Below are 57,671 nucleotides of genomic sequence, written 5' to 3'. Positions count from 1 at the left end.
GTTTTGCTTCCTGGCCGGGTCGATGATCACCGTTTCGGCTACAGCTGTAGGAGTGCCGTTTGATATGCAGATGCCACGCCTTACTGATACCATGCCCAACAGCTTTACCTGGGTGGTTATCGTGCTGGCTGTGGGAGCGGTGATATCCATCATTGCGGCTCGTGGCTATGATACGGTTGCCAAAGCTGCCAATTTCATGGCTCCGGTCATTGTGCTGGGTTTTGTAGCGGCGGGCATCGTTGCGCTGGTGCAGCTAGAAGTAGGTTCTTTTGCAGATTTCTGGAACATCTGGGGTGAAGGTTCGGAGCCCTTCCCTGGTCAGATCAAATACACCATCTGGCACGTGATCTTTTGGTCGTGGTTTGCCAATGGCGCCATGCACATAGGGATGTCGGATTTGTCTGTATTTCGTTTTGCCAAATCTCCACAGGCTGGCTGGACCACCGCTGCAGGTATGTATGTGGGCCACTACATGGCTTGGGTCGCTGCAGCTCTGCTGTATGCGGTGTACTTGCAGTCTCCTGATGTACAGCAGCTTTTGCAGTCCGGTCAGGCACCGTCTGTGGCACCGGGTCCCCTGGCTTACAATGCTATCGGGATCTTCGGGATCGTTGTGGTGGTATTGGCAGGCTGGACCACAGCCAACCCTACCATCTATCGGGCAGGACTGGCTTTCCAGGCGATCTTGCCCAGGCTGTCTACGTTTTGGGTGACCATCGTGGCTGGTACAGTGGCGACCATCGCTGGTTTGTTCCCCGCCTTTGCGATGAAACTCCTCGATTTTGTGGCGCTATATGGATTTATTTTGGCACCAATGGGAGCGGTGATTGTGTTTGACCACTTTTTTATCAACGGCACCAGGCTCCAGGCCACTACCAAATCCTTCGATGTGAAAGTCTTCGGTGCGTGGGTGGTATCTGCCGTGGTTTTCTACTTTGTGTCCGTATACTTCGGTGTATTCCTGTCGTACCTCACCCTCCCGGCGTGGTTGGCATGTGGAGTGCTCTATTATGTGATGAAAAAGAAGTAGTGGAGGAGGTGTAGCACTCTTGTCAAAACTGGTAGGAGTGTGTTTGCATGTAACAAACAATGGAGTGTGGTATTCAAGCGGGTTCAGTCTTCCAATCGCCCCAATTTGTACCTGAAAGGAACGTTTTTCTATGAAATTACGAGATTCCCCCCTCCATATTACGAATTTTCGAGTACTCTGCGTCTGTATGTTCACCTACTTTTGATACCTCGATAAGAGATCTAAATGCTGGCGAGGTGCTGCTGCAGCTTGACCAGTTTTCGGATTGACTATCGACTAAATCAGTGAAATTATAAATCAAAAAACCTAAAACTGAGATTATGAAAAGTATGAAACAACTTTTGGCGTTTGCAGTGGTAGCCATGATGATTGCTGTGAGTTCATGTAAGAAAGACGATGACAACACCGTAACGGAAACTGAAAGAGATCTTGTGTTGACTGCACTGCAAGGTACTTGGACTGTTGATGCCTCATCTAGTTTTGCTAATACAGAAATAGATGCCTCTGGAGTTACGGCTACTTTTACAGAGACTGGGTTTCAATTGACAGGAAATATTGAGTCTTACGCTACAGGGGGTACCTATACAGTAGCTGAAGATGGAAGTATTTCTGATGTAACAGTAAACCTCGTTCCGGAAAATCTGGAGATCAATGGTACTTCTACTGTTACGCTTTCAGCTGCTAAAGATCAGCTTACAGTTAATTTTGCTACTGTACAGTCAGATAGCAGAGTAGGTGGTCTTGGTGAGTTTAATATAATATTGAATGCAAACTGATCCATGATAGTCGATTCAAATGGATAAGCAGGGGCCTCATGTCTCTTGGCTTTCTTGGTAACTCATTTTTAGTATCCGATGTGTGAGTATAGCAAGCCATAGGTATTGAGGCCCCTCTAGTTTTTATTACCTAATTCACCCTTTTGAAACCCGAAAAAACCACCATATATCACCTCGCTGAAAAGCTCAATGTCTCACCGTCTACGGTATCAAGGGCATTGAAAGATCACCCGCGCATCAGTAAACAAATGCGCAAGCGAGTGGTGGATTTGGCTCGCGAGCTAAACTTTGAGCCTAATATAATGGCTGCAAATTTACGCAGCGGTCATTCCAAACTGATCGGGATGATCGTGCCCTATCAGGATACGGCATTTTTTTCATCCGTGATCCGTGGGGTAGAGGATGAAATCCTTCAACATGGCTATCAGGTGATCGTGGCACAATCTAACGAACAACTTGCCAAAGAAATCAAAGCACTGGAGGCATTGTCGGCTACTCAGGTGGCTGGAGTATTGCTGTCACTTTCTCGGGAAACGGATCAATTCGATCATATCAATGCTTTAAAAGACAAACAAAAGCCGATCGTTTTGTTTGATCGGTCATCTTTCCAAATAGACTGTGATAAAGTAGTGCTGGATGATTTTCAGGCTGCTTTTGATGCTGTGAGTCATTTGATCAGTAGTGGATGTTCCAATATAGCTATTCTGCATGGCCCGCTACACCTGGATTTATATGCTGAACGGATGAGGGGCTTTCTGACAGCCCTGAAGGCTGCGAGTGTAGCACACAATGAAGATTTGATGGTGTGTGTGGATGACACTACCGAGTCAGGGGCGGATGCAGCAGCCAGGTTAATGAAATCTCCTAATCCACCCGATGCATTTTTTACGACCAGTGACTATATGGCATTAGGTGTGATGAGTTATTTGAATACGCTTAATGTGGACGTACCTGATGAAGTGAAGGTGGTGGGTTTTAGCAATGAACCTTTTACCAGATGGTTGGTGCCTTCTCTTACCACGATAGACCAGCAAAGCCAGGAAATGGGGCGTGTGGCGGCCAGGTTGCTAGTTCAACGCATCGAAGGTCATGGAGTGGCCGTAGCCCAAAAGGTGGTCATTTCACCAAAGCTAGTGATACGTGATTCATCTACTTCCAGGGAGTCTATTGGTCGGGAGAGTCTGGTCTGATTTCCTTCCAAATTCTTGAAAATTAATACGCACTATGAATTATCGAATAGTTGTTTTTCAATTGTTAGCTGTTTTTGTTTGGTCTTGTGGAGCCGAAAAAATGCCGATACAGGATCATTTCCCCGATGGCACTCCCATAACTGACTGGTTTCGAGATACCACCAGAGTTTCCATAGCAGAGCTAGGTACGCCTTATATACTCAGCGATTATGGAGTTGGGCCTTATGATACCACAGTGCTCCATACAGAGATGATTCAGCAGCTTATTGATGAGGCGTCCTCAAATGGTGGAGGGGTAGTGGTTATACCACCTGGTGTGTATTATTCTGGAGCATTGTTTTTTAAACCTGGCACTCACCTCCATTTGCAGCAAGGAGCAGTACTCAAAGGATCTAATGATATCACTCACTATCCAAAGCAGCCTTCGCGCATGGAAGGACAAAATCTTGACTATTTTCCAGCATTGATCAATGCTTACGGAGTGGATGGCTTCACCATTTCGGGGCAAGGTGTAGTAGATGGTAACGGGCTTAAGTTTTGGAAGGCATTTTGGGCACGAAGAGCTGAAAACCCGGCCTGTACAAATCTAGAAGTTTCACGTCCCAGGCTGGTATTTATTTGGGATAGTGATGACGTACAGTTGCAAGATGTTACCCTACAGAATTCGGGATTTTGGACCACCCATTTGTATCAGTGTGAAAATGTAAAAGTGCTGGGAGTGCGCATTTTGGCGCCAAGAAGTCCGGTAAAAGCACCGAGTACCGATGCTATAGATATCGATGTATGTAAAAATGTATTGATCCGAAACTGCTACATGTCTGTGAATGACGATGCAGTAGCGCTTAAGGGGGGTAAAGGTCCGTGGGCAGATGAAGATCCCAACAACGGGCCAAATGAAAACATTCTAATAGAAAACAATGTGTATGGGTTTTGCCACTCTACGTTCACTTGCGGCAGTGAAAACATACACACGCGCAATGTACTGATGCGCAACTGCACCGTGGAAGGCGCTCAGCGGCTGATCTATCTGAAAATGCGGCCTGATACTCCCCAGCGATATGAATACATCACGTTAGAGCAAATTTCCGGGTCGGTACACACGGGGATTTATATCAAGCCATGGACTCAATTTTTTGACCTGAAAGGCAGGCAGTCACCACCCGTATCCACATCTGCTAATCTTACCTTTAGAAAACTCAACCTGCAAACACAGAAGTTTGCGGATGTAGGCATCACGGCTCATGATCAGTTACAATCATTTCAGCTGGAGGATTGTGAGTTCACCTCGGGTGCAGCAGCCCTGGATACGGCCTTATTTGATGGCCTTACCCTCAGCAATGTGGTTATCAATGGCCAGCGCTGGGAGGGAGGAGCCATCCAGGCATCGGAAGATCAGCAGGAAACACTTCAGGTTTTTGAGTGAAATCAGGGGGCTGTTTTGGAGTCCTCATTTAATTAAGATAATCTTATTACCGCCATACTCATGCGATTATTAGTATTGATCATACCATTTCTAATGACTTTGGCTGCACATGCACAGACTTACGATGGTTATCTGTTCGCCTATTTTTTGGGTGGAGACACTGGTGAACAAGTGTATTACGCGCTGAGTACGGACGGCCTAAAATATAAAGCATTGAATGGAAGCCGCCCGGTGGTACACGCAGAGGAGGTCAGTACTTCGGGAGGAGTAAGAGACCCACATATTTTACGGACCCATCACGGGAGCTATTACATGACGCTTACAGACCTAAAGACAAAAGCGATGGGCTGGCAAAATACAGCTATGGTGCTCCTGAGGTCTAAAGACTTGATCACCTGGGAATCTAGTGTTGTGGATATTGCCACGGAATTTCCAGACCAATTTGGAGATGTAACCAGAGTGTGGGCACCTCAAACCATTTATGATGATGAGAAAGACAGTTATTTGGTTTACTGGTCTATGCTGCAGCCTGGAGGTAAGGATATTCTATACTATGCCTATGCAAATGAGAGTTTTACTGCGCTACAGACTACTCCAAAAGTCTTGTTGAATCATGATGCAGCTTGTATAGACGGAGATATTGTCAAAAAGGATGGTCGGTATTACTTGTTTTTTAAAAATGAAGATCAAGGCGAAAAAGGGTTATTGATGGCCAGCTCTTCTACGCTCACATCCGGCTATGAGGTACACGATCGCTATGTAGATCAATCAGATTGGGATGTGGAAGGAGGCTGTGTATTCCAACTTATTGATCAATCGGGCTATATCCTTATGTATGATGTGTATCGTAGGGGCCAATACGAATTTTGCAAGACTGAGGATTTTATAACCTTTGAAGTAATAGCGGGTGAAATGGATTTCAAGCCTCGCCACGGTACTGTTATCCCGATTACAGCAGAAGAGATGACTCGCTTGCAAAAGCAGTACTAATACGTTGTTGTTGAAGTATTTTGATGATTTTCTAAAAATAGCCTCGCAAACACTCTGGTAAAAATAAAATTCTCAAAATACACCCCTTCAATTAAGAATATTTGAACATCATTGGTGCAATTGCAGCATAGTTTTGGAGTATTGTTTAACCAATAAACCTAAACTAATGAAAAGCAAAATGTACCAAAATTTAAAGCGGTCTTTCGCGCTGATTGCGCTGCTCTTGAGTGCTGTAATAGTGCATGCTCAAACCTACCCAAATGAGGTATGGAAATCAGGCAGTACTTATTACTGGCGAATCAATGGAACCACAGCAGGGAGCTCTTCCAGTTTATCCACAGCTATCAATAGCTGTATGGGCACAGGAAGGGAAGTTCATGTGACGACTGGAGGAACCTTAGATGCTACTCTGAATGTACCCGGTAGTAATGTCAAGCTTTATGGGCATGGAAATACCTTTACTTGTAGCTTTACAGGAACGGGGATTTCAAACAGCAGAGACGGATTTGAGATACACGATTTAACACTTACTAATGTGGTAGGCGGGTATGGAATTCGTAGCAGTGCGGCCAGTAATTTAAGTTTTACCGATTTGAATCTTACTAATATTGATTGGATCGGAATTCGAATTGACAGTAGGTCTAGCAATCCCTGGAACTATACGGAGTATAACTTATACATGAGAGATATTTATGTGGACAATATTGGCTCTCATGGAGTGGAAACTTATAGTATCGATGGTGTGACAATTGAAGGAACAATCACCGCTAGAAATACCGGAGGGTGTGGAGTTCTTTTTAATAAAACATTCAATGGAACTGTAAGTAAAGTAGACGCTTATAATTGTGACTGGTTGGGCGGATATGCAGGTCTTCGCTATGCCAATGGTTGTAATAATATTACTACTGATACCCTTTTGGCAGAGCATTGCGGACGTGGGTTTTTTATTGTCCAGTCTGGACCAACTGTAGAAGGGCATGTGAATTATGCTGAGATTAGAAACTGTTCGGATGTTGGAATCTGGATAGAAAATGGAACCAACTGCAGTGTAAAGGCTGGTTGTAATGATAGTGGTACCACGGTGTCCGGTTCAGGTAGCTATGCGAATGTTTCGGGTCCATGTGATGGAGGGAGCAGTAGCTCCAATGCAGTTTGGTTGGAGGCAGAGTGTGCTACGGTAGGTTCTTTGTGGAATGTCAACTCCGATGTTTCGGCTGCTAATGGGCAGGCTGTTGAGATCCAGCCTGGAAATACCAGTGGATCCAGCGCTCCAGGCACTAGTGGTCAGTTGAACTTTACTTTTAATGTAGCGCAAGCCGGAACCTATAATGTGTGGGGACGCGTAATTGCACCTACTGCAAGTGATGATTCTTTCTGGGTGCGTGTAGATGGCGGAAACTGGATCAAGTGGAACAATATTGATTTGGGATCGACCTGGCACTGGGATAAGGTTCACGATGAAAACAATGGCAATCAAGTAGTTGATTTTACCCTGAGTGCGGGGAGTCATACATTAGATATCGGTTACCGTGAAGATGGTGCTCAGCTAGATAAAATATTTATTGATGAACTTGGTAATACTCCTGCAGGGGTGGGTGAAACAGCCTCTAATTGCGGAAGTGGAGGAAATCAGTCTCCAATTGCAGACGCAGGTGCAGATCAGACGGTAACGGATACGGATGATAATGGTAGTGAATCGGTGACCCTTAATGGCACTGGTAGTAGTGATCCTGATGGTACCATCGCCAGCTATGTATGGACTGAGGGAGGAACTCAAATAGCTACAGGCAGTAACCCGTCAGTTACTTTGGCTGTAGGTGCGCATACGATTACACTCACTGTGACCGATGATCAGGGTGCTACTGCTACAGATGATGTAGTGGTCACCGTAAATGCGCCAAGCACAAGCAGCAATACAGTTTGGCTAGAAGCCGAGTGTGGTACCGTAGGGTCACTTTGGAATACTCCTGCTGATGGATCAGCTTCTAATGGTACTTACGCTTCTGTTCAGGCGGGTAACAATAGCTTGTCATCAGCGCCAAGCTCTGCCAATGGAAGAATTACTTACAATTTTGATGTGAGCGAAACTGGCTCCTATAAGGTATGGGGACGAGTGATTGCTCCTACTGTAGATGAAGATTCATACTGGGTGAGAATGGATGGAGGATCCTGGATCAAATGGAACAACATCGCTCCGGGATCATCCTGGCACTGGGATGAAGTACATAATGCTGACAATGGCAACTCGGTAGTTACTTTTAGCCTGACTGCAGGTAGTCATACATTTGACGTAGCATACCGTGAAGAAGGTACTAAACTTGATAAACTTTATGTGACAAATCAAGGTGATACTCCTTCTGGAGCTGGTGGATCTGCTACCAACTGCGGAGGAGCACGAGCAGGTGATGCCGCCACTAATAAAGTGCAAGCAGCTCAGTTTATGGTTTATCCAAACCCTGCTAGCGAGGTACTTCACTTAAGATTTGCAGATGATAGTGCTCCACATCAGGTTACCATTACTGATATGTCTGGCAGAGCCTACATCAATCTGGAGACTTCAGCGAATGAAAAATCTGTAGACCTTCATGGGTTAGCCAAAGGCTACTATGTAGTGTCTGTAAATACAGGTGGAATAATTGAAACGAAGGTGCTCATTAAAAAGTAAGTACACCAGCTATTCTAAGAACAATGAGGGCCGATTTTATCGGCCTTTATTGTTTAGAGTTCACCTGATGCCAGTTTACATCAGGTTTTTGTTTTTTTAAGAGCATTTCATGTAAGTGTGATGAAAATACCCTCCCTATAAGGTGAATTTGGTGCCTTTTGCTGACGGCCAAGCCATATAAATTGCTTTCTATGAGTGCATTACTTCTTTGGCTTTTCACCTTTATGATCGTGCCACTGGCTTCTTCCAATGAGCCGCCAACCATTTATCTTTCCAAATATTACGGAGACAAGCAGTGTGCAATTAGCTATACGTTTGATGATGGAGTACTTGAGCACTATACACTGGTATTCCCCAGGCTCAAGGAACTAGGGTTTTATGCCACGTTTTGGATCAATGGAAACTCTATCAATGTTGCGGAGAAACATGGGAGCTACAATGGTATAGCACGCATAAGCTGGAAAGGGCTCAGGGAGATGGCCGAGGCTGGTCATGAAATATCCAATCATGGCTGGTCGCATAAAAAGCTGACAGAGTGCAGTCCAGAAGAAGTGCAGGAAGAAGTACACCGAAATGATCGTGAAATAGCTGCCCAAACAGGTTTTTGGCCAACTACCTATTGTTTTGCCGGTAACAGCATGAATCCTGAACTGGTCCAGCAGGTATCAAAAGGACGGGTAGGGGTGCGCATTCGTCAGTATAGGATGGGGCGTAGGTCATCTGCTCAAGTGCTGGAAGAAAAATTGACAAGTCTGATCAGCAAGGGTGAAGCTTGTGTTACGATGATCCATGGGATTACTCATGGGCATGACCCTTTTTCATCAGCCGCTATTTTATGGGATCATTTGGAGCAGGTCAAGGCGCTGGAAGATAAGATATGGGTGGCACGTTTTAAAGATTTGGCGGCCTATCAAAAAGCCTATGACAATACACAGCTGCAAATTGTACCCATGGGTGAATACGCTTGGAAAATCATCCCCATTTGCACCCTGGATGCGGCCCTTTTCCGAGTTCGGCTTACCATGGTTATAGAAGGACAGACTGCCGAAAACATTACGATTTCGCAAGGTGGTAAATTGTTGAGACCTATGCCGGGTAACAATAAGATACTTGTGGATATCGACCCACACGGACCTCCGATACGAATTGTTAAAACCAACTAGTAGATATGAAAAATTGCATTTTGGTCATGACGCTAGTGCTCATGGCATGCTCAAATACCAAACCTGTGAATATATGGATGATCGGTGACTCTACAATGGCTGCAAAGAAAGCCAGCCGATTGCCTGAGTCAGGGTGGGGAGAAGGTTTAAAAGCATTTGTCACCCCAAACACAATTGTGCACAATCATGCAGCGAGTGGAAGGAGTACCCGAAGTTTTATAGAAGAAGGGAGGTGGCAAAACGTAGTGGATAGCCTCCAGGCGGGAGATTTTGTAATCATTCAGTTTGGGCACAATGATCAAAAACCCGATGCTAAATTACATACAGAGCCTTATGGCGAATTTGTAAGGAACTTGGAGAAGTTTGTTCGAGAATCAGAGCGGTCTGGTGCATTTCCAATTATTTGTTCGTCCATCGTAAGAAGACACTTTACTAAAGACGGAAAGCTCACAGATACCCATGGAGATTATATCCTTGCTGCGAAAGCGGTTGCTGCAAATCTGGAAGTGCCTTTTGTGGATATGGAGCATATCACAAGGACTTTGGTCACTGGGCTTGGAGTTGAAAACTCCAAAGCCATTTATACTCATACGGCACATAAAGCTGATGATACACATCTATCCACAAAAGGGGCCAGGGTAGTGGCCTACTTTTTCGCCAGAGAAGTGCAACGGGTAAATAGTTCACTCGCTCGTTATTTGGATTTGCAAGAGGCGCGTTTTTGCAACCGACTGATAACTCACGAGCTAATCACAAGTGAACTTAACCAGGAATGATAGAGGTGCCGAGTGATGCTCTAGATAGGGCAAAACTCCACTACTTCCGATAGGGATTTGGACCAATTGAGCGGTAAACAGGCAATAAATCGTATGTTTTTTTGATCAGGAGGCATATAGTACGGATTTCACCCCCTCTTTATACGGAAATGACAAATCTTAAGTCAGTGAAGAAGCAGGAAATTGGTGAGGTAAATAACTACCAATTAAACTTAACTTATTTGACTTATGAAATGTAAACACTTACTCAGATGGAGTTGGTTGCACGCTGGGTTGCTCTTCTCAGCATGTATGCTGGTCAGTAGTAGTATTAGCGCTCAGGACTTTGCTACCAATGCTAATGGGGCTGTAATTTTCGAGGCGGAAAGCTTTACGGCAAATAATGCCGGAGTAGGAGCTTATGTAGGATATACATGGGAGCAAGCAACAGCACTCGCGGGATATTCTGGTACCGGATACATGATTGCTTCGGGAGCCACTAATCAGTCCACACAAGATAATGACAAACCCAATATGACTTACAGCGTCAATTTTGGGGAGGCCGGAAGTTATGATATATGGGCGTATGTTTATTTTCCCGATGGCAGCTCTGATTCTTATTTCTATGGACTGGGTACTGCCAGTGGAACGCAGTTGAGAGGTGGCACGCTCGGTCAATGGCAGTGGCGTAAAGGTGACGGATCACTGACTGCAGCTGGAGGAATCGAAAACCTGGTGATCGAACTAAGAGAAATCAATGCGGCAGTGGACAGAGTAGTGCTCACCAATGCTGGTTTTGATCCTGCAAATCTTGGTTCGGATGCATTGACCAATATTTCGCTGAGCGTTGGGACACTCACTTTTGATGCCGCAACCACCACTTATAATGTCACGCTCCCTGCCGGCACTACCTCTGTGGATGTGGTTGTCACAACAGCTGACGTACTTGCTACCTACACTGGTGGGGGGAGCATTGATGTCTCAGGTGGAAGTGGCTCTACAAGTATTCAGGTCACAGACTATGAAGGCAATGCTTCTTCTACTACGTATACAGTTAATCTTACGGTGGAAGCCGAGGTGCAGGATGCTGATGGTGACGGAGTACCCGATCATGAGGATAGATGCCCGGGAAGCAACGACAATGCCGATACCAATTCTAACAATATTCCCGATTGCTTAGAGCATGAACAAGCCAATGATGCAACGGGCTTGGTAAATTTTCAGGCCGAAAGTTACTATAACATTAACCAAAATGGTGCGTCGGCAACCTGGGAGGAGGCATCAATACAAGAAGGTCATAGAAATGCATATATCTCGACCCCTGCAAGTAGTGGATACGGAGATCCTACAACGGCCCCGTTCGTTCAGTATGCTGTGAATTTTGTTAAAACTGGTGAGCATCATTTGTGGGTGAGAGTCTATTTTCCAAATGCGAGTAGTGATTCTTTTCATTTTGGACTGGATGGTGAAACTGCAATTACCTATAATCAATATCCTTTTCCTGGAGGCTATGCAAAATGGGTATGGTATAACTTCGGAAGTTTTTCAGTGTCAGCTGCCGGAATGAAAACCTTCAATATTTATACCCGTGATCCAAATGGGTTATTGGATCAGATTATTCTTACCACCGATGCTACGTATGATCCTACCGCCTGGTCAGGTTCAACTTCTAACGAATGGGCAACAGCGAGCAACTGGTCGGATGGCTATGTTCCGGGTGAATTTGATGCGGTGACTATCCCTGCAAATGCCGATGTAGTGGCATCAGGTGATGTAAGCATCAATGAGGTGACCATAGCGTCTGGAGCATCCCTGGCGTTACTAGGAAGTGCTACCGGAAATGCGACAATCAAGAGAAATACAACAGGTAGTGCTGGCTATAGTATCGTAGGAGCACCCGTGAGTGGAGCTGATTTGTCTGCTCTGGCTGCTGATTACCTGTATGATTACGATGAGGCTACCAGCCAATGGGTAGCTATGAGCAGTGGTGCTATGGCATCTGGTAAAGGATATTTTCTGGGATACGATGCTGTAGGTCCGGAGGTGAGTTTGAGCGGTGCCCTGGTGTCTGGAAATGTTAGCACGAGCATCACGAACTCAGGAGATGGATTCAATATCGTAGCTAATCCCTATGCAGCAGCTATTTCTGCTGATGATTTTATTGCAGAAAGCACAAATGCCACGAACACCACCGGATCTATATACCTATGGAATGATGGAGGTGCCAACACAGGAGGAGAACGATCTGGCAACTATGTGGTGGCCAATGATCTCAACACAGGTGTGAATGTAGGCTCGCTTCAAGGGTTTTTCGTGGAAGCATCTGCGGCCGGTGATGTATTGTTTACGCCAGCCATGCAGACGAGCACCGCGGGAGCCAATTCAGATGCCAATTATTACCGCAAGGCCTCAGATATTCGTCAATTGTTGAAACTATCTGTTTCTGGTAATGAATTGCGAAATGAAACTGCTATTGGCTTTGTGACTGATGCGACTTTCGGTCGTGATTACGCACTTGATGCGACCTTCCTTCAAGGAAATGAATACATGGCCTTCTATAGCTTAATGGCTGACACTAAAATGGCTACCCAGGGGCTGCCTGCCATCAATGAGGCCATAGAAGTGGATCTTGGAGTGGACCTAAAAGTAGGAGGAGAATATACCCTTGCCGTGGAGCAGTTTCAAGGTTTTGATGATATAGCGGTGACGTTGCTTGACAAGGTGACGGGTGTCACTCATGAGCTGGGAGCGCAATCTAGCATTACGTTTACTGTAGATGGTGATTACAGTGCAAATAGGTTTACCCTTGTGGCGGCTCCAACAAAAATCTTATCTGTTGACAAGCTAAACAGTAAGCTGAAAGTATTTGGTGAGCGCTCATCACTTACTATCAACTACACTTCTGATCAGACTGAGCGTGTAAGTATCTATGCTTTGGATGGTCGATCAGTATTTGATAAGCAAGTGTCGTTTACTGGCAATCAGGCTGTAATTGCTCCGAAGCTTAATACACGTCAGGTGTATATCCTCAGAGTAAATAATGAGTCCATCAAATTTGTCTTGCAATAAAGATACTGTCCTGCCGCTCCAAAAGAGGGGCAGGGCATTGATCAAATAATAACTCTGTCAGTCTCTCATAAAGAGTGCTTCTGTTGTCTTCTTTAAATCCAGAAGTGCTTTCGTAAGGGGGATTGACTCAAAAAATAAAATGTCATGAAATCAATTTATAAAATACTCTTTACGCTAACTGGTTTGTTTTCCACGTGTATTCTGTTTGCTCAATCCCCACCAGCACCACCTGCTACTCCGATTGATGGAGGGCTTTCAGTGCTACTAGCAGCTGGAGGTGCCTATGGATTAAAAAAGCTCAACGATATGAGAAAGAATGAAAGTTGATTAGTTGTGTGAGCGTGAGGCCTCAATTGGTATTCTCATGTACCGATTGAGGCTCACGCTTTTTTTTCCTTTCGAAAAAAAATATTACGATTCCAATAGTTACAATTTATCGCTCAATTTAGCCGTTCCCGACGGCTTATTTTTTTACCGGAATTTCATAGGGTAATGGCATTGACACGGGTATCACGGCCAGTTGATCGATGACTATACCGGTCTGATTGACGCTTAGCGTGAGCTTATTCATACCTTTGTTGAGTTTGACTTTCACTTGTATCGCCTGGTAATTTCTTAACACATTTTGCTTCCACGCCTCACTTCTACCTTTGGTGTTAAGGTTGTGAGTAGTGAGAGCAGCGCCATTTACACTGATACTCAGTTGATGATTACCATCATTTGCATGTGTAGGCAGGCACCTTACTTCAAGATGATATTCGCCAGGCTGATCTATCTCTAGCTCGTATGTAAGCTCTGGTAAGGATTCAAAATGCTCGTTGACAAACGGGGCCAGAGTAACCGCCGAGCAAGTATAGCCCAGTCCCTCAATCGACTGCCATTCGAATCCTTGCTGCCCTTTGGCTTTGGCATAATCAGAGCCCTTCAGGAATAGGGGAGTAGTTTCAGGTTTTGCTGATGGTACTTGAGAAATGGAGTATTCAAAAGGAGGTGCCTGATAAACGGGTAGGTTTCTCGGAGACAGGTCCATCATATGATTCCATTTCCCATCATTAACTTCCCGATTGTATTGATTTGTTAATCGTACGATTTCTTGATATGCCTCGAGGGCAAGGCGGTCAAATTCCAACTTCTTTTCATGAGTATCAGCCATTAATGCCTGCTGATTGTATAAAAACTTGTGATTGATGCGTGTAGCACATTTTACTGGATAGGCCACCAATTGAAAAAATGCGGCTTGCTGGTTGCTGTTGAGTAGCTTCGAAACTTTTTCGACACGATCGTAAAGTGCCTGATAATTCGTCACACGTCGGGTGAGCTCACCATAGGGTGTATCAAGAAAGGCCGTTTGCTTAATTTGTGTGGTGGGTTCGGTTTGGCTCCAGCCCATGTATTCTGGTTTTCTGAGCATAGCAAGTCGGTAATACTCGCTCATAATAGCGGCGATTTCTTCCGAATGTTGTGTTCCAAATTCACGACTTGCCCATGCGGTCAAGTGATTTTTGGGGTTCACCTCATCTATATCCCATGCCAGGTCCAAAAAGAATTCCATGTTGTACTCAGCGGGTTTGATGTCGCCTACATTGGCTATCCATATTTTGCGCGCACCATTGGCATATGCACGTTTCATCTCATACCAGATGAGGCCGGGCTGTGTGGTGGACAACCATAAGTAGTCATGAGGGCGGCCCCAGTAGCTGAGGTGGTAATAGACTCCACTGCCACCCGGGCGTAGCTGTTCGGTCTTATCGCTGAGCCTGCGGATGTATCCGTAGTTATCGTCTGGCCAAACCAGCGTGACATCTTCAGGTACCTGGAGGCCATTGTTGAAGAGATACAACACTTCTTTGTAGGGGATAAACATCTGCGGAATACGATCAGCTGGGGCATCTAAGGATTGCTCGAGGATGTTTCGTTGGCTGTTAATGATCTTTTCGAGTAATGACACCCTGTCTTCGATGGTGCTGGCGCCGGTCATTCCCGAATCGTGGATTCCCCGCATGCCAATGGTGACCAGGAATTTGTCCTGCTCGTCGAGCTCCTCAATTCTTTCCTGCCAGTATGCATCTATTCGAGACGCATTTGCAGCATAATTGTACTCGCCCATTTCTTTTTTAGACCATTCATCCACATTGTTTCTGAGCATGGGCTCGGCATGGGAGGTGCCCACATAGATATGATATTGAGCAGCCATTTCCTTATTACCAGAGATGGTGTAGAAAGCTTTGGTGGATGGATGCATAGCAGGCCAGATGGTATTGGCTTTGAGTCGGAGGAGCAGTTGAAAGATTTTTTCGTAGGTCTTGGGACCAATATCTCCCACCTCTGTTTCGAGCGTTTTGGCGGCCCATGGTTGTAAGCCCCAGTCCTCGTCATTGAGGAAAATGCCGCGGTATTGAACAGCTGGTTGCTCACGATATCCGTCGACCGGAATCTGAAAGTCCAGGGTAGCGCTTTTGGGTAGCGGCACATCAGCCCACCATTTCCACGGAGAGATTCCAAGTTGTTCGGCAAGATCAAAAATACCATAGACCGTGCCTCGCACGTCTCCACCTGTCACGATGAGTGATCCTTTTACATAGTCGATTTCAAAACACTCCCAGCAGGATTTAGTCGTAATGTCACTGTCTGAGAAGTTGCCAACGTAAATGCCAGGGAGGTCTGCCAGTAAAGCCTCCGCAACAGCTACTTGAGCAGCGGTGTTGGTAATGGCAGCAATATCTTGTGCAAGGTCTTCTGCGGCCCACCAGATGAGTGAATCTGAATCCGGTGACAGGTACACGAAGTACCCTTCCTCTTGGGGAAGCAAGCGTTTACTGGTCGTGTTAGGCTGTATTTGACTACAAACAGAAGATACAGATGCTAAAACAACCAAAAGCGTTATGAAAGTCTGGGGTTTACAGTGATGAAATTTTCTCATGGATGGTGGAATTGAAGAATTTATCTGTTGTAAAAATTTCATTTATTCTCCTCAATGGGGTGTGTCTATCCATTTATCATGTAGGTATTATCGTATTTGTAAATGGAGTGAGGCATTGCAGCATGCGTCATTTTTAAAAAGATTGTAAAAGATTTTGATATAATGAATTTTACCAACCTCTGATACGAGAATGTGACCATGAATCAGGCATGTATTCGGGATCTTGCCTTGAGAATATAGAATATCAAAAATTGCTATGTCATGAAATATTGGTCCGTCGTTGCTGTGGTTTGCTTTTTTTTGTTTCAATCCTTTGCGTCAGGTGCTATTGCCATAAAGGGCAATCATTTGAGAGCTCCTGAAGGAAGTGATTATGTCTGGTTTCTAGACGGAGGAGTCCTTTCCGGTGAGGAAGGACAACAGTTGGAAGTTGAGAAGAATGGTACCTATTTGGTAACTTATCGTGACAAGTCGGGAAGTACCAGAAGGAGCACAGTCGCCGTAGTACGGACCAAGGAAGGTGTAAGACGTATCTATTTAATCGGTGATTCTACCGTTCAAAATTATCCTTCCTCATCCTACCCTATGACAGGATGGGGGCAGGTGCTTGGTCATTTTTTTGATGCTGAAAAAGTGGCGATCAGTAATCGGGCAATAGGCGGAAGAAGTTCCAGGACTTTTCACGAACAAGGCCGATGGGAGTCTGTAAAGAATGAATTGAATGTTGGTGATTTTGTCTTCATTCAGTTCGGGCATAATGACAGGTCTTCCAACCCGGACCGACATACAGACACCGCGCAGTATAAAAACTATTTAGAAATATATGTAAAAGAGACGAGAGCTCTGGGTGCTACCCCCGTATTGGTAAGCCCAATGGTAATGCACTCTTTTCAGCCTGATACTTTGTATAATCGCTTTAGAGAAGGGCGGAATGACTACCGGGGAGCTATGCTGGAGGTAGCCAATAAACTGCAGGCACCATTTATTGACCTCAATTTGAGATCTTACGAATATGTGCGCTCAGTTGGGGAGCAGCTTGCTGCTGATTATTTATTCATGAAGTTTCCAGCAGGAGTTTATAGCAACTATCCCAAAGGGCTAAACGATGGAACACATTTTCAGGAAATGGGTGCATTGGCCATGGCTAGGTTGGTGAGTGATGGGGTGGCTGATCTTGTAGGTTTTGAGGAGATTAATTACCTAAAAGAAGCTTTGATGCCTACCTACCAGATTGAATTTTCACTAACCCCGACACACCTGGGGTACGTGATCCCTTCCTTTGAGGCACCTAAAGGAGCAAGAGTCACCAGAAGAGCTATCCTAAATTCTGATATCGGCTATACGTTTATGCGTTGGGAAGACGGAGCAGGGACCACTGTGTCGGAAGGACAAAAAATAGAAACATTTACCATGGAAGGATACGATCAAGCGTATAGCGCCATTGTTGCCGATTGTATGGGAGTTGAGTCTGGAAGTAGCTTGTTTGATAACTGCTTTAATTGCCTCACAGACACACTATTGGCCCCTCCTTGTGCCAATCGTGTGGAATCTGAAAATGCCTGTGAAGCTTCAGGAATAGTGGACCAGCAAATGGAATATGGAGTTGAAAATCAGTTTACAATATTTCTTGCGGGAAAAACAGGGCTTATTCACTATCCGGTCCACTCTTCGACTGGTGGCAACACTTCCTTTGGGTTAAAATTCAAAGGAGATATGGACAGTCAGTTGGCTGACGTCTATGTAAATGGTGCTCTCCAGGTGTCTGGGATAAATTTAGCTTCTACACAGGAGTGGGCCATAGTTTATTTTAATCTGGATATTCAAAAGGGGAAAAACACAATTTCAATAGTCTTTCCAAATTTGAAAAATTTATTAGCTGTGGATATGCTGATGACGTATCGTGAGAGTGAGCTCATGGCTACCAGTTGTTCCCTGGATCTGGATGAATTTGAGGCGGGTTTGGTTTTGCAAGCAGCCAATAATTCCGCGCCGGCGCTTTTTCCAAATCCGTTTCGAAACAGTTTAACTATCCAGACTTCTGGTAAACTGAGCTATCAGGTTTTAACTATGTCAGGTGTAGCAGTATACTCTGGAACATGTCGCGACAGGTGTGTCATCGGGAATGAACTTCCGGTCGGCAGTTACCTCATCAAAGTGACAACAGCGACACGTGTATATAGCTATTTAATCGTCAAACAGTAATGAGGAGCCTCTATTCAGAAGAGGCTCCAACATTGCATTATTTTACCAGGGAAGGAATAGACTCATCTTGGAGGAGGGATAGTGCTAAGGCTACTATCTGGGCGTTAATAGTAGCGCCTTTCCTATTGGTATGTGTGTGATCTTCTAAAAAAAGACTATCTGTAACATAACCTTGCCCCAGTTTTTCATACTTTTCTGCAACCAGTTCATGCAGGTTTATAAAGTAAGCACCTTCTTGTTTTGCGGCTTCCTCTGCCCATTTGGCATAGTCTGATCGCTTTACTTTATTGCCATCCCACTGATTTCGTGCAACAAGAGAGCATACGATGGGTGTTGCGCCTTTGGCTTTGGTATCAGCAATGTATTTCCGTAGGTACCATCCATATGATTTTACAACCTCTCTTCGTTTGGTCAGTAGATTGTCAATTTCCATGAATTCTTCTCCGTTTCCTTTGATCGTACCTCTGGCTCTAAAATCATCGTTGATAGCACCACCATCATTATGGCCAAACTGAATCAATACTATATCGCCAGGTTGTAAATTGTCATGTACAGATTTCCATCGGCCTTCTGTGATAAAGGTTCTTGAGCTTCTACCGCCTATGGCTTTGTTGACAACCCTTACCTGAGAAGTATCCAGATAATCAGCAAGAATGGAACCCCATCCCCAAAGTTTATCAGCTCCTTGTCCACTTCCGTTTTTCACCGTGGAGTCACCTATTAGATATAAGGTTGGTTTATCCTGGATGGGAATGAAACTAGTGATGATCCAAAGGCTGACTACACTTAAAATAATGCGATTTGTCATAATTTCTGTTGTTTGACTGCTTCGCTTGAAAGCAGTGTATTAATTGTCAAGAATGCTTTTGATCGTTAAATTAATGGGATAGGTTCTTCCAAAATTGAATCTTGAGGGCCTTTTCTGTTAGATTATGAATTTACCGCCCTTCATTTACGAATATGCAAATTATCGCTACAATATGCTTTCTATACCTTAGCCCAGGTCTTGAGACAAACTATGGTAATGTGATGGACCGAATGTTAGTTTAAGTGAAATATTAATTTATGAAAACAACCATACTGATGAAGAAAATGAAGAAGGTACTATTAGCAATTTTCGTTGTAGGAACTACAACAGTGAGTGCACAGAAGTTTGAAGAAACCCAGGTAAATGACAGCATTTGGGTGACGATCATGGAAGCTGAAAGCTATGATCCGGATCTTAATGTAGCGGGAGCTGAAGGATTCGGCTTTTTAGAAGATAATACACTTGCCGGATTTTCTGGGGATTTCTATATGGCGGCTCCAAGTGATGTTGCAGGTCAAGGAAATGCGGAAGCTGCGATGGCGAATTCACCAAAGATGGGGTATTCCATTAAATTTAATCAAACAGGAACCCACTATGTTTGGGTTTTAGCGAGCTCTGCAGATCATTCCTCTGATGATTCCTGGCATATTGGTGTTAATGATAGCATCCGCTCTCAGGGCATGGAGTATATGGGCTACCGCGGCGTAGCAAAGGAAACCGATGTGTGGATTTGGACGCGCAGAGTAAATGACAATTCTTTTGCTCGATTTGATGTTGCGGAGGTAGGAATTGACACTTTTCAGATCTACATGAGAGAGCCAAACGCTAAAATTGACAAAATCATCATCACCAACCATGAAGATTACATTCCTTACGACAGTACCAACCTTCAAGGTGGAGCTGAAACGTTGTACATAGAGCCTGTGCCACTTAATGCTCAAACGCGCGGCACAGCCTTCGGGGTGTATCCTAATCCTTTGGCAAGCGCTGCAACAATCTCTTTTGAGCTTGATTATGCGTCACCCGTAAACGTGGTGGTTTACAATATGTCAGGTCAGGCGGTAAAGCATTTGCTCAATGATAAAATGACTAAGGGTAGACATGAAATCACCTGGGATGGTAGCAACAATTACGGAGCATCACTTCCTAATGGAGCGTACATCATTCAGTTAGAAAAAGGAGGTGTACGGGAGTTTAGAAGAGTGGCTATTTCCCGCTAACAAAGAGACCGTCAACGTGCAAGGGATGTGGGATGAGAAATCTTTCGTTCGGGGCACTTGGCAGTAAGTCGGTTTAAGTTTAGATACAGAGAATTGGAGGTCGTCACCACATCAGGGGCGGCCTCTTCTGTTTATGGTGTTGCCGTACACAAGGTGAACGATTCTGAAGTTGCTGGATATCGTAAAAAAACTGCTTAAAAGGCATTTTATCGCTTGAAATACGAAAATGCCACACCTTATAAACGAATACATGAAGCATGCTGAAGTCTAATTCAGCATACACTTGCATTGGGGTAAACATCCATCATTTTTTTAACAGGGATAACAATCATTATAATGAATCAAAGGTATCTAGCTATGAATTGCTGTTTGTCGCTTGTTTGGCTACAGCTTGTATTTTCATGTGCTCCTCAATCTGAGGAAATCGCCTACTCCAGGGAACAAGTACTACAGTCCATGCAGTTGGCCAATGACTATTTTATGGAGAAGTGGCCGGATCCGTCAATACCAATTGTAGGACGTAAAACCTGGCCCAGCCATATATGGACGCGGGGTGTGTACTACGAAGGGTTAATGGCGCTACACAGCATCTATCCGAAAGAAAAATATATTGACTATGCAGTGTCATGGGCAGAGGCGCACGATTGGAGTTTTCGATATGGCATTACCACGCGTAATGCAGACAGTCACTGTGCTGGCCAGACTTACCTGGACCTATACGAGCTAGGACATCCGAGTGCTCAAATAGATAGTACCCGGGCTTCCATAGATCTGATGGTAGCTTCAGATAAAGTAGATGACTGGGACTGGATAGATGCCATTCAGATGGCAATGCCGGTATTTTCTAAACTGGGTAGAATCAAAGGTGATTCCACATATTTTGAAAAAATGTATGAGCTCTACGCCTATTCCAAATACGATGAAGGTGGTGGGTTGTACAATGAAGTAGATGGGCTGTGGTGGCGAGATGCCGATTATGTGCCGCCATATACAGAGCCCAATGGAGAGGATTGTTATTGGTCCAGGGGGAATGGCTGGGTAGTAGCAGCTCTCGTCAGAGTACTTAACGACATCCCAGTAAATGAACCTCACCGTCAGGAATACGAGGAGGATTTAATAGCAATGCTCGACGCATTGATCAAAGTACAACGTACAGATGGTTTTTGGAATGCAAGCTTACATGACCCTGAAAATTATGGAGGTCCTGAGGCTACAGGTACAGCCTTGTTCGTATACGGCATGGCATGGGGGCTTAATCAAAACCTTATTGATTCGACGACTTACTACGAACCAATGGCCAGGGCCTGGAATGCTCTTTTGGAAGAATCCTTGCAACCCAATGGATTTTTAGGATATGTACAGAGTACGGGTAAAGACCCTTCTGCTGGTCAGCCCGTTACCCAGCTCAAAGAGCCGGATTTTGAAGACTATGGGTTAGGTTGTTTTCTACTGGCCGGAAGTGAAATCTATAAACTGCTTGACGAACAATGAAAATTAAAAGGATATTTCGCATTGCTTCTATGATGGTATTCATTACCATGATTGGCCATCAGTTAGCTGGTCAGGTTCGTCGGGATGTGCTGATCAATTTTGATTGGAAGTTTATTCAAAAGGATATTGATAATGCCTACCTGAAAGATTTTGACGATAGCAATTGGCAAGAGGTACAGCTTCCACATGATGCTTCGATTTACGGGCCCTTCTTGCAGGATTCGCTTGGAAGTGATCGTAAAAATGGATTCAGGCCAAGATTGAAGGGGTGGTATCGAAAAAGCCTTCGGCTTGAGCATATTGCTCAAGAAAAAAGATACTTTTTGGAGTTTGAGGGAGTTTACAGGGATGCCAGGGTTTATTTTAATGAGCGACTGGTTGCTCGCCAGCCGAACGGATATGAGGAGTTTGAGGCAGACATAACTGACTTAGTACACGAGGGGGAAAATCAGATTGCCGTATTTTATGACAATACCTACGAAGAGAGTTCCAGATGGTACAATGGGGAAGGGATTTATCGCGATGTGTGGCTCAAGGAACGCAATCCAACGTATATTTTAAAAGACGGAATAGCGCTAACTACACCTTTCCTTACAGATGAGCTGGCCAAGGTGTCTTTGCTTCTGGAACTACAGCATGCCAAGACTAAGGAAGAACATGTGACGCTAAAAACTGCCATTTATGATGCGGCAGGCAAACTTGTGACCTCTACCAGAAGTGTGGCTCCGCTGTTGTCAGGTGAGCTTTATACTTACAGACAAAACCTGGAAATCGAAAATCCAATTCGTTGGTCGCTGGAAAACCCCTACCTGTATCAGGTCGTCACGAGTATTTATGTGGAGGATAAAAAAGTAGATGAATTGACTACTGCCTTAGGTGTGCGTTCGCTTGAGTTTGACCCCAATAAGGGCTTTTTACTGAACAGCAAGAAAGTACTGGTCAAAGGGGTGAATATCCATCATGACCTGGGACCATTAGGCGCGGCGGCATTTGAGCGAGGGTTTGAGCGGAGATTGGAAGGACTCAAAGCACTTGGATGCAATGCCATTCGATTGTCACACAATCCCCATGACAAGTATATCCTGGACTGGTGCGATCGTAACGGTATGCTGGTCTATGACGAAGCGTTTGATAAGTGGGCACCCCAGTTTTTTGGTCCTGAGCGTGAGTTTAAAGATCACTGGCGTTCGAGTTTAGCGGCCTTCATTCGAAGGGATCGAAATCACCCATCAGTATTTATTTGGAGTGTGGGTAATGAAACGCACCAGCAAAAAAGCCCAAAGGAAAATTTCGGCGTGGACATGATGAAGGAGATGGCTGACTTTGTGCACAAACTTGATCCAAGCCGATCCGTGACCTGCGGATTACATCCATCCAGAAAAAGCGGAGCGTATCGAACGGAAGATTATTATTATGCAGGACCTCCTGAAATGGAATTTTACATGGATGTGGTCAGTACCAATTATCGAGAAGAGTTTTGGCCAGTAGATCACTCCAATTACCCACAGCTCACCTTTATTCTTAGTGAGGCCCAGGTAGGAAATCTAGGCAATGAATGGTTCAATTTTAATCATGACTATGGGGTAGGAATGTTTTACTGGGGAGGTACAGACTACATAGGGGAGTCGTTTGGATGGCCTGCTAAAGGCTGGCCTAACGGAATCATTGATTGGAATGATCACTGGAAGCCCTTCAGCTATTATATCCAAAGTTTGTACAGCGATGAGCCGATGGTTTACATAGCTGCTTATGATCCTGGTGAGGAGACCATGCAATATTGGAATGAAGTTAATCTCCGTTTTCAGCCGATGTTTTCACACTGGAACTGGGAGGGGCGAGACTCTATCCGATTGATGACTTTTAGTAATGCTCAGGAAATAGAGCTTTTGATAAATGGTAAATCAATAGGAATCAAAAAAGTGCCTGAAGCGTATTTCACCAAGGACGTAAAAGCATACACTGCTGAGCAATATGACCCAGAAAACCCCATCAACACGGGGCCGGAATTGCATAAAAAACTAGAATGGGTTGTGCCTTACTCTGAAGGAAAGATAGAAGCAAAAGCTAGAATTGATGGGAAAGTAGTGGCTACATATGAATTAGAGACTGCAGGACAGCCCTACGCCTTGAAATTGGAGCCAGATCGGCAGAAGTTGCAGGCAAATGGCCTTGATTTATCATATCTCACTGTTTCTGTGGTGGACAAGCAAGGGCGCCTGGTACCCGATGCTGAGTATACCATCAATTTTGAGGTTTCCGGTTGTGGGGTAAACGCCGGAGTGAGTAATGCAAACGTGATTAGTAATGAGCCATTTCAAGGTAATTCAAGGAAAACTTTTCAGGGTAAGGCGTTGCTCGTTGTAAGAGCAACCCGTGATACAGGTAAAATCAAAGTGAAGGCAGCGAGCAATGGCCTGAAGTCTGAGACTGTGGAACTGAACGTGATTGAAGGGGAAAAACTTGATTCATATTCAGCAAACTTAAATTAATTACGCATGCAGATTCATTTGATATTGTTGTTAATAATGTTGTTTCAGCCAACCGGCCAAGCTGATTTGGACCAAGTGAAGGACGCCTTATTGATTAATCTTCAAGGTGAAAAGGTAACTGCTTCCTCAACCGGGATAGCTAAAGGTTGGGACTTTTCCTTTTCCGGGGACTTTTCCTTTTCCAGTCAGTGTCAAACACAAAGTTCATTCGTGCTTTGGACCAAGGTGCCGGAGGGTAACTATTTGGTGAATATAGTTACAGGTAGTGGCTCAAATCTTACTGTAAAAGCGGAATCAAGGCGTCTTATGGTCTATGACCATACTACACTCCGGTCTGATAGCGATACTTTGACATTTGCGGTGAATGTTAGGACTCCTGTCATTAATTCTGAGGAACAAATAAGCCTGAAGGAGCGCGAGCTCGATTACCTTAACTGGGACGAATATTTGACACTTGAATTCGCTGGGGGCTGTCCAAATATTCGAGCTATTACTATAGAACGAGCAACTACTTTACCAACCATTTTTTTGGCAGGAAATTCCACTGTGGTGGATCAAGAGCGTGAACCCTGGGCTTCCTGGGGGCAAATGCTTCCTCTCTTTTTAAAATCAGATATCGTGGTAGCTAATTTTGCGGAATCTGGTGAAACACTACGCTCATTTATTGCAGCTAAAAGGCTGCGAAAAATAGAATCTCTAATCAAACCTGGAGACTTCTTATGCATGGAGTTTGCCCACAACGATCAAAAGCCGGGCTGGACGCATGTAGAGCCATTTACCACTTATCAGGAAGAACTGATGAAATTTGTACGTTTGGCCAGGGACTCCCAGGCCACTCCCGTCCTGATCACTTCCACAAATCGTAGAAAATTTGACTCGGAAGGGAAGATCATCAATACGCTTGAAGAATACCCGGCCGCTATGAGAGAGCTGGCCAGTCGCGAAGGAATTCTGCTCATAGACTTAAACGAAATGAGCCGTCAGCTTTATGAAACACTCGGTGTAGAGGGATCCAAAAAGGCTTTCGTACATTATGAGAAAGGGACCTTTCCCTGGCAGGACAAAGCGCTGGCGGATAATACGCATTTTAGCACTTATGGGGCTTTTCAGCTCGCAAAATGCGTAGTGCAAGCGATTTCGGCGAGTGACTCGCCTTTAAAAACTCACCTAGCTATTGAAGAATCCTATAGCCCGCTACAACCCGACGATTACCTGAGTTGGAAATGGCCAGTGACATCCACGGGATCGGTAATAAAACCAGATGGCAATTAATCATGATTTTTCCAATGGAGCGACTTGCATTTAAAATGAAATTGAAGACTGGGGCCAAAGAAGCATATCGTCAAAGACACGAAAATATTTGGCCTGAGCTGAAGAAGCTTTTAAGTGATGCAGGAATTTCTGAATACTCCATATTCTTTGATGCGGAAACGGACACCTTATTTGCATTTCAAAAGGTGGCAGCAGGCAACGGAAGTCAGGATTTAGCGGAGCATCAAATTGTGCAGAAGTGGTGGCAATACATGGCAGATATCATGGAAGTAAACTCCGATTTATCGCCAAAGTCTGTTCCCCTGGATGAAATTTTTTACATGAAATGATCATGGATAAGGTATATAGATCGTATTTGATTTTTCTACTGTTACTCACTTTAGACTCTACACTTGGTGTCGCCCAATGCTATAATCTAAGGTGCTCAGACATTACTAATCCATCCGGAGTAAATCAGAACCCTTATTTTGGTTGGTTAATCGATGCAGAGGATAGTGGGGTCATCCAGCAATCTTATCAAATTTTAGTTGCATCAAGTGAAGCCAAGCTTTCAGAGCACAATGCGGATTATTGGAATAGTGGAAAGGTAGATTCCAATAAGCAAAATTACATTTATTATAGTGGCAAACCCTTGCAGTCAGGTAAACGCTACTACTGGACTGTTCGCTATTGGGGTAATGATCACCAGCCTTCAGCATACGCTAATGTTAATTATTTTGATGTGGGACTTTGTGATAACGCTGATTGGAGCGGGGCAAAGTGGATTAGGGGAGCAATTGATGGCCCTGAATCCTATACTTATTTTAGAAAGCAGTTTGAGCTGGCAGGAAAAAATATCAGGAGAGCTCTGGTATATATTTCAGCTGCTCATGACTTTGAGCTTACACTGAATGGCGTGCCAATTGGTAAAGGGCCAGGGTATCATTATCCACAATTTCAATATTATAAGACTTTTGATGTGACCAGCCAACTCGGACAGGGAAGACAAGCTTTGGCAGTGCTTACTCACTGGTATGGCGCAGGACAGGGACGACCAAAAAGTGCACCAGGTCTATTGATGAAAGCGGTCATAGAATACGAAGATGGAAGTATACAATCAATTTTGACTAACGAAACCTGGAAGCAAACATCAGCTCCCAAATATCTTGTAGGTCAGCCACATCGTAATGCCGGAGAAGGTGTTGGGTTTGTTGAGAAGATTGATGCTCGTTTGGAAATTTCAAATTGGGAGCAAACCAACTTTGATGATGACAACTGGGAGTCCCCAATAGTCATCGGCGCGCACCCTGTGGCTCCCTGGGTAGGAAAATTACAACCTAACCTGGCTCGCTTAATAGAAACAGAAATAGTTCCTGAGCGGATAGACTCTTTAGGTTTGGGGCATTACGTGATAGACTTAGGAAAGATATACGCAGGGGTGCCAAAAATTACTTTTAATGGAGGAAAGGAAGGAAATGAAGTGATCATTCGGGGAGGTTATACCCGATCGCCAGATGGAGGTGTTTCATTGCAAACCACCCAATCCACTGATATGGGATATTCTTTCCTTTTAAATGGAAGTACTTGCACATTTCAGCCAATGCTTTATTTAGGTATGCGTTACCTGGAAGTCAAAGGCGCTCCCCACCCAATGAATTTGGAAAATGTGCGATTTATCGCCCGTCATCATGAAATGGACCGCAAGCGGTCTCGTTTTCACTCTTCGAACGAAATGCTCAATAAAGTATGGGAGTTGATGAAACACTCGTTAGTAGTAGCAGCTCAGGAAAGTTTTGTCGATACACCTACTCGAGAAAAGGGTGGCTTTTTAGGCGATTCCTGGCTGATCGGCATGGCTGCTATGCAGGAAATGGGAGAGCGCGTAATGAACCTGCGAATTTTACTGGAATTTTTGAATTCACAGGAACAATTCTGGACTGACGGTAGAGTCAATGCGGTATATCCCAATGGAGATGGCAAACGCGATATACCAGATTATACACAAATGCTACCTATTTGGGCCTGGGAATATTATACGATTACTGGTAATAAACAGTTTCTGGTAGATCATTTCCCCAAAATTGAGCGTGTGTGCACATACGTGGCAAGTCACATGGATCCACAAACAGGCCTGGTCAAGGAATTGACCGGAGGTAACGGGGCCTATCTTCATGGAATTATCGATTGGCCCGCAACCATGCGTTATGGCTATGACATGGCCACCACACACCGAACGGTGATCAATGCCTATGCTTACGCTGATTTTAAAGCAATCGCTGAAATTGCGAAAGTGACTGGAGATAGCATTGTAGCAAATAGCTATCTACTATTGGCTCAGCAATTAAAGGAAAGCATTAATAGGCACTTACTCCATAATGATGGGTTTTATGTAGACGGACTCTATTCGGATCAGCGTCTTAGCACCCATTCCTCTCAACATGCCAATATTTTACCCGTGGCCTTGGGAATTGCTCCTGTGGACCTGAGGCCATTGATAGGAAAAAAAATAGAAGGACAGAAAATGAGTGTGGGCATGATCACCGTACGATGGCTAATAGAAGCTATTGGTTCCCTGGATCTTGGTGAGCATCTTACAGATCTATATACTCGGACTGATTGGGATGGGTGGGCCAACACGATAACTCAGGGAGCTACCGTAACCTGGGAGTCCTGGGATGCATTGCAGGAAGGACAAAGCCTGTCACACCCGTGGGGTGCAAGTGGTCTTGTGGGTATACATCGCTATGTTTTAGGAATCTCAATACTGGAGCCACAATTCGCTCGCGTGCAGATAAAGCCTCTTGATTTTGGCGATAAGCTGTCTTTTGTAGAGGGTCAACTGCCTACTGATAGGGGGACTATCAGCATAAAATGGAACAGAACGTCAAGTAGCTACAGCATGGACCTGAGTATCCCTGCGAATATGTCAGCGGATATTTGGATTCCTCACGTCAGTGATGGTGATTTTGATATGAAACTCAATGGTAAAACGGTAGAACCCTCACAAGAAAGTGGATATTTAAATCTTGGAAGTGTGGGTTCCGGATATTACAACATCGAATTGACTACTCACTAACCCAATAATGATAAACAATGAGTGAAATGAATAAGACATTTAGAATATTTACCGGACTCACTATTTCTCTGGCTTCATTTTTTTCGTGTAAAACCAAAAATCCGACAGTAAAGGTTCTCGAAACATCAGTACATGCTCCATTCGAGATGCCTGCTGTCAAATATCCAGACTTTTCGGATTGCGAGGAATTTTCCATTCTTGATTTTGGAGCAGTTATGGGCGATAAGGATATGACGGGAAGAGCTATTGCTCAGGCCATACAAGCGGCCAATGGGGCTGGTTGTGGTAAGGTCATAGTCCCTAAGGGAGAATGGCTCACCACCAAAATCCATTTCAAAAGCAATGTAAACCTTCACCTACAGCAAGGGGCAACTTTGATTTTTTCTGAAGACCCGCAGGACTACCTGCCTGCTGTGCATACTACCTGGGAGGGAATGGAGTGTTACAATTACTCGCCACTCATCTTTGCCTATACCTGTGAAAACATTGCGATTACAGGAAAAGGAGAGCTTCGGGCGAAAATGGACGTCTGGCATACCTGGTTTGGGAGACCTGATGCGCACATGAACAGCCTAAAACGATTGTATACACTAGCATCGGAATATAGTCCGCTGGAGGAGCGAAATATGGTGAATGATTCGTCAAATCTAAGACCTCAGTTTATTCAGTTTAATAGATGTCGCAACGTGCTATTAGAAGGTGTCTCCATCGTCAATAGCCCTTTCTGGGTCATTCACCCATACCTGTCGGAGCATGTGACCATTCGTGATGTTAAAGTCTCGGCTCATGGCCATAATAATGATGGGGTAGATCCAGAAATGTCTCAAAATATACTCATAGAGAATTGTGTTTTTGATCAGGGTGATGATGCAATTGCAGTTAAAGCTGGTCGAAATCAAGATGCCTGGAGACTTGATACTCCCTCAAAAAACATCGTTGTACGAAATTGCCTGGTAAAGAATGGACATCAGTTGTTAGCAATAGGCAGTGAGCTGTCTGGTGGGGTTGAAAATGTTTTTATGGACAGTTGTGTGATCGAAAGTGGATCGAAACTATTTAACCTGGTATTTATCAAGACCAATGAACGAAGAGGTGGGTATGTGAAAAATATTTATGTGAGTAATATTCAAGCTGGGAATACCCGGCATGGCGTGTTAGGAATAGAAACTGATGTGCTCTACCAGTGGAGGAATTTGGTGCCGACGTATGAACGTAAGCTGACACCCATTTCATCCATTCATCTGAGTAACATTTCCGCTGGGGAGGTGGAATACCTAACTCGGATTATTGCACAAGCTGAGCAACCGGTTGAAGCCGTGAATTTTTCCAACGTGGTGGTCAAAAAAGTAAGATCCGAAGCGCATATTCATGAGCATGTACAATCATTCGATATGAATTAATGTCAGCAGTGGTATGAAAAGAATAAGTCAATTGATGGGAGGGTGTGCGCTAATATTTTTTTTGATACAAACGCCGCTGTTGGCCGCTTCAGAATCGATTATCTGGGATCGGGAGCACGGGGTAGTTAGAGCCCCAGCAGGCCACTCTTATGAATGGTACCTTAATGGCGAAATACAAAAAAATACTGCTCAGCATCTGGAAGTTAACCTACCAGGCGTTTATCAGGTGAAATACACCCATAACGGACAAAGGCTCACCAAATCCATTGAAATTTCTAAGAGTAAGTATGGAAAATTATATCGCATATGGACTATTGGAGATTCTACGGTCCAGGATTGGGATGACGGTTGGGCACCAAAAGAAGGGTGGGGGGCTGTGCTTCATTATTTTTTTAATTCAGAAACTGTAGAAGTAATCAACCGCGCTGTTGGCGGCACCAGTTCGAAAAGTTTCTATGAGAAGTACTGGCGTGAAATTACCGACGAATTACAAAGTGGTGATTTTGTTTTTATACAATTTGGGATCAATGATCGAGCCGATGATGACCGTAAAACCGACCCTGGGACCACTTTTAAAACATACCTCAACAACTACATTGAAGAGTCTAGAGAAAAAGGCGCCTATCCGGTGATTGTCTCGACCCTACGCAGGCATAGTTGGAATAGTGATAACAAGACTGTGTATGATTCATATGGGGGGCATGCTCGGGCGGCTCGAGAGTTGGCTCGGACAGCACAGGTGCCTCTGATCGATTTGGATAGTCTGTGTAAAGTAGAAATGGAGGAGGCAGGAAAGGCTTATGTTGGCCCATTTTGGTACATGTATTTGGCTCCTGGAGAATATAGCTCTTATCCCAAGGGGCAGGCCGATCAGGTACACTTACAAAAAATGGGAGCCATACAAATGGCTAAAATGGTTGTAAAAGGTATAGAGTTAAACCGTCAGGATCCTCTAATGAATGCGCTTCATGATCACTTTACTCCTACGTATGCCCTCAATGTATCTGTAAACGTAAGCTCGGCCGCATTAATCACCAGATCAGAATCCTACCCGGCCGGAATTCCTCTTACTATAAAAATACTACCAAAAGATACCTCCTATGTTTTTGGAGGCTGGTATGATAATAGCGCTTATGAGAACCGATTGACTCTGAGCAAACGGTATGAATTTACCATGCCGGAATCCCCAGTTTCTTACTTCGCTTTGCTAGATAATGATAAATCTAAGGTGGATTGTGCAGGAATCTACGAAGGTGATGCATATCTGGATCAATGTGAAACATGTGTAGCAGGAAGTACAAATAAGAGTCCATGTTACATCCAGTCCGGGTCGGGTGTCATGGCTATGAAGGCTAAGCATTCGGGGTTGTGCATAGCGCCTGGTTCAGTCGCACAGCAGGAGCAATGTAGTGGGAGCCAAAGGCAACAGTGGATACTAGAGCCAGTGACAGATTTGTTAGCTGTTTATCGAATCAAAAATGCCTCTTCTGGTCAATACCTTGAAACAAAAGGTGCCAATGTAGTGCTTGGCACTGAAGGCACCAAAATACGAGTGGAGCGTTTAGCTCAGGATACATACCAATTGATCCTCCATGATAATCTTAACGCTGGACTGGCCATACCCTTAAAAAATGAAGAATCTGGAGCTCGATTGGCAATTATTGCTCGTAATAATACCTCAGCAGGACATTTGTTTACTTTTGAGTTGGAGCCACTCCGAGTACAGAGCGAGGATTTAATATATCCCAACCCAGCTCAAAATGGTCAAATTACCTTAAGCTCAGTCGAGAAAGGTACGTTGGTGACTTTGTGTACAATGCAGGGTATGGTTGTAAAAACAACTCGTATACTCCATACTGGAGATCAAGTTATCGATTGTCATGACATGACTCAAGGTATGTACCTACTCCGTATAATAGCTCCAGATGGTTCTGAAAGTTATTCTAAGTTGATTATCAATCGCTGATGGAAAATATCCCGCCATCAAGCCCATTTGCGATTTTAATATTTTGGACCAGGTAACCGTAGACCGAATAGAAAACAGCTCCGTTCCTAGTGTTTGCAGTAATAGATAGTTTGTATTTTTATGGTATTCAGTAAGGTTTTTCCAGAATGCCTTACTTTCAACCTGACCGAAAAATGTAACAGCCCATGAGACATAAGTTTGCTTGTTTTTCGCTTTTAATTATGCTTACATTCATTGCCTATGGACAATATGACATTCGAAAAGTAGCACGGGTAAAAGGAATAAGCTCAGGAACGATTACTGCTATGGATCAGGACCACCAGGGCCTCATTTGGGTGGGTACGCGTGATGGGCTCAAGCGGTATGATGGTCAGGAGGTCAAAAGCTATAAGCCCCAATCTAGTAGTTTGGTGGGTAATGATGTCTCGGCCGTTTTGGTTGATGCTCATAATAGGCTTTGGGTAGGCACTACAGATGGTGGACTCAACTTGTACGTACATGAGGTAGATTCATTCAATCATTTTATGCCCAAAACAGGTGTTGCTGATGCTATTGAATCCACAGATGTGCGAGATATCCTTGAGGATGGTCAGGGTAATATTTGGGTAGCCACAAAGCATGGCCTCAATAGGTACATAGAAGATGGGAACTCCTTTGAGGTATTCCGTTCGCCTTTTGCTAATCAATTAATTCGGGATATTGAAATTGATGATCAAGGAAATATATGGTGTGGCACTTTTGGTGGAGGGCTTTATCAGTTTAACCCCGAAACCAAAAAATTTAAGGATTTTCTTACAGAGCTAACGTCTGCGCCTAAAGTGCAATCGCTTGCAATTGTGAATGATCAGATATTGATCGGCACTAGAGATCAGGGAGTGTTGTTGTTCGATCCAGAGTCTAATGATTTACAAAGTTTTTTGACTGATGATAAATACAAGGAATCCTCGAATATATGGGATATTCTGGTTTCAGATGATGGCAAGAAAATTTGGATAGGGACGGATGGTAACGGGATGATCGCCTTGGAAGCACATGATGGAGAATGGCGGGATCAGCCCCTTTTTATACCGCTCATCGAATCTAAAAGGCTGGGTAATGCAGTTTATACGATCTTCTTTGATCGTGACGAAAATATGTGGATTGGGTCAGCCTGGAAAGGCTTATATGCGTTGGAGCATTTACACAATGATATTTCCTTTCTCGCAGGTTTGGAAAATGAAGATCAAAATACGGTATGGTCTATTTATAAAGAAAATGAAACTGTCTGGTTGGGTACCGATGGTAATGGATTATTGATTTATGATCAGGCACGTGCAGGGGATTTAGAGAAGTATTATGAGAGATATAAGATTGTGACCATAGACAAGCGAGTAGATGGTAACTATTGGTTGGGTACTTACTCTAATGGACTGATTTTATTCGGGAAAGACAAGAGAGAACTTAAGAGGTATGGCGCAAAAGCAGGGAGCTTGCCAGCTAATGACGTTCGAGATATTCTCCACGATCCAAAAAGTAATGGTTATTGGATAGGCACCTGGGGAGGTGGAATTTCATTTATAGATGAACGTACCCAAGAATTCACCACATTTCAGTATGATGCCAATGATGAAACTACTCTGAGCAATAACAATGTAGTAGCACTAGAATATGCCTCTGGAGGTAAAATTTGGGTAGCTACATTTGGTGGAGGCGTCAATCGATTTGATCCTGAAACCCGGACATTCGAACGTTACCAATATCAGGTGTCCAGAGATTATGGGACTAAATTCTTATCTAAAAATTTAACCTGCATTTATGACGATCAGTTAGGAAATTTGTGGTTTGGCACTTGGACCAAAGGGCTCAGTAAGCTCAATCTAGCTACGGGGGATGTGCATACATTTGAGCATTACCCGTTTTTGCAAGGAGTTACAGTATGCAGCATTTTAGAGGACTCTAAACGAAATGTATGGATCAGTACTACAGAGGGTATTTATAAATACGTTCATGCGCAAGATACTGTGCTGGACTATTCGGATCTGAAAGGAGGATATCATTTTGGGTCTGCTTTCCAGGACCAGCAGGGGCACATGTATTTTGGAGGGTTAAATGGTGTGGTTTCATTTGATCCGCTAAAAATGGAAATTGTTCAAAAAGAGCCGAACATTGTTTTTACAGATTTCAAGCTTTTTAATAAGTCCGTAACCGTCGGTAAGGGGCAGTTCTTGGATAAGACCATAAATCATCAGGAAAAAATAGAATTGACCTATGATCAACGGGTCATTACGTTTGATTTTGCAGCGCTGAAATATCCGTTTTCCGATGAATGTGAATATGGAATCAAAATGGAGAATTTTGATGGCGATTGGCGAAACAATGGAGCCAACAGATCAGCCACATATACCAATCTGGATCCAGGGGAATATATTTTTCGCGTTAAGACCTATGATAAAAAAGGAGAGCTATCTGAGAATGAAGCAAGCGTGAAGGTTTTGGTAGGTAAGCCCTACTGGGCCACTTGGTGGGCCTATACGTTTTATGTATTGTTATTTGGAGTGCTTTTGTATTTCTACAGGAAGTACAACATCTATTGGGAAAAGATGAAAAACCAACTGAAGTTGGAACAACTCGGAAGAGAGAAGGAAGCGGAGCTACATGAGATAAAAGTCAGGTTTTTCACCAATATATCTCATGAAATCAGAACACCAGTTACGTTGATTTTGGGCTCAATTAATCGACTAATGGAAAGTGGGATTACTGATAAGGCCAATCTTTCAGCCGTTCAGAATATCCGAAAGAATGGTTCGCATTTACTTAACCTGGTTTCAGAGCTACTTGATTTTAGAAAGCTTGAGTCCGGAGATGCTCGATTAAAGGCAGCCGAAGGAAATATTGTTAATTTTTTGAAGGAAATAAGCTTGTCTTTCACTGAGCAAGCCATCAATAAAAGCATAGCCTATGATTTTCATACGGATCTACAGGAGATCAAGCTTTGGTATGATCGCGATGAAATGGAAAAGGTCTTGTACAACCTTATTTCCAATGCATTTAAATATACTCCTGAAGGTGGGAAGGTTTTTATAGGGATTAGTCAGGACGACCAGTTTGTTTACATCAAAATAGAAGACACAGGTAAAGGTATTCCAGCCAAACAGCTTAAGGATATATTCAAGCGTTTTTACCAAAGCGATAATGATCCTACTTATAAAAATAATGATGGTTATGGGCTCGGGCTATCGATAACTTACGAAATCATTAAACTACACGGGGGTGAGATTATTGCGGAAAGCGAATTAGGCAAAGGTTCAGCATTTACTATAAAACTCCCTCTTGGAAACACCCATTTAAAGTCAGAGTTTTTGATAGAGGATTTTAAAGACAGTGAAGAAGTAGCTTTGTATGCGAGTAATTCCGAAGGGCAAGGAGAAAACGTAAAGCTATCTTTTCCGGATCAGTCTGAGCTTACGGTGCTGGTCGCTGAAGATAATGATGGAATTCGAGCGTATCTATACGACCTGCTCAATGAGCATTTTCATGTGATTCTTGCAGTAAATGGCAGAGAGGCATTGGAATTAACATATGAGAAAATGCCAGATTTGATCCTAAGCGATGTAATGATGCCTGAGATGGATGGTATTACCTTTAGTGGAAAAGTCAAACAGGACCCTCGAATCAGCCATATCCCAATTATCATCTTGACTGCCCGAACATCCTTGATTTTCAAAAAGGAAGGACTCGATATAGGTGTGGATGATTATATCACCAAACCCTTTAGTGAAATTATCCTAAAAACCAGAATTAGAAACCTCCTGAATAATCGTCATTTACTCAGAGAAAAATATAAGACTGATTTGCTTATCGAGCCGTCAGAATTAGCTCTGCGATCACCAGATCAGGAGTTTTTAAGTAGCTTATCAGATATCATTGAAGCCAATATGTCTTCGGGAGAGCTATCCGCCGAACACCTCTGTAAAGAGATGGGCATGAGTCAATCCAATGTCTATAAAAAACTTAAAAGCCTGACGGGGATGTCTATTGTGGAATTTGTGCGAGATTTCAGGTTGAAACATGCCGTCCAGTTAATTGTTAGGCAAAAGCTCACCGTGTCAGAGGCATGTTATAAGGTAGGTTTTAATGATCGCAGGTATTTTAGTCAGGTTTTTAAGACTAAATATGGCATGACTCCTACTCAATACGCGAAGACCCATCATGAAGATTCTTGATGAGTAACCAAAAGACTTCATACAGGCACTATTCAAAAGTAGATCTTGTTATTCCATCACCAATTAAGTTAGTTGGATAAAATGATTACCAAACCTTGTAAGGCTAGACTTACACTTTCCAAGTGATGATAAAAGCTATTTTGGATTGAAAAAACCGCCCTAGGGCGAGAGAGTACCGGATAAAACGAGAATACCCTACCTTTCTTACGAATCAGTTCAATCGATTTTACAGATTAATAGATACTCTTGCGATGTATGGCTTCAGTATTTGATTCGAAGCTCGTCAGGCTTGATGCCTATAGAATTTAAAGTTTGAAAACGAAATGAAGATACGATTGCACCAACAAAACCTCGGGATAAGACCCATAATGCTATTCTTTGTTCTGCTATTGGGCGGAGCAAATGCAGTTGCCCAAAGTAAGGTAACTGGAACAATCACGGATGAAGATACAGGCGAATCCATACCAGGAGTAAGTATACTTATTGAGGGAACTACTACGGGTACTGTCACTGATCTGGATGGAAAATACTCCCTCACAGCTCCTGATGATGCCACGTTGATCATCTCTTATATTGGTTTCATGGATGAAAAAATCCCTGTCAATGGCAGGTCTGTGATTGATGTTGCTATGAAAATGGATATTTCAGAACTGGAGGAAGTAGTGGTAGTTGGGTATGGTGTACAGAAAAAAAGTGACGTTACCGGAGCGCTTTCTAGTATAGATGCTGAAACCATTCAGGAAAGACCTGTGCAGAATGCCATAGACGCTATGCAGGGTAAGGTAGCAGGAGTAGATATCCAGACAAACCGTAGACCAGGAGAGACCTCTGGTATTCAAATTCGAGGGAATAAGTCTATCAATAGAAGACAAGACGTCCTGTATGTAGTAGATGGTATTGTACTCATGGGTGACCTCAATGATATCAACCCTAATGACATACAGTCGATAGATGTACTTAAAGATGCTTCAGCAAAAGCTATTTACGGATCACGCGCATCCAATGGTGTTGTACTTATTACCACTAAATCTGGAAAAGAAGGCGTACGGGTAAACTATAATGGATCTGTGAGTCTGGATGTGATCTCCTCAGTTACTGATTGGGCCACAGCAGGTGAAATGTTAGATAGAAATAGGCAGGCGTACCAAAATCATCCTAGTCCGAATTTTTATCGTGCAGACTACCCAGATCCTTTTGAGGACATAAGAAACTTTGGTAAAAACGATTATCAAACAATTAATGCAATAAGGCAAGGTTATGAATGGGAAGATCCTGGTACATATACCCAGCCTCGGATGAGGCCTACTACGGCCGAAGAGCGAGCCAAGGGTTGGCCTGCGCAAGTGCCAGTTTATAATTCAGGTAACATACCGTCATTTGATTGGATGGACTTTCTAACACAAACCGGGGTAACTCATAATCATAACGTTTCTGTTTCCTCTGGAACTGATAAATCCAATATTTACTTCTCACTAGGATACCTCGACCAGGACGGTGCCCAACAAAATCAAGAATATACCCGCTATACTGCCAGAATTAATGGAGATGTAAAGCCTACCAAATGGTTGAAAGTAGGAGGGTCTATTGCCGTGACCAGCTCTAAACAAAACTATGGTACAGTATACAGAGCTGGGAGTGCTACAGGAGCGCGGGATTTGTATGGATTGGCTACAGGCATGTATCCAATGTCCGAACCGTATGATTCTTTAGGAAACCTGAATATCTACCCGGGAAATAACCAGGGGGAACCAAAGTTTAATCCATTGATTGATTTGGAAAACACGCAAGACGAGCGTGTAAGTAATTTTTTTCAGACCAACTTATTCGGAGAAATACAGCTAGCTCCATGGCTAAAGTATCGTATGAATTTTGGTGGAGGTATTAAAAATCATCGACAAGGAGAGTGGAGAGGAAGGGCCTCAACCTTGCAACGGAGTGCAGACAATCCATTAGGTTGGGGGAGGTATGAGTACGATAAAACCGACCAGTGGATGGTAGAGAATATTATTTACGTTGATCAGCAGTGGGGCATCCACAACATTGCAGTGACATTGCTCCACTCAGCACAAAAAAATAGAGGTGAAGGGGTAGAAGTTTCGGCTAATGGCTTGATTAATGACTCTCCCAGATGGTATAACCTTCAAGCCAACCTAACCGGAAACCCGTCTGGTTATGGTACAGGTTTCAGTGAGCGATCTCTTGAGTCTTATATGTCCAGAATAAATTATTCGTTGTTCGATAAATACTTACTTACTGCAACGCTTCGTTTGGATGGTTCGTCAGTTTTGGCCGAGGGCAACAAATGGGACTATTTTCCTTCTGCAGCCTTAGCCTGGAAGATGGAGGAGGAAAATTTCATTCAAAACCTATCTTTTATAAGCCAGATGAAATTGCGAGTAGGAGTAGGGGTAGTGGGTAATCAGGCATCAATCAATCCCTATGAGTCTTCAGGTCCTCTAAGACAATATGACTATATATTTGGTACAGGTGTGGCTGTAGGTTACATCCCCGCTGCTCAACCAAACGAAAATCTGACCTGGGAGAAACAAAGAGAAATAAACATTGGTCTTGATTATGGATTCTTACAAGATCGTATCACCGGTTCACTAGAACTATATCAATCAGATATTTTCGATCTGATCTTCACACGTCCATTACCTGCAATGGTGGGTTATACGGAAGTGGCCGCCAATGTGGGAAGCTTAAGAAACAGGGGAATTGAGTTCAACATTAGCTCTGTCAATATCGATACTAGAAATTTCACCTGGAGAACTACAGCCAATTTTTCAGCAAATAGAGAAAGCATTCAGGAACTTGTGAATGGAAAAGAAGATATGCCAGGTTCTAATCTGTTTATTGGCCAACCTGTAAGTATTTTCAGGACGTATGGTACAGATGGTCTTTGGCAAGATACCGAAGAAGATGCTGAGGAAATGGCCATTTGGGCAGACTCAAGTAGTATCAATTTTCGGCCAGGCACCTGGAAGCCGCTTGATGTAAATGGAGATTACAAATTGGATGAACAGGATTTAGTTATCCACGGGTCTAGAAATCCTTTATGGACGGGAGGATTGACCAATACGTTCACTTATAAAAATTGGACATTGAGTACATTCCTCTATGCCAGAGTAGGTCAGCTGTACCGAAGTAATCTGGTTCCCTGGGGTGTAAATTCAAGTGGTTTTATCTCCTATGCACCTAAGAGTGATTTGTCAGACTACTGGTCCAGTGACAATCCTGATGCCAAATACCCTGAACTGACGGTGCAAAATACTGATGCAAACTCTGGCAGGGGTGCAGAGATCAACGATGGTACCTTCTTTGTAGTGCGAAATATTTCTGTGACTTACAATTTACCCCAGGTAATCTTGAACAGAATGAAAGCCAAAAAACTAGAGATCTATGCACAAGTGTTAAATCCGTTTTTATTTGGAGGTCCTGTGGTTAAAGCGGGTATAAACCCCGATGACAATGGCGGTTGGGCGGAAACTAACTCTGTAGGAAATGTCATTGGCGGTACGAATAACAATAGAGTATTGGAAAAAAGCTATGTGTTCGGTGTGCGATTGGGCCTATAGTCGATCACACCATTAACCATTAAATCATACAAATGATGAAAAAATTATTATACATATTCTTCATGACATGTTTAGGGTTCGGTTGTGAAGATCAGTTTTTAGAAGAACGTGCTGTTACCGTTCTAAATGGAAATTATTATAAGACCGCAGAGGGCTTAAGGTCTTTGGTCAATGGTTCTTATCAGGTTTTTAGGTTCAAGCCTGATTATTTGCCAGGTCTCAATCTCTTTGGTGTAGCCAATGATTGTGAAGTCTTTTTGCACAACAATAATGATCGGATCGCATTAGGAACTTATACCTCCGGGGCATGGGGTGGCGCTTCCTCCTCATGGACCACCATGCGAGGTATGGTGGAACAAATCCTGGGTGAAGAATCTGGAGGAGTTACAGAAGGCATGTATCCCGTGATCAACAGATGCAATACGTTTTTGGATAATTATGAGATGGGCAGTGATGAACTGCGCGAACAGGTAAAGGACGCATTGGGCGAGATTTTGTTTATCCGCGCATATAGCTATTATCTTTTGACAAATGTGCTAGGTGATGTTCCACTCATTTTGACCAGTCCTAAGGAATATACCACTGTATTTGATTTCCCCAAAGCTCCATTGGAGGAAATATATCAGGTGATGATCACCGACTTGCGCACAGCAGTGGAAGTGCTGCCTGAGGAAGCCACTCAATTGGGAAGGGTAAGCAAACCAGCAGCAGCTCATTTACTTGCGAAGCTGTATTTGCATAGAGCTCAGGCAGCAGACTGGGCCAACGCTGAAGAGCACCTCGCCATGTTGTATAAAGGAAAGGTAGCTACAGATTTAGATTCGGCGATTTATTATTCTTCTATGGTGATCGATCAAAAGTCGGGAGAAACCGCTTTTGGAGGACTAGCACCAAATTTTGCCGACTTATGGCAGGTGGCCCCTAATGATCCGAATAATTTGAGTCAAAACTACGCACGCGATCTGGTGAGTGAAGTGATCTTGTCATCACAGTACGAAGGTTCTGGAAACTTTAATGGACGATATGGGGGATCCACGCTGATTCATTTTTACAATCAAGACTATACCGTACTTAATTGTGGGTTAGATAGAGCAAATATGACTTATCCGCGCCCTTATAGGGCAGCAGGTCCCAATGATTGGGCCTATGATATGTTTACAGATAAGGCAAATGATTCCAGGTTTGCCAAGACCTATTTGACAGAGTATGCGTCAAATAACGGCAGCTTTGCAAGAAACTCAGATGTGAAATGGGATAAGAAATCTGCATATTACTACAATAACTACTTGAAAGATCGCTATACTGAACGGTACGAGGGAGCTGATGTGGTAGCAGGTGAATCTAAAATTGAGTTTGAAAAACGATGCCTCGTATTTATTGAAAACAGTAAAGATGAACCTTTAGATTCTTTGTGGGTGGCAAGCCAGCCCTATCTCCTTTTAGCCAGATGGGTGGCAGGAAGCCCTGATGGTGAAGGGTACTATGACTATGATGGAGATGGCAATATTATTGGCCTAAAGCCAGGAGTAACTGTCGATCCAGATAACCCCGTAGTAGCAGATGTGAGCAATAGAGAAGTAAGGTATCGGATCATCCCAGAGAGTGGCCCTAGTATTGGAAGGTATGGGTGTGATGCTGAGTCCAGTTCAAGCTTAGCTTACCTGAGCCCGGCGAAGTGGATTGATCGAAACCGTGGACAGGCAGTAAATGATAGAGGACAAGGGGCAATCGATATCCCGGTGATACGGCTGGCCGAAACCTACCTAATTAGGGCAGAAGCGCTCGGCAGAAGAGATGGTCCGGCAGCCGCTATAAGTGACTTGAATGTCATCCGCCAAAGAGCTGCATACCACGTTGGAGAAAATAGGTCAGATATCATTGCAGCTATGGAGCCAGGTGTGCTTACCGGCAGGTATTCCATCCCAGCTGATGAGCAGGAAGCACCATATACGGTAAATCAAGACTCCTATGATGAGATTATGATAACAGGAGAAGAGTGGGGCACAGGTACCAAGGCTCAACGCGAAAACTACCCGCCCACAGCATCTACCGAAATGGAAAGATTCATCCATTTTATATACAACGAAAAGGCTCGTGAGTTCATTTTTGAACAAATGATTACGGAAGATTTGCACAATGCGGGAATCTTGTACGATAGAGTATACTACAGAGATTACTTTGGCGCTCCCATCGCATCACAAGGCACAAGCACACATCCCTTCCCTGTGGACGTAGTGGATCAAGGTGGAGTTGTTGGAGCGATAGGTACCGGAAGAGGCCAGTTGCAAAAGTTTCATACATTCAAACCATGGCCGATTTCATTTTTGAATCTGCTCACAGATTCAAACGGGGCTCCACTAGACCAGCAGGCCTTAGATGCCTATCAAAATCCAGGTTATTAATACAATCAGACCAGAAGAGTTGCTCTTCTGGTCTTCTTTCAAATAAGATGTTATGAAAAATTATAGGGTTTCTTCAATCAATGCCAAATCTATTGGCTTATTGATGGGTATAGTGTTGATTTTGATAAATCATGTACAAGCTCAAACAGATGTAGCTCACATCAAAAGGTCTGTGGTGGCTATCAAAAGCGCTGAAGGAGTCTATGTGAACTGGTCGCTGAAATCCTCCGATTCGGAGGAGGTGGGATTTGATGTCTATCGCTTTACAGATGGGGGGACCGGTGTGAAGTTAAATGAGACGCCAATTCTATCTTCAACTAACTTCTTTGACTCTACCACTACAACATCTGGTAATCAATATGCCGTTGTGCCAGTACTAAACGGCACCGAGCAGGAGTCATCAGATACAGTAGCAGTATTGGATGAGCAATATTTAAATATACCACTTCAAATCCCTGCAGGCGGAAATGTATTGCCAGATGGGAATACATATGACTACAGGGCCAATGATGCCAGCGTAGCTGACCTTGATGGTGATGGTACCTATGAAATTATTTTGAAGTGGGACCCTACCAGGTCAAGGGATAACTCTCAGGGAGGATATACAGGTAAAACACTTATAGATGCCTATAAACTAGATGGCACTTTGCTATGGAGAATCGACCTTGGTTACAACTGTAGGTCAGGAGCACATTACAATCAATTCATGGTATACGATGTAGATGGAGATGGAAAGGCCGAAATGTATTGCAAGACAGCTCCTGGTACCAAGGACGGTACAGGTAATTATCTAAGTAGTGGCCCAGCGGCCAATGATGATGATCATGCTGATTATAGAAACAATAGCGGATATGTATTGGAAGGACCGGAATACCTTACTGTATTTAATGGAACAGATGGTAAAGAACTTGCATCGGTGAATTTGCAACCTGCCCGTGGCAATGTGGGAGATTGGGGAGATACGTATGGTAATCGTGTGGATCGTTTTTTAGGGGCGATTGCCTATCTGGATGGCCAAAGTCCTAGCATCGTTTGGTGTAGGGGTATTTATGAAAAAACACAATTAGCAGCATATGACTGGGATGGGGTCAACCTAAGTCAAAAATGGTTGTTCAATGCTGATGATAATGAAAACTCAGAATATGCCGGCATGGGTAGTCATAATCTCAGTGTCGCCGATATCGATAGTGATGGGTTTGACGAGATCATGTATGGTAGCTGTGCTATCGATCACGATGGTACCGGACTCTGGAGTAAGCAGTCTGAGTTTGGGAAAGGTTCTGCTGATGCTGGTCATCTCACAGATATAATGCCAGACAGAGAAGGGCTAGAAAAATTTGGGATCATGGAAGGCACTGGAAATCCTGGAGCCTTTTTATTGGATGCCCGTACTGGAGAAACGCTCTGGAAAACAGGAAATAAAGATGTTGGGAGAGGTGTTGCCGGTGATCTAGTACCTGAGTTTTATGGAATGGAATGCTGGGGTGGCACCGATGGCCTTCGCAGCGCCAACAATCAGCGAGTTGGATCTTCACCAGGGTCGGTAAATTTTGTTACCTGGTGGGATGGAGACCTCAGCAGAGAAACGATGAGCAATATTTCTGTTAGAAAATATACAGTGGCTGCAGGAGGAGAAACAGTGATTTTCGAAGCAACAGGTTGTGTATCCAATAATTCTACAAAAGCCACGCCCGCACTCCAGGCAGATATCTTAGGAGACTGGCGAGAAGAAATCATATGGAGAACTGAAGACAACTCCGCGCTGAGGATCTATACCACTACGATCCCATCTGACTATCGTTTTGTGAGATTGATGGAGGACCATGTCTACAGGTTATCGGTTGCCTGGCAAAACAATAGCTACAACCAACCTCCTCACACGGGATTCTATTTGGGATCCGATATGTTTAAAACTGCTGCCGAAATACCCCCTTCTCCACCAACTGAGCTTGAATTAACTCTGGATACAGCTTACGTCCAATTGAATTGGAAGGCCAATTATGAGAGTGATATTCAAGGATATCACATTTATAAATCTTCAGGCTCAGAGAACAATTTTCAGCTATTGACGGATACAGTTACAGGTAATGAATTTAAAGATTATGCTATAGAATTAGACGTGGAGTACTTTTACTATATCCTGAGTGAAGATACCTCTGCGAATACTTCTGCAGCCTCACAGGTAGTCAGTGGGATACCAACGGATAGACCTGATGTTCCAGATAACGTCAATGTTAGGGCCGGAAAGTCAAAGAGTCTTATTTATTGGGATGCCTCAAGTGCAGAAATGACCAAAGGTTATAATGTATATTTCACAGAGACTTCTGGAAGCGGATATGTTAAGCTTAATACTGAATTGATTACCGATACCACCTACCTACATGAAGGGTTATCGGAATCTTTGACCTATTACTACATCGTTCGAGCGATGGGTTTCAAAGAATCCCTGGATTCCGAGGAAGTGTTTGTGGTACCAGGAAATTACAAAACGATTCAAGCAGAGACTGGATTGGTGGTGAATGGATACATTGAGAATAATCATGTAGGGTTCGAAGGAGAAGGCTTTGTAAACCTTAGTAGTGCAGGTTATTTGCAATTGCCTTATATCTACAGCGAACAGGAAGGCTGGACTTATTTGGCCATTCGTTATGCGAATGGAAGTGGAGAGGGTAGGACTGGTAAATTGCATATCAATGACTCTTCTTTTTCTTATACGATGGAGTCCACCGGACAATGGAATAATTATATTTATGATACCCTCCTGCTAAACTTAAATGCAGGATTTCAGAATTTCTTGACCATTGAGTCAACCGGAAATGATTTCGGGAATATTGATGAAGTTATTGTGAGTAGTGAGCAGGTAAACCCTGAAGATTTTGATTGTATGGGGGTTTATTTGGGTACGGCTTATTTGGATGATTGTGGGGTGTGTGTTAGTGGTTCGTCTGGGTTTGATCCATGCTATTCCGATATCACTGAAGGCGTTACATATAGGATCTCACTTGATCACTCTGGTCTATGTGTTGAAGGAGGTGAGGAAATTATTCAAAATGAATGCGCTGGCGTTGTTAGCCAGAACTGGTTATTCGAAAAGGGATTTGTAGGCTATAAAATTAAAAATTCCGAAACTGATCTCTACATGGGATATGTAGGAAATACTGTCACCGTGTCTACTGCCGGCCGAGAATGGCGAGTAGAGCAAACGGAAAATGGCAAGTTTCGAATTGTCAAAGCGAGTGATTTGGAAATAGGAATAGCCATCCCAGGGAAGAAAACCGATGAAGGAGTCGGGTTGTCATTGGTTCCACGAACAAATGGAGCTTCTGCACATTTATTTGGAATTGAAGAAAGCTTAGCTTTAGGTTCAGATAACCACATCGAACGTTTGGTAGCATACCCGAATCCATTTATCGATCAAGTGCACATCTCGGTCAATTATAGTGGAGACTTTCTTCCGGAAATTGAAGTGATCTCGATGTTAGGTCAACAGGTAGTATCTGATCAAATGCAACCTACTTCTGGAAGTGAATTCATTTATGACTGGAAACCAAAAACAGAAATTTCTAAAGGAATTTATCTGGCGAACATTCGAGTAAATGATGAAATTATAGCTGTGTACAGATTGCTGTACGAATAAGTCTTCTAAATAAATATCATTGAAAAAAGCCTGAGAAGCTCTATGGTTATAGGAGCTACTCAGGCTTTTTTGTGCAGCTAGATGAGTGGTTTTTTTCCGGTATGCATTCTTATTTTCTGTAGTTTTCGTAAAACTGCTTTTTTCCTTATCCACGCAGGAATTGCCGAGTCCAATACAATTTTAAGTTCTTCGGCTAAAATTTTTGTTTCTATGGATGGTCTAATTAACCTACCATAACCCTTTTATGAACCAACACTCCCATGTTCATTTATGTCGTTTAGCTACAAATCGATGACGTCTGTCTAAATAATTTTCTGGACTCAGGGATTAGTTGAAATTAGCAGAAGCAAGCAACACGCGCTGATGACGATCAGCTTCGTTCGTGTACGTTTTGCGATTGTTTTCAACCATTTTTCTGTTAATGACCGTATTCCTAATCAGATGTCTTGTCATCATTTTTTGCATGCCTCTGGCATGCGCCCAACCCATCAAAACGCCGCAAACCTATGTAGCCCATCGGACGAGCACAGCCCTGCTCATAGATGGTGTAGGCAATGAGGCCGACTGGCAGCAAGCCAGCTGGACGCAGCCCTTTATCGATATAGAAGGGGTGAAAACTCCCCGATACCAAACCCAGGTCAAAATGCTCTGGGATGATACCTACTTTTACATCCTCGCTCAAATGGAGGAGCCGCACGTTTGGGCCGATTTGGTAAAGCGTGATACCATCGTCTATTACAACAATGATTTTGAGGTGTTTGTAGACCCGGATGGCGATACGCACAACTACTATGAGCTCGAAATCAATGCCCTCAACACCGTTTGGGATTTGTTTATCACCAAGCCCTATCGGAACGGTGGGTTGGTGCTCAACGATTGGGACATCCATGGGTTACAGTCTGCGGTGAAGGTAGATGGCACCCTCAACGACCCGTCTGATCTGGACAATGGCTGGACACTGGAGGTAGCCATTCCATGGAAAGCTTACCGCAAAGGCTTTTTTCATCAAGCAGCTCCTGAGGATCAGTTTTGGCGAGTGAATTTCTCGCGCGTCAACTGGGACCACCAACTCGTGGATGGAGTCTATCAGCGAAAACAAGATGAAAACGGCAATTACCTGCCAGAATATAACTGGGTGTGGTCTCCGCAGGGAGTGATCAACATGCATGAACCAGAACAGTGGGGTTATGTCTACTTCTCCACTCAGCCGGTTGGCTCAGATGTAAATTTTACCATTCCTGAAGATGAGCCTATCAAATGGAAACTCTACGAACTATACCGTGCTCACAAGGCCTACATTCGTGCACATAAAAAAATGGCTAATGAAATAGCTGACTTTGCGGAGACTGATGTGCAAGTAGGAGGTGAATCACTTGCTCCAGGGCTGGAAGTACATAGCCTGGGTTGGAATATCTCTATGAAAAGCCCCTTTACAGGCAAAACACTCAGCGTAAGAGAAGATGGAAAATACATTGAAACGAAATAAGACTATGCGATTATTGAAGCTACTCATGGTGGTGACCTTGTTTACCATAATGGCCTGTGAGACCGAAGAAAAAAACACTGCAGCATCCGTAGATGAACAAGCAGAAAAATTTAAATACTGGGCATGGATGACCGCACGGGCAGACATGTCCGACTCAGCTTATAGCTCCAACTTTCAGAAGCTGAAAGCTCACGGGCTGGACGCCATTTTAATCAATACTGGAACGGACCCGGAATTACTACGACGCATCACACCACTGGCCACCGATGCAGGCCTGGAAGTGCATGCCTGGATGTTTACCACCAATCGTCCTGGAGATACCGTGGCATTGCAGCACCCTGAGTGGTACATGGTGAGCCGGAGCGGAAAGTCTTGTTTTAATGCAGACGAGAGGCCCTATGTGGGATATTACCAGTGGTTATCTCCGAGTCACCCCGAGGCTCGAGCCCATATCCTCAGTCTGGTGGAAGGGCTGGTGAAGGTAGAAGGTGTCACCAGCGTGCATTTAGATTATATCCGCTATCCGGACGTGTTTTTGCCTATAGGGCTGCTGCCAAAATACAACCTGGTGCAGGAAGAGGAGCTTCCTGATTTTGACTTTGATTACTCCGATGCGGCGGTTAACAAATTTAAAGCCTTGCACCACAAAGACCCTCGCCTGATGGACAACCCGGCTATCGATATGGAGTGGAAAAACTTCCGATTAAATGAAATCCGTACGCTGGTGAATGAAGCTTATGATTTGGTGCATGGCTATGACAAACAGCTCAGCGCCGCGGTGTTTCCCTATCCGGAAATGGCCGATCATATGGTGCGCCAGCGCTGGGATAAGTGGAAGATCGATGATGTGCTTCCCATGATTTATCATAATTTTTACAACGAAGAACTGGACTGGATTGGCTATGCCACGGCGCAGGGCATTCAGGATTTGGAAGCGAAAGACGTCCGTCTGCATACAGGGCTATTCGTGCCTGAACTCTCCGCAGCACAGCTGGACACGGCCATAGCAGAGGCCAAAGCCAATGGAGCCGGTGGGGTGGCATTCTTTAGCGCCAATTCCCTTACGGACGAAAAACTTAAAGTGGTGAAAGCATCAAAAGAAAACTAGATGTCGGATAGAAGAGAATTTATCAAAAAAGCTGCATTGGGCAGTATCGGGGCCGGGGCAGCGCTACATGGTGTGATGGGAGCGAAAGGCCCCGTTTCGGCTACAGCCCAAAACGGAACTAAACCATTGATCATATCCACCTGGAATCACGGCCTAGCGGCCAACGATGAAGCCTGGCAGCAACTCAAAAGTGGTGCTAGTGCGCTGGATGCCATCGTAGCGGGAGTTGGCGTATCGGAGGCCGACCCAAAGGTGCGTAGCGTGGGCTATGGAGGACTGCCCGATCGGGAAGGAAAGGTGACTCTGGATGCCTGTATTATGGATCATAAGAGTGATTGTGGTTCGGTGTCCTTTTTGCAAGGCATCAAACACCCAATAGCGGTGGCTAAAAAGGTCCTTGAAGATACACCTCATGTGATGCTCACAGGATCTGGCGCATTACAGTTTGCATTGGAGCAGGGCTTCAAACAAGAAAACCTGCTCACAGCCAAGTCGGAGCATGACTGGAGAGAATGGCTCAAAAAATCAAAATATGAGCCGGTGATCAACATCGAAAATCATGATACCATCAGCATGCTGGTACTGGATGCTGACGGCAACTTGTCAGGAGGCTGTACTACAAGTGGGGCAGCGTGGAAGATGCATGGCAGGGTAGGAGACTCGCCCATCATAGGAGCGGGGCTTTTTCTGGACAATGAAGTAGGAGCTGCAGCTGCTACTGGTCTGGGGGAGGCCATCGTACGTACGGCAGGTAGTGCCATGGTAGTAGAGCTCATGCGGCAGGGCATGTCACCGGCGGAGGCATGTAAAGAAATCGTGGAGCGCATCCACAAAAAACACATCAACCACAAAGACATGAGCTACCTGCAGGTAGGATTTATCGCCGTAAACAAAGCCGGCGAATACGGTGGGTACAGCCTGCGTAGTGGCTTTAACTATGCCGTCACCGATGAAGGGTCAGGCACGCGCCTTGAAGATGCGACGTTTAAAATGACATGGGAAGAATGATCAGAGGACTCGGTTTGTTGCTGCTCATCTGTGGTGTAGGCATTGCTGGTGCACAAGAGTTTTCCTCATACGTCAATCCATTTATAGGTACCTCCAACTATGGCGCTACCAATCCGGGAGCGATTGCTCCTCGGGGCATGGTGAGTGTGTCACCTTTCAATGTGGCGGGTAAGCAAAACGTATTGGAAAAAGATGCTGGCTGGCTGTCCAACCCCTATGTTTACGAAAACACCTTTTTGACGGGCTTTTCGCATGTAAACCTCAGCGGTGTGGGCTGTCCTGACCTGGGAGTGATTTTACTGATGCCTACCACAGGTGACCTGGAAACCAACCACCTGGCTTATGGTAGCACCTACTCCGATGAGGAGGCCGCTACTGGTTACTATCGGGTAAAGCTAGACAGGTATGACGTGGAGACGGAAATGACTGCTACTACTCGTACAGGCATTTCCAGATATTCGTTTCCTGCAGGTAAATCCAATATTTTGCTCAACCTGGGATTAGGGCTTACCAACGAATCTGGTGCCTCAGTGAAGGTGGTTTCCCCGACCGAAATAGAGGGAATGCGTACCGTAGGGTCGTTTTGTTATTACAAACCAGAAGAAAGCTATCCCGTATATTTCGTGGCAGAGTTTAGCCATCCGGCTGATGAGTTTGGGGTATGGAAAACACCTCATCGCTATTCCGGTCCCGAAGCGCAATGGATGCCTTACAATGGCAAAACGCGCATCATGAAAGGCTATCGCAAAGAAGTGCTGGGCGATAGTGTGGGGGTTTATTTTAGTTATGGCTTTGAGCAGCCCACGCAGGTAGAGGTGAAAGTAGGGGTTTCATACGTGAGCATAGCCAATGCTCGGGAAAACCTGAGAAAAGAAACGAGTGGGCGCACTTTCGAGGAGCTTTCCAAATCCAATAATGACCAGTGGAACGAACTGCTTTCTCGTGTGAAGGTCGAGGGAGGTTCGGAAGACGATAAGACCATCTTCTACACTGCACTTTACCACACGCTTATTCACCCCAGCACGCTCAACGATTGCAACGGTGAGTACCCTGCAATGGCTACAAGAGAGACCTTGAAGACCGAGGGAACCCGTTTTACAGTGTTTTCCCTTTGGGACACCTATAGAAACTTACATCCCCTGATGTCGCTGCTTTACCCAGACCAACAATCCGATATGGTGAAGAGCATGCTTAATATTTATGATGAGAGCGGCTGGCTACCTAAGTGGGAGCTAAATGCCACCGAGACCACCACCATGGTGGGAGATCCCGCGGGCATCGTGCTGACCGACACCTACCTTCGAGGGATTCAGGATTTTGATGTGATGAAGGCCTATGAAGCCATGAAAAAGAGTGCTGAGGCCCTGGAAGATAACCCGCTAAGACCGGGAAACAGCGAATATTGGTCTAATGGCTACCTGACTATCGCCAATGCTGGCCCCGTTTCCACTACCCAGGAGTACAACATTACAGACCATGCCATTGCCATGCTGGCAAAGGAGCTCGGTGACCAACCGAAGTATGAAAAGTTTGCAAAGCAGTCGATTTCCTATCGCAACTTATACGATGCGCAGCTGCAATTGCTTCGGCCTAAAAACCCTGATGGCAGCTGGTATGCGCCCTATGATCCAGCGGCCGGTGCCAACTTTGCGAAGAATGTTGGGTTTATTGAGGGCAATGCCTGGCAATATACGTTTATGGTGACGCATGATGTACATGGACTCATCGACCTGATGGGAGGTGAGAAGCCCTTTGCTGACCAGCTGCAGCGCGTGTTTGACGAAGGGCAATTTGACATGGCCAACGAGCCCGATATTGCCTATCCTTTTCTGTTCAACTATGTAAAGGGCGAAGAGTGGAAGAGTCAGCAGCGGGTGCGCCAGCTCGTACGCGAATACTTCAAAAACAGCCCTGACGGTCTACCGGGCAACGACGATACCGGCACCATGTCTGCCTGGGTGATTTACAGCATGATGGGCATTTACCCTATTTCGCCAGGAGATCCGGTATACACCCTTACAGCACCCATGTTTGATCGGGTGACTATCACGCTGGATGGCGATTATTACTCCGGAAAGGAGCTGGTGATCGAGCGGACAGGCAATCCCGAAGGCTACATCCGCGAGGTAACACTCGATGGAGCATCACACGAAGGCTACTTCATCGACCATGAAAAGCTGGTGAATGGCGGAGTATTGCAGATGGAGTTGGAGTGAAGCTTTGAATTGGTTTTAAGCCTATGTAAAGGCAATCCCGAATATACCTGTCTAGCTAAGGACCTGAACGAACAAGACACTGACGAATGACCAACCCATCCCAACGAGGTAAAGCAGTACTTCACCGAGTTGGGTCGGTGAGCGCACGGCACTGATCTATCTTAGCATTAAGAATCCGTGGTTGGGAAATATAAAGGATTCTTGGTTGGGAATTGAAAAGCCTGTTTGGAACGCAAACAGGCTTTTTTTATATCCAAGTCACCTTGAAGTCCAAGTCAGAATTTCGGTGTAATTCCGAAGTGCTTTTTGAGCCTTAAAGTCTGATAGTTACACCTCTGTTTTTTGCCTGGGGATAGTACATCTATCGCCTCGATGTTATGAGTGTTTTCATCTTCTTACTGGAAAATCATGCTCCATTGGCTGTTGATTCGGGTGCCAAAAGTTAAAATCATATGAACCATCGTCAATACGAGCTCTAACGGTAAGTAAAGAGTTGATTTTGGGGAAATAGTTGAGGTAACCTTTCTACTGGTTAGAATGATTCGTCTTGAATTAATAAGTTTTTATTTGGAATGTTCGTTCTGTTATGTGTAGGTTTGAAAAATGGAATGATCGTTCTGTTATTCAATTTTCACACTTAAATACAATTCACAATGAGTAAACTACATGAGAAACTAGCTGTGGTTACCGGTGGCAACAGCGGAATAGGTTATGCCACAGCCCGGGAGCTAAAAAGCCAGGGGGCTACGGTAATCATCACTGGCCGAAATGCCGAGAAAGTAAAAGCGGCAGCACAAGAGCTGGAGGTGAGCGGGATCGTGGCTGATGTGCGCAACTTAACTGATATCGACCAGCTAGTGGAGCAAATCAGCACCCAATACGGGAAGGTGGATGTGTTATTTGTCAATGCAGGAGTGTTTCAGCCGGCACCTTTGGGTCAGCTCAGTGAAGCCCTTTTTGACAATCAGATCGCGGTAAATTTCAAAGGTGCCGTATTTACAACTGAGAAGTTTCTGCCGATCCTAAATGATGGTGCTTCCATCATTAATTTGTCGTCTATCAATGCTTACACCGGAATGCCAAATACTGCAATTTATGCTGCTACTAAAGCCGCATTAAACTCCTTTACGCGCACGGCTGCTACCGAGTTGGCCCACAGGCAGATCAGGGTAAACGCCGTAAATCCTGGTCCCATAGCCACGCCCATTTTTGAGAAATCAGGCCTTAAACAGGAGGAGCTGGAAGGCATGGGAGCTGCCATGCAGCAGCGTATACCACTCAAGCGCTATGGACAGCCTGAAGAGATTGCACGACTGGTAGCATTTCTGGCTTCTGATGATGCTGGGTTCATTACCGGTAGTGAGTACAACATCGATGGAGGAGTGAATGTAAATCCGCTGGTTGCTTAATTTTTTTTCAAATATTTTGGAATGAAAGTTCCAGATGAAGATCTTTGTGAAAGCGTAATGCTGCGCTTTCACATAGGTTTTTTATGCCCAGAACGAAACGATTTGATGAAGAAGAAGTCCTTACCAAAGCCATGAGGTTGTTTTGGAAGCAGGGCTATGCAGCTACATCTGTACAGGATCTGGTGGCCCATCTGGGCATTAACAGGGCAAGCCTCTACGATACGTTTGGTGATAAGGACAGGTTATTCAAACAGTCTTTTGAACTGTATAGAAAGCAGAGCATCCAGTCCATCAAAAAGCTATTTGATGAGTATTCGGATGTAAAAGAAGGATTTTCGCGCTTGTTTGCTCAGGCCATTGAAGAGGCACTGGAGGATAAAGATAAAAAGGGGTGTTTTGCTGTAAACACCACCACCGAGCTGGTACCCAATGATGCAAGCTGTCAGGAAATTTTGGAAGCTAATCGTCTGGCATTCGAAAGACTGTTTTATGACTACTTGCACACAGGGCAGCAAAGCGGACAACTGGATGGTAAAAACCTGCGTGTGTTGGCTTCCATGCTCTACGTTACTTACAATGGCTTACTAGTGGTGACGAAAATCCATACCAGCAAACATGAGCTCCTGGAAGCTGCTAATCTGACGCTCTCATTGCTGGGGTGAGCAGCCTGGGCTATATGGAGTTGCCTTTGGCTATCACATAAGATACAATGGACTTCACCAGCTGACCTTTAGCGCTGGTAAATACATAGAAATCAGCAAACCCAAAACTGCTTCCGTCCTGCATGAGCATTTCTCCTTTTACAGCAGCCTCTTTTCCATGGGTGATGATCGTATGGATGGTCAGCTCCGAGGCCTTGTTGCCACTCATGGCTTCCAATGCTTCCCTAAAGTTTTGTTTACCAACGATCGGTGCTTCACCCACCAGTGTCCATGTCACCTGATCTGCCAGGTAGGGCATGGCCTTTTTTAGGTCATAAGACGCAAAGTGGATAGTTAGGTTTTTGATCAGCTCCTTCTTTGGGGCATTGCCACAGTCCGGGGTAAGGTTGAGTTTCATGAGCTAAAAGGAAGTTTGTTTAAAACTATCAAGTATCTGTCGTATCGGCTGTGTTTTTTTTAATTAAAAGTCCTACGAAATTCAGATGGAGACATTTCGGTTTTTCTTTTGAACAGTTTGTTAAATGACGAAGGGTGTTCGAAGCCCAGTTTATATGCAATTTCACTTACAGATAGTTGTGTTGTTGATAGTTGTTCTTTTGCCTTTTCTACTAGTCTGTTATGAATGTGCTGTTGTGTATTCATTCCTGTTAGTGATTTAAGCATATTGCTTAAATAGCCTGGAGAAATATTAAGCTCATCAGAGACCTGTTGTACACTTGGTAATCCAGATGCTGCAAAACTGTTTGTACTAAAGAACTTGGACAGTACATTTTCTACTTTATTTAGAAGCAGGTGGTTTGGTTTGTTTCGTGTTATAAACTGTCGTTCGTAAAAACGCTCAGCATAACTAAGCAAAAGCTCTATTTGCGAGATGATAATTTTTTGACTGAACTTATCTATGTTCGTTTGATATTCCTGTTCAATCCTTTTTAGGATATCAACCATCGTACGCTCTTCTTTTTTCGATAGAAAAAGGGCCTCATTTGTGGAGTAATTGAAAAAGTTATAGGATCTGATCGTTTCCGCGAGCGGAGTATTCCACATAAAATCAGGATGAATGAACAGTAACCAGCCCGTGGGCTTGCAGGATATATCAGTGCCAATATTTGGGTTATCCTGCAAGCTGATTACCTGATTTGGGGAGACAAAAGTCATAATGCCTTCATCAAAATCATATTCTTGCTGTCCATAATAGAACTTATACGGGACATTGCGTTTTAGACCAATGGTGTAATAATCATGGACCAAACTGAGCTTTTTAGACGTTGTTTCATGCCGTACATTGCTGTAATCCACCAGGCTGATCAGGGGGTGCTGTGGAGGAGGTAAATGTGCAAAATTATGGTAGTCTCTGATTTTCGAGAATCGTTGTAGATGTGCCATATTGAGATTAAAATTATTGCCTTATAATGATGCCTGTAGTTAGATAAGCATTCCTCCGGATAGTTCGATACGTTGTCCGTTTATCCAACCAGCCTGAGCTGAACATAAAAATGCTACCACCCCGCCAATATCTGCTGCTTCGCCCACTCTGCCCAACGCAGTTGTGCTAGAGATAAGAGCTCTTTTTTCTTCGTTAAACCGGTTGGTGCCTCCACCAAAATCAGTAGCAATTGCACCAGGAGCTACTACATTGGCAGATATTTTTCTTGTTCCCAGTTCTTTGGCAAGGTAGCGCGTAAAAACCTCAACTCCCCCTTTCATAATGGCATATGCCGAAGAGCCTGGAAAACTAAATCGTGTAAGGCCGCTTGAAATATTAATAATTCTTCCTCCGTCTTTCATGAGTGGTAATGCAGACTGGGTTAAGAAATATACGCTTTTTAAGTGAATTTTTAACATTTCATCAAAGTCCTGCACTGTAGTTTCTTCGATGGTTTTATATAACCCTGTACCGGCATTATTGATTAAAAAATCAAACCTGGTATTTCCGTGATGCTTTTTTAAGTAAACAGAGACTTGAGATATTAATTTTTCCGCAGAAATTGGGTTGGAAGCATCATACTGAAATGCTTTTGCTTTCGAGCCTAACCTTTCAATTTCAGTTATTACTTCATCGGCCTTTGCTTTGTTGCTGTGATAGGTAAACACTATGTGAACGCCATCCTTTGCCAGGTTTAGTGCCATGTCTTTTCCTAGTCCCCGACTCGCTCCAGTTATGATTGCAATTTTAGTGCTCATATTCGTGATTGTTTGTTTTACAATGCAAAACTGGGCCATTAGAAATGCTAAAACTTTTCCAATTCTAAGGATAGCTTGTCTATATCTGAATGTGATTGCCCGCGGGACGTACTACTACGGAGCTACGAACCGATGCTTTCCTATTACCGTAAAACACAACCCGAAATTCAGTGAACGGGGACGCCTGGTCCGCCGTATACTTGCCTTTGCCGGCTGCCGGCTTAGGCAGGTTCAGAAAGTGAAAAAATCCTGCGAGATGAAGACGGTAGTGCCGCAGGCATGCCTATGGCAAAAGTACAAACCTTTACCCGCGGCTGATTCAGAGTGATGTATTGCACTTACACCAGCAAAGGGGCAGTTAGGCGCATTCCTGCTCAGCGATTGTTAGATTTTCGTTTACAATCCAGTTGAGTTAGGATTTTGCCGAGTATCCCAGACTCTCAGAATTTGAATTTCATTAGGTTCGATGCGATAGAAAATTTTGTAATGCCGCACTACTTTTGAATACACATTACGATAGTCCGTGCGTATTCCAATATTTGGAAAGTTTGAAATGAGTTCTGCCGATTTCTCGAACAGTTGCTCAAGTTTTTCAGGATATGAATCAGATTGATTCCTTTCTAGCCAATATCTGTAAATGTCCGTCCGATCAGAAATTGATCGAGTTGTCCATCTTACTTTTTTAGCCATTCCTTAACAAGCTGGCTTGCTTCTGAATTAGTGTGAAGTTTGCCAATTTCAGCGTCAGAAATCCCTTCATCTATTGCTTTCTTCTCAAGGTCTGTTAGTTCCTCTACATGTTCTATTTCATATTCCAATTCGACGGCCTTCAAAAGTTCGTCCAACAGCCTTGGGTCGTTGATGTCGTTAACCCGTTCTTTTATTCTTTCCTTGACGTTCATTTTATAAAGTTATGGAGTTGAGCTGAAAGTTGCTAAAGCCTCGAATGAAATCTAACGTCTAGCTTTTCGGCATTGTCCTGCTTATCCTCTGGCTCTAGTACTTCTTCCTCTCTAGGCAGGTGGGCAGGAAGTACCATACGAATGGGCTTCTTTTTGGCTTTCTTCTCCTTGGTATAGCTGATGGTTTGTTGCTCTGCTTCAGGTTCTATCTCGTTAGATTCAAGTGGTAAAGCCACCGCCTTACCAGTGGAGTAGCTTGATTCTATTGCGCTGTTTGTTGATAAACACATAGACCGCTCCGCTGAAAGGATCTTTATCCATTTGCGAGCGGACAAGCCCCGACAGGCTATCAAAGTGGATATTACGGTTCTAACTATGCCACTTTTATCGGTGCATCTGTGCCATTGATTTCGGCCTACGCGGCGCGGTTCAGACTGTGCCACTTTCACGGCCTGCGTCACGGTTCTAACAGTGCCACTCTGGGGAAAGCGTTTTATACTCGGCTTTAAAAAGAGCTGATATGTCAAAAACCCTTGACCCGATGGATTTAAAACAGATCATAACCCTTCACCTTGATGGGCTCAGTAACCGCAAGATTGGCGAGTTACTAGGCATCAGTCGTAATACGATCAACCGCTACCTTCAGCTCTTCAAGGGCAGCGAATACAATTTAGAAGAGCTTTTGAAATTTGATCAGGCAGCACTTCGAGAGCAATTTTCCGTTAAGACCACTATCGATAATGATCGGTTCAATGAGCTGATGATTTATCTAGAACAAACGCACCAGCAGCGATTCCACCCTGGGTTTACTTTTCAGTATCACTATCAGGAGTATAGAGCAATTAGCAATTACCCGTACAGTTACACTCAGTTTATGGCTCACTATCGTGCCAAATATGCGCGAGAAAAGGGCTCCATGAAGCTGGATCACAAAGCAGGTCACGAGATGTTTGTTGACTTTTCCGGCAAAAAGCTATCTGTAGTAGATAAGCAAAC

Annotated in this window: 38 protein-coding genes (1 of these 38 running past the window's edge); 30 read left to right on the top strand and 8 right to left on the bottom strand. The window is 44.1% G+C overall.

Annotated features, from left to right (window positions below; all coding sequences use genetic code 11):
• The 10 genes from C7460_RS00200 to C7460_RS00155 form a co-directional block, all read left to right on the top strand.
• Nucleotides 1–1,030 carry the 3' portion of a purine-cytosine permease family protein gene (locus C7460_RS00200; protein WP_115866047.1) on the top strand. 332 nt of this gene lie to the left of the window's left edge, so the window shows 1,030 of its 1,362 coding nt (coding positions 333–1,362); its start codon lies beyond the left edge, outside the window; the stop codon is at nt 1,028–1,030.
• 320 nt (nt 1,031–1,350) lie between these two features.
• Nucleotides 1,351–1,806, top strand: coding sequence for a hypothetical protein (locus C7460_RS00195; protein WP_115866046.1), 456 nt, complete (start codon nt 1,351–1,353; stop codon nt 1,804–1,806).
• A 143-nt stretch (nt 1,807–1,949) separates the two neighbouring features.
• Entirely contained in the window at nt 1,950–2,996 is a 1,047-nt protein-coding gene (locus C7460_RS00190) for a LacI family DNA-binding transcriptional regulator (RefSeq protein WP_115866045.1), read from the top strand.
• A gap of 34 nt (nt 2,997–3,030) precedes the next feature.
• A complete protein-coding gene (locus C7460_RS00185; RefSeq protein ID WP_115866044.1) occupies nt 3,031–4,419 on the top strand; it encodes a rhamnogalacturonidase in 1,389 nt (462 codons plus the stop codon).
• A 60-nt stretch (nt 4,420–4,479) separates the two neighbouring features.
• Complete coding sequence (locus C7460_RS00180) at nt 4,480–5,409, top strand: glycoside hydrolase family 43 protein (RefSeq protein ID WP_115866043.1); 930 nt, start codon at nt 4,480–4,482, stop codon at nt 5,407–5,409.
• Between the two features lie 166 nt (nt 5,410–5,575).
• Entirely contained in the window at nt 5,576–8,074 is a 2,499-nt protein-coding gene (locus C7460_RS00175) for a T9SS type A sorting domain-containing protein (protein ID WP_115866042.1), read from the top strand.
• Between the two features lie 191 nt (nt 8,075–8,265).
• A complete protein-coding gene (locus C7460_RS00170; RefSeq protein ID WP_115866041.1) occupies nt 8,266–9,237 on the top strand; it encodes a polysaccharide deacetylase family protein in 972 nt (323 codons plus the stop codon).
• A gap of 5 nt (nt 9,238–9,242) precedes the next feature.
• Entirely contained in the window at nt 9,243–10,013 is a 771-nt protein-coding gene (locus C7460_RS00165) for a rhamnogalacturonan acetylesterase (RefSeq protein WP_115866040.1), read from the top strand.
• Between the two features lie 228 nt (nt 10,014–10,241).
• The gene (locus C7460_RS00160; RefSeq protein WP_147302804.1) at nt 10,242–13,061 is read left to right on the top strand and encodes a hypothetical protein; all 2,820 of its coding nucleotides are present in this window, start codon (nt 10,242–10,244) and stop codon (nt 13,059–13,061) included.
• A 144-nt stretch (nt 13,062–13,205) separates the two neighbouring features.
• Nucleotides 13,206–13,388: a PID-CTERM protein-sorting domain-containing protein gene (locus C7460_RS00155; RefSeq protein ID WP_115866038.1), complete on the top strand. Its 183-nt coding sequence runs from the start codon at nt 13,206–13,208 to the stop codon at nt 13,386–13,388.
• Nucleotides 13,389–13,524: 136 nt separating this feature from the next.
• On the opposite strand, the gene C7460_RS00150 is transcribed toward C7460_RS00155, so the two are convergent.
• Nucleotides 13,525–15,870, bottom strand: coding sequence for a glycosyl hydrolase 115 family protein (locus C7460_RS00150; RefSeq protein WP_170147834.1), 2,346 nt, complete (start codon nt 15,868–15,870; stop codon nt 13,525–13,527).
• 372 nt (nt 15,871–16,242) lie between these two features.
• On the opposite strand from C7460_RS00150, the gene C7460_RS00145 reads away from it, so the two are divergent.
• Nucleotides 16,243–18,183 carry an SGNH/GDSL hydrolase family protein gene (locus C7460_RS00145; protein ID WP_115866036.1) on the top strand — a complete coding sequence of 647 codons (1,941 nt, stop codon included), beginning with the start codon at nt 16,243–16,245 and terminating at the stop codon, nt 18,181–18,183.
• A 37-nt stretch (nt 18,184–18,220) separates the two neighbouring features.
• Here the strand turns inward: C7460_RS00145 and C7460_RS00140 are convergent, their stop codons facing one another.
• Nucleotides 18,221–18,991 (bottom strand): rhamnogalacturonan acetylesterase, encoded by a 771-nt coding sequence (locus C7460_RS00140; protein ID WP_115866035.1) that lies wholly within the window; start codon nt 18,989–18,991, stop codon nt 18,221–18,223.
• A 257-nt stretch (nt 18,992–19,248) separates the two neighbouring features.
• Between C7460_RS00140 and C7460_RS00135 the strand changes: the two genes are divergently transcribed.
• The 18 genes from C7460_RS00135 (at nt 19,249) to C7460_RS00050 (ending at nt 53,592) form a co-directional block, all read left to right on the top strand.
• On the top strand, nt 19,249–20,211 hold the full coding sequence (locus C7460_RS00135; RefSeq protein ID WP_115866034.1) for a FlgD immunoglobulin-like domain containing protein: 963 nt from the start codon (nt 19,249–19,251) through the stop codon (nt 20,209–20,211).
• A 357-nt stretch (nt 20,212–20,568) separates the two neighbouring features.
• Nucleotides 20,569–21,702, top strand: a complete 1,134-nt coding sequence (locus C7460_RS00130; protein ID WP_115866498.1) for a glycoside hydrolase family 88/105 protein — start codon at nt 20,569–20,571, stop codon at nt 21,700–21,702.
• A complete protein-coding gene (locus C7460_RS00125) occupies nt 21,699–24,191 on the top strand; it encodes a glycoside hydrolase family 2 TIM barrel-domain containing protein (protein WP_115866033.1) in 2,493 nt (830 codons plus the stop codon). The genes C7460_RS00130 and C7460_RS00125 overlap by 4 nt, the downstream gene beginning before the upstream one ends.
• 210 nt (nt 24,192–24,401) lie before the next feature.
• On the top strand, nt 24,402–25,463 hold the full coding sequence (locus C7460_RS00120; protein ID WP_245986095.1) for a rhamnogalacturonan acetylesterase: 1,062 nt from the start codon (nt 24,402–24,404) through the stop codon (nt 25,461–25,463).
• A 2-nt stretch (nt 25,464–25,465) separates the two neighbouring features.
• Nucleotides 25,466–25,792 (top strand): L-rhamnose mutarotase, encoded by a 327-nt coding sequence (gene rhaM, locus C7460_RS00115; protein WP_317127678.1) that lies wholly within the window; start codon nt 25,466–25,468, stop codon nt 25,790–25,792.
• Nucleotides 25,793–25,794: 2 nt separating this feature from the next.
• Nucleotides 25,795–28,518, top strand: coding sequence for a family 78 glycoside hydrolase catalytic domain (locus C7460_RS00110; RefSeq protein WP_170147833.1), 2,724 nt, complete (start codon nt 25,795–25,797; stop codon nt 28,516–28,518).
• A gap of 17 nt (nt 28,519–28,535) precedes the next feature.
• On the top strand, nt 28,536–29,918 hold the full coding sequence (locus C7460_RS00105) for a glycoside hydrolase family 28 protein (protein ID WP_245986091.1): 1,383 nt from the start codon (nt 28,536–28,538) through the stop codon (nt 29,916–29,918).
• A 13-nt stretch (nt 29,919–29,931) separates the two neighbouring features.
• Nucleotides 29,932–31,884, top strand: a complete 1,953-nt coding sequence (locus C7460_RS00100; RefSeq protein WP_115866029.1) for a GDSL-type esterase/lipase family protein — start codon at nt 29,932–29,934, stop codon at nt 31,882–31,884.
• 185 nt (nt 31,885–32,069) lie between these two features.
• Entirely contained in the window at nt 32,070–36,086 is a 4,017-nt protein-coding gene (locus C7460_RS00095) for a two-component regulator propeller domain-containing protein (protein WP_115866028.1), read from the top strand.
• 323 nt (nt 36,087–36,409) lie between these two features.
• The gene (locus C7460_RS00090; protein ID WP_115866027.1) at nt 36,410–39,664 is read left to right on the top strand and encodes a SusC/RagA family TonB-linked outer membrane protein; all 3,255 of its coding nucleotides are present in this window, start codon (nt 36,410–36,412) and stop codon (nt 39,662–39,664) included.
• Nucleotides 39,665–39,696: 32 nt separating this feature from the next.
• Nucleotides 39,697–42,066 (top strand): RagB/SusD family nutrient uptake outer membrane protein, encoded by a 2,370-nt coding sequence (locus tag C7460_RS00085; protein ID WP_115866026.1) that lies wholly within the window; start codon nt 39,697–39,699, stop codon nt 42,064–42,066.
• A 52-nt stretch (nt 42,067–42,118) separates the two neighbouring features.
• Nucleotides 42,119–45,703, top strand: a complete 3,585-nt coding sequence (locus C7460_RS00080) for a rhamnogalacturonan lyase family protein (RefSeq protein WP_115866025.1) — start codon at nt 42,119–42,121, stop codon at nt 45,701–45,703.
• Between the two features lie 421 nt (nt 45,704–46,124).
• Nucleotides 46,125–47,189 (top strand): carbohydrate-binding family 9-like protein, encoded by a 1,065-nt coding sequence (locus C7460_RS00075; RefSeq protein WP_115866024.1) that lies wholly within the window; start codon nt 46,125–46,127, stop codon nt 47,187–47,189.
• 4 nt (nt 47,190–47,193) lie between these two features.
• Complete coding sequence (locus tag C7460_RS00070) at nt 47,194–48,297, top strand: family 10 glycosylhydrolase (RefSeq protein ID WP_115866496.1); 1,104 nt, start codon at nt 47,194–47,196, stop codon at nt 48,295–48,297.
• Entirely contained in the window at nt 48,298–49,305 is a 1,008-nt protein-coding gene (locus C7460_RS00065) for an isoaspartyl peptidase/L-asparaginase family protein (RefSeq protein WP_115866023.1), read from the top strand.
• A complete protein-coding gene (locus tag C7460_RS00060; protein WP_115866022.1) occupies nt 49,302–51,521 on the top strand; it encodes a GH92 family glycosyl hydrolase in 2,220 nt (739 codons plus the stop codon). The genes C7460_RS00065 and C7460_RS00060 overlap by 4 nt, the downstream gene beginning before the upstream one ends.
• Nucleotides 51,522–52,174: 653 nt before the next feature.
• Nucleotides 52,175–52,930, top strand: a complete 756-nt coding sequence (locus tag C7460_RS00055) for an SDR family NAD(P)-dependent oxidoreductase (protein ID WP_115866021.1) — start codon at nt 52,175–52,177, stop codon at nt 52,928–52,930.
• An 83-nt stretch (nt 52,931–53,013) separates the two neighbouring features.
• Nucleotides 53,014–53,592: a TetR/AcrR family transcriptional regulator gene (locus C7460_RS00050; RefSeq protein WP_115866020.1), complete on the top strand. Its 579-nt coding sequence runs from the start codon at nt 53,014–53,016 to the stop codon at nt 53,590–53,592.
• Nucleotides 53,593–53,602: 10 nt separating this feature from the next.
• Here C7460_RS00050 and C7460_RS00045 read toward each other — a convergent pair whose 3' ends face one another.
• The 6 genes from C7460_RS00045 to C7460_RS24200 form a co-directional block, all read right to left on the bottom strand.
• Entirely contained in the window at nt 53,603–53,989 is a 387-nt protein-coding gene (locus tag C7460_RS00045; protein ID WP_115866019.1) for a nuclear transport factor 2 family protein, read from the bottom strand.
• A gap of 59 nt (nt 53,990–54,048) precedes the next feature.
• Nucleotides 54,049–54,975 (bottom strand): helix-turn-helix domain-containing protein, encoded by a 927-nt coding sequence (locus C7460_RS00040; RefSeq protein WP_115866018.1) that lies wholly within the window; start codon nt 54,973–54,975, stop codon nt 54,049–54,051.
• A 39-nt stretch (nt 54,976–55,014) separates the two neighbouring features.
• Nucleotides 55,015–55,773, bottom strand: coding sequence for an SDR family NAD(P)-dependent oxidoreductase (locus C7460_RS00035; RefSeq protein WP_115866017.1), 759 nt, complete (start codon nt 55,771–55,773; stop codon nt 55,015–55,017).
• Nucleotides 55,774–56,169: 396 nt separating this feature from the next.
• Nucleotides 56,170–56,463, bottom strand: a complete 294-nt coding sequence (locus C7460_RS24495) for a type II toxin-antitoxin system RelE/ParE family toxin (protein ID WP_115866015.1) — start codon at nt 56,461–56,463, stop codon at nt 56,170–56,172.
• Complete coding sequence (locus tag C7460_RS00020; protein ID WP_115866014.1) at nt 56,448–56,675, bottom strand: hypothetical protein; 228 nt, start codon at nt 56,673–56,675, stop codon at nt 56,448–56,450. The genes C7460_RS24495 and C7460_RS00020 overlap by 16 nt, the downstream gene beginning before the upstream one ends.
• Before the next feature lie 32 nt (nt 56,676–56,707).
• Nucleotides 56,708–56,965 carry an IS66 family transposase gene (locus C7460_RS24200; RefSeq protein ID WP_115866013.1) on the bottom strand — a complete coding sequence of 86 codons (258 nt, stop codon included), beginning with the start codon at nt 56,963–56,965 and terminating at the stop codon, nt 56,708–56,710.
• A gap of 230 nt (nt 56,966–57,195) precedes the next feature.
• Here C7460_RS24200 and C7460_RS00005 point away from each other — a divergent pair.
• Nucleotides 57,196–57,671 (top strand): helix-turn-helix domain-containing protein (locus tag C7460_RS00005; protein ID WP_185148281.1); only part of this gene is annotated, 476 nt, incomplete at its 3' end.

The sequence above is a fragment of the Marinoscillum furvescens DSM 4134 genome, assembly GCF_003386095.1.
Classification (GTDB): Bacteria; Bacteroidota; Bacteroidia; order Cytophagales; family Cyclobacteriaceae; genus Marinoscillum; species Marinoscillum furvescens.
Note: the sequence above shows the minus strand (reverse complement) of the source record. Positions and strands in the feature narration are given on the sequence as shown.

What these genes read in the sequence shown, in the direction of transcription:
- C7460_RS00195 (WP_115866046.1), top strand. Translation starts at nt 1,351, where the DNA reads ATGAAAAGTATGAAACAACTTTTGGCGTTTGCAGTGGTAGCCATGATG.
- C7460_RS00185 (WP_115866044.1), top strand. Translation starts at nt 3,031, where the DNA reads ATGAATTATCGAATAGTTGTTTTTCAATTGTTAGCTGTTTTTGTTTGG.
- C7460_RS00180 (WP_115866043.1), top strand. Translation starts at nt 4,480, where the DNA reads ATGCGATTATTAGTATTGATCATACCATTTCTAATGACTTTGGCTGCA.
- C7460_RS00175 (WP_115866042.1), top strand. Translation starts at nt 5,576, where the DNA reads ATGAAAAGCAAAATGTACCAAAATTTAAAGCGGTCTTTCGCGCTGATT.
- C7460_RS00170 (WP_115866041.1), top strand. Translation starts at nt 8,266, where the DNA reads ATGAGTGCATTACTTCTTTGGCTTTTCACCTTTATGATCGTGCCACTG.
- C7460_RS00165 (WP_115866040.1), top strand. Translation starts at nt 9,243, where the DNA reads ATGAAAAATTGCATTTTGGTCATGACGCTAGTGCTCATGGCATGCTCA.
- C7460_RS00160 (WP_147302804.1), top strand. Translation starts at nt 10,242, where the DNA reads ATGAAATGTAAACACTTACTCAGATGGAGTTGGTTGCACGCTGGGTTG.
- C7460_RS00155 (WP_115866038.1), top strand. Translation starts at nt 13,206, where the DNA reads ATGAAATCAATTTATAAAATACTCTTTACGCTAACTGGTTTGTTTTCC.
- C7460_RS00145 (WP_115866036.1), top strand. Translation starts at nt 16,243, where the DNA reads ATGAAATATTGGTCCGTCGTTGCTGTGGTTTGCTTTTTTTTGTTTCAA.
- C7460_RS00140 (WP_115866035.1), bottom strand. Translation starts at nt 18,991, where the DNA reads ATGACAAATCGCATTATTTTAAGTGTAGTCAGCCTTTGGATCATCACT.
- C7460_RS00135 (WP_115866034.1), top strand. Translation starts at nt 19,249, where the DNA reads ATGAAAACAACCATACTGATGAAGAAAATGAAGAAGGTACTATTAGCA.
- C7460_RS00130 (WP_115866498.1), top strand. Translation starts at nt 20,569, where the DNA reads ATGAATTGCTGTTTGTCGCTTGTTTGGCTACAGCTTGTATTTTCATGT.
- C7460_RS00125 (WP_115866033.1), top strand. Translation starts at nt 21,699, where the DNA reads ATGAAAATTAAAAGGATATTTCGCATTGCTTCTATGATGGTATTCATT.
- rhaM (WP_317127678.1), top strand. Translation starts at nt 25,466, where the DNA reads ATGATTTTTCCAATGGAGCGACTTGCATTTAAAATGAAATTGAAGACT.
- C7460_RS00110 (WP_170147833.1), top strand. Translation starts at nt 25,795, where the DNA reads ATGGATAAGGTATATAGATCGTATTTGATTTTTCTACTGTTACTCACT.
- C7460_RS00105 (WP_245986091.1), top strand. Translation starts at nt 28,536, where the DNA reads ATGAGTGAAATGAATAAGACATTTAGAATATTTACCGGACTCACTATT.
- C7460_RS00100 (WP_115866029.1), top strand. Translation starts at nt 29,932, where the DNA reads ATGAAAAGAATAAGTCAATTGATGGGAGGGTGTGCGCTAATATTTTTT.
- C7460_RS00095 (WP_115866028.1), top strand. Translation starts at nt 32,070, where the DNA reads ATGAGACATAAGTTTGCTTGTTTTTCGCTTTTAATTATGCTTACATTC.
- C7460_RS00090 (WP_115866027.1), top strand. Translation starts at nt 36,410, where the DNA reads ATGAAGATACGATTGCACCAACAAAACCTCGGGATAAGACCCATAATG.
- C7460_RS00085 (WP_115866026.1), top strand. Translation starts at nt 39,697, where the DNA reads ATGATGAAAAAATTATTATACATATTCTTCATGACATGTTTAGGGTTC.
- C7460_RS00080 (WP_115866025.1), top strand. Translation starts at nt 42,119, where the DNA reads ATGAAAAATTATAGGGTTTCTTCAATCAATGCCAAATCTATTGGCTTA.
- C7460_RS00075 (WP_115866024.1), top strand. Translation starts at nt 46,125, where the DNA reads ATGACCGTATTCCTAATCAGATGTCTTGTCATCATTTTTTGCATGCCT.
- C7460_RS00070 (WP_115866496.1), top strand. Translation starts at nt 47,194, where the DNA reads ATGCGATTATTGAAGCTACTCATGGTGGTGACCTTGTTTACCATAATG.
- C7460_RS00065 (WP_115866023.1), top strand. Translation starts at nt 48,298, where the DNA reads ATGTCGGATAGAAGAGAATTTATCAAAAAAGCTGCATTGGGCAGTATC.
- C7460_RS00060 (WP_115866022.1), top strand. Translation starts at nt 49,302, where the DNA reads ATGATCAGAGGACTCGGTTTGTTGCTGCTCATCTGTGGTGTAGGCATT.
- C7460_RS00055 (WP_115866021.1), top strand. Translation starts at nt 52,175, where the DNA reads ATGAGTAAACTACATGAGAAACTAGCTGTGGTTACCGGTGGCAACAGC.
- C7460_RS00050 (WP_115866020.1), top strand. Translation starts at nt 53,014, where the DNA reads ATGCCCAGAACGAAACGATTTGATGAAGAAGAAGTCCTTACCAAAGCC.
- C7460_RS00045 (WP_115866019.1), bottom strand. Translation starts at nt 53,989, where the DNA reads ATGAAACTCAACCTTACCCCGGACTGTGGCAATGCCCCAAAGAAGGAG.
- C7460_RS00040 (WP_115866018.1), bottom strand. Translation starts at nt 54,975, where the DNA reads ATGGCACATCTACAACGATTCTCGAAAATCAGAGACTACCATAATTTT.
- C7460_RS00035 (WP_115866017.1), bottom strand. Translation starts at nt 55,773, where the DNA reads ATGAGCACTAAAATTGCAATCATAACTGGAGCGAGTCGGGGACTAGGA.
- C7460_RS24495 (WP_115866015.1), bottom strand. Translation starts at nt 56,463, where the DNA reads ATGGCTAAAAAAGTAAGATGGACAACTCGATCAATTTCTGATCGGACG.
- C7460_RS00020 (WP_115866014.1), bottom strand. Translation starts at nt 56,675, where the DNA reads ATGAACGTCAAGGAAAGAATAAAAGAACGGGTTAACGACATCAACGAC.
- C7460_RS24200 (WP_115866013.1), bottom strand. Translation starts at nt 56,965, where the DNA reads ATGTGTTTATCAACAAACAGCGCAATAGAATCAAGCTACTCCACTGGT.